56 protein-coding genes (2 of these 56 cut by a window edge) are annotated in these 55,472 nt (G+C 56.4%); 23 read left to right on the forward strand and 33 right to left on the reverse strand.

Features of this window, described 5'->3' with window-relative positions; genetic code table 11:
• Positions 1-834, reverse strand: the 5' portion of a protein-coding gene (locus ACMGGH_RS15345; protein ID WP_045261461.1) for a sensor histidine kinase. The gene continues 363 nt to the left of window position 1, outside the view; 834 of the gene's 1,197 nt are visible here — the first part of the coding sequence; it begins with the start codon at positions 832-834; its stop codon lies off the left edge, out of view.
• Positions 831-1,526 carry a response regulator gene (locus tag ACMGGH_RS15350; protein WP_028012960.1) on the reverse strand — a complete coding sequence of 232 codons (696 nt, stop codon included), beginning with the start codon at positions 1,524-1,526 and terminating at the stop codon, positions 831-833. The genes ACMGGH_RS15345 and ACMGGH_RS15350 overlap by 4 nt, the downstream gene beginning before the upstream one ends.
• A 124-nt stretch (positions 1,527-1,650) precedes the next feature.
• On the opposite strand from ACMGGH_RS15350, the gene ACMGGH_RS15355 reads away from it, so the two are divergent.
• The gene (locus ACMGGH_RS15355) at positions 1,651-2,436 is read left to right on the forward strand and encodes a MipA/OmpV family protein (RefSeq protein ID WP_232948174.1); all 786 of its coding nucleotides are present in this window, start codon (positions 1,651-1,653) and stop codon (positions 2,434-2,436) included.
• A 28-nt stretch (positions 2,437-2,464) separates the two neighbouring features.
• Here ACMGGH_RS15355 and yajD read toward each other — a convergent pair whose 3' ends face one another.
• A complete protein-coding gene (gene yajD / locus ACMGGH_RS15360) occupies positions 2,465-2,812 on the reverse strand; it encodes an HNH nuclease YajD (protein ID WP_003857471.1) in 348 nt (115 codons plus the stop codon).
• A gap of 177 nt (positions 2,813-2,989) precedes the next feature.
• On the opposite strand from yajD, the gene ACMGGH_RS15365 reads away from it, so the two are divergent.
• Positions 2,990-4,015: an LLM class flavin-dependent oxidoreductase gene (locus tag ACMGGH_RS15365; protein WP_063438444.1), complete on the forward strand. Its 1,026-nt coding sequence runs from the start codon at positions 2,990-2,992 to the stop codon at positions 4,013-4,015.
• A 25-nt stretch (positions 4,016-4,040) separates the two neighbouring features.
• Positions 4,041-4,988, forward strand: coding sequence for a zinc-dependent alcohol dehydrogenase family protein (locus tag ACMGGH_RS15370; RefSeq protein ID WP_232948175.1), 948 nt, complete (start codon positions 4,041-4,043; stop codon positions 4,986-4,988).
• Positions 4,989-4,991: 3 nt separating this feature from the next.
• Here the strand turns inward: ACMGGH_RS15370 and ACMGGH_RS15375 are convergent, their stop codons facing one another.
• Positions 4,992-6,026, reverse strand: a complete 1,035-nt coding sequence (locus tag ACMGGH_RS15375) for an AI-2E family transporter (RefSeq protein ID WP_041910260.1) — start codon at positions 6,024-6,026, stop codon at positions 4,992-4,994.
• Between the two features lie 133 nt (positions 6,027-6,159).
• Between ACMGGH_RS15375 and ACMGGH_RS15380 the strand changes: the two genes are divergently transcribed.
• The 3 genes from ACMGGH_RS15380 to mdtI all read left to right on the forward strand — a co-directional run bounded on the left by ACMGGH_RS15380 (position 6,160) and on the right by mdtI (position 7,127).
• Positions 6,160-6,330, forward strand: coding sequence for a hypothetical protein (locus tag ACMGGH_RS15380; protein WP_088205359.1), 171 nt, complete (start codon positions 6,160-6,162; stop codon positions 6,328-6,330).
• Between the two features lie 118 nt (positions 6,331-6,448).
• Positions 6,449-6,811: a multidrug/spermidine efflux SMR transporter subunit MdtJ gene (gene mdtJ, locus ACMGGH_RS15385; RefSeq protein WP_028012965.1), complete on the forward strand. Its 363-nt coding sequence runs from the start codon at positions 6,449-6,451 to the stop codon at positions 6,809-6,811.
• Complete coding sequence (gene mdtI, locus ACMGGH_RS15390) at positions 6,798-7,127, forward strand: multidrug/spermidine efflux SMR transporter subunit MdtI (RefSeq protein ID WP_028012966.1); 330 nt, start codon at positions 6,798-6,800, stop codon at positions 7,125-7,127. The genes mdtJ and mdtI overlap by 14 nt, the downstream gene beginning before the upstream one ends.
• Before the next feature lie 38 nt (positions 7,128-7,165).
• On the opposite strand, the gene ACMGGH_RS15395 is transcribed toward mdtI, so the two are convergent.
• The 9 genes from ACMGGH_RS15395 to puuD form a co-directional block, all read right to left on the reverse strand.
• Entirely contained in the window at positions 7,166-7,987 is an 822-nt protein-coding gene (locus ACMGGH_RS15395; protein WP_028012967.1) for a trypsin-like serine peptidase, read from the reverse strand.
• Positions 7,988-8,089: 102 nt separating this feature from the next.
• On the reverse strand, positions 8,090-8,173 hold the full coding sequence (locus ACMGGH_RS15400) for a hypothetical protein (protein ID WP_023617729.1): 84 nt from the start codon (positions 8,171-8,173) through the stop codon (positions 8,090-8,092).
• Positions 8,174-8,266: 93 nt separating this feature from the next.
• On the reverse strand, positions 8,267-8,641 hold the full coding sequence (gene asr, locus ACMGGH_RS15405; protein WP_032642591.1) for an acid resistance repetitive basic protein Asr: 375 nt from the start codon (positions 8,639-8,641) through the stop codon (positions 8,267-8,269).
• A 148-nt stretch (positions 8,642-8,789) separates the two neighbouring features.
• A complete protein-coding gene (locus ACMGGH_RS15410; protein ID WP_232948176.1) occupies positions 8,790-10,277 on the reverse strand; it encodes a carboxypeptidase M32 in 1,488 nt (495 codons plus the stop codon).
• 150 nt (positions 10,278-10,427) lie between these two features.
• A complete protein-coding gene (gene puuE, locus ACMGGH_RS15415; RefSeq protein WP_232948177.1) occupies positions 10,428-11,699 on the reverse strand; it encodes a 4-aminobutyrate transaminase in 1,272 nt (423 codons plus the stop codon).
• 25 nt (positions 11,700-11,724) lie between these two features.
• Positions 11,725-13,005, reverse strand: coding sequence for an NAD(P)/FAD-dependent oxidoreductase (locus tag ACMGGH_RS15420; RefSeq protein ID WP_232948178.1), 1,281 nt, complete (start codon positions 13,003-13,005; stop codon positions 11,725-11,727).
• On the reverse strand, positions 13,002-14,495 hold the full coding sequence (gene puuC, locus ACMGGH_RS15425; protein WP_232948179.1) for an aldehyde dehydrogenase PuuC: 1,494 nt from the start codon (positions 14,493-14,495) through the stop codon (positions 13,002-13,004). The genes ACMGGH_RS15420 and puuC overlap by 4 nt, the downstream gene beginning before the upstream one ends.
• A 157-nt stretch (positions 14,496-14,652) precedes the next feature.
• Positions 14,653-15,210 carry an HTH-type transcriptional regulator PuuR gene (gene puuR, locus ACMGGH_RS15430; protein ID WP_013096835.1) on the reverse strand — a complete coding sequence of 186 codons (558 nt, stop codon included), beginning with the start codon at positions 15,208-15,210 and terminating at the stop codon, positions 14,653-14,655.
• Positions 15,211-15,235: 25 nt separating this feature from the next.
• Positions 15,236-16,000, reverse strand: coding sequence for a gamma-glutamyl-gamma-aminobutyrate hydrolase (gene puuD / locus ACMGGH_RS15435; protein WP_028012974.1), 765 nt, complete (start codon positions 15,998-16,000; stop codon positions 15,236-15,238).
• 214 nt (positions 16,001-16,214) lie between these two features.
• Here puuD and ACMGGH_RS15440 point away from each other — a divergent pair, with 214 nt between their 5' ends.
• Positions 16,215-17,633: a glutamine synthetase family protein gene (locus ACMGGH_RS15440; protein ID WP_024909135.1), complete on the forward strand. Its 1,419-nt coding sequence runs from the start codon at positions 16,215-16,217 to the stop codon at positions 17,631-17,633.
• A 356-nt stretch (positions 17,634-17,989) separates the two neighbouring features.
• Positions 17,990-19,381 carry an APC family permease gene (locus ACMGGH_RS15445; protein WP_063153918.1) on the forward strand — a complete coding sequence of 464 codons (1,392 nt, stop codon included), beginning with the start codon at positions 17,990-17,992 and terminating at the stop codon, positions 19,379-19,381.
• A 63-nt stretch (positions 19,382-19,444) separates the two neighbouring features.
• Here ACMGGH_RS15445 and ACMGGH_RS15450 read toward each other — a convergent pair whose 3' ends face one another.
• A complete protein-coding gene (locus tag ACMGGH_RS15450; RefSeq protein ID WP_028012977.1) occupies positions 19,445-20,698 on the reverse strand; it encodes an MFS transporter in 1,254 nt (417 codons plus the stop codon).
• A 121-nt stretch (positions 20,699-20,819) separates the two neighbouring features.
• Here ACMGGH_RS15450 and ACMGGH_RS15455 point away from each other — a divergent pair, with 121 nt between their 5' ends.
• The 3 genes from ACMGGH_RS15455 to bioD all read left to right on the forward strand — a co-directional run bounded on the left by ACMGGH_RS15455 (position 20,820) and on the right by bioD (position 23,892).
• Positions 20,820-21,716: a LysR family transcriptional regulator gene (locus tag ACMGGH_RS15455; protein WP_028012978.1), complete on the forward strand. Its 897-nt coding sequence runs from the start codon at positions 20,820-20,822 to the stop codon at positions 21,714-21,716.
• Between the two features lie 129 nt (positions 21,717-21,845).
• A complete protein-coding gene (gene mlc / locus ACMGGH_RS15460) occupies positions 21,846-23,066 on the forward strand; it encodes a sugar metabolism global transcriptional regulator Mlc (protein WP_041910244.1) in 1,221 nt (406 codons plus the stop codon).
• A gap of 130 nt (positions 23,067-23,196) precedes the next feature.
• Entirely contained in the window at positions 23,197-23,892 is a 696-nt protein-coding gene (gene bioD / locus ACMGGH_RS15465; RefSeq protein ID WP_420299132.1) for a dethiobiotin synthase, read from the forward strand.
• Here the strand turns inward: bioD and clcB are convergent.
• The 7 genes from clcB to ACMGGH_RS15500 all read right to left on the reverse strand — a co-directional run bounded on the left by clcB (position 23,827) and on the right by ACMGGH_RS15500 (position 30,466).
• On the reverse strand, positions 23,827-25,137 hold the full coding sequence (gene clcB, locus ACMGGH_RS15470; protein WP_227441673.1) for a voltage-gated ClC-type chloride channel ClcB: 1,311 nt from the start codon (positions 25,135-25,137) through the stop codon (positions 23,827-23,829). The genes bioD and clcB overlap by 66 nt on opposite strands.
• Positions 25,138-25,239: 102 nt before the next feature.
• Positions 25,240-26,388 (reverse strand): osmoprotectant ABC transporter ATP-binding protein OsmV, encoded by a 1,149-nt coding sequence (osmV, locus tag ACMGGH_RS15475; RefSeq protein WP_028012982.1) that lies wholly within the window; start codon positions 26,386-26,388, stop codon positions 25,240-25,242.
• Positions 26,388-27,035 (reverse strand): osmoprotectant ABC transporter permease OsmW, encoded by a 648-nt coding sequence (gene osmW, locus ACMGGH_RS15480; protein ID WP_028012983.1) that lies wholly within the window; start codon positions 27,033-27,035, stop codon positions 26,388-26,390. Before osmW ends, osmV begins: the two co-directional genes overlap by 1 nt.
• An 8-nt stretch (positions 27,036-27,043) precedes the next feature.
• A complete protein-coding gene (gene osmX, locus ACMGGH_RS15485) occupies positions 27,044-27,943 on the reverse strand; it encodes an osmoprotectant ABC transporter substrate-binding protein OsmX (protein WP_041910236.1) in 900 nt (299 codons plus the stop codon).
• Between the two features lie 18 nt (positions 27,944-27,961).
• Positions 27,962-28,672 carry an osmoprotectant ABC transporter permease OsmY gene (gene osmY / locus ACMGGH_RS15490; RefSeq protein ID WP_232948180.1) on the reverse strand — a complete coding sequence of 237 codons (711 nt, stop codon included), beginning with the start codon at positions 28,670-28,672 and terminating at the stop codon, positions 27,962-27,964.
• A gap of 277 nt (positions 28,673-28,949) precedes the next feature.
• Positions 28,950-29,687, reverse strand: a complete 738-nt coding sequence (locus ACMGGH_RS15495) for a YoaK family protein (RefSeq protein ID WP_420299133.1) — start codon at positions 29,685-29,687, stop codon at positions 28,950-28,952.
• A 155-nt stretch (positions 29,688-29,842) separates the two neighbouring features.
• The gene (locus tag ACMGGH_RS15500; RefSeq protein WP_028012987.1) at positions 29,843-30,466 is read right to left on the reverse strand and encodes a glutathione S-transferase family protein; all 624 of its coding nucleotides are present in this window, start codon (positions 30,464-30,466) and stop codon (positions 29,843-29,845) included.
• A gap of 250 nt (positions 30,467-30,716) precedes the next feature.
• On the opposite strand from ACMGGH_RS15500, the gene catA reads away from it, so the two are divergent.
• Complete coding sequence (gene catA / locus ACMGGH_RS15505; RefSeq protein WP_232948182.1) at positions 30,717-31,382, forward strand: type A chloramphenicol O-acetyltransferase; 666 nt, start codon at positions 30,717-30,719, stop codon at positions 31,380-31,382.
• Positions 31,383-31,445: 63 nt separating this feature from the next.
• Here the strand turns inward: catA and ACMGGH_RS15510 are convergent, their stop codons facing one another.
• On the reverse strand, positions 31,446-31,736 hold the full coding sequence (locus ACMGGH_RS15510) for a YebG family protein (protein WP_028012989.1): 291 nt from the start codon (positions 31,734-31,736) through the stop codon (positions 31,446-31,448).
• A 69-nt stretch (positions 31,737-31,805) separates the two neighbouring features.
• A complete protein-coding gene (locus ACMGGH_RS15515) occupies positions 31,806-32,159 on the reverse strand; it encodes a helix-turn-helix domain-containing protein (protein WP_028012990.1) in 354 nt (117 codons plus the stop codon).
• 333 nt (positions 32,160-32,492) lie between these two features.
• Between ACMGGH_RS15515 and ACMGGH_RS15520 the strand changes: the two genes are divergently transcribed.
• Positions 32,493-33,668: an efflux RND transporter periplasmic adaptor subunit gene (locus ACMGGH_RS15520; protein WP_045261449.1), complete on the forward strand. Its 1,176-nt coding sequence runs from the start codon at positions 32,493-32,495 to the stop codon at positions 33,666-33,668.
• Between the two features lie 24 nt (positions 33,669-33,692).
• On the forward strand, positions 33,693-36,845 hold the full coding sequence (gene oqxB / locus ACMGGH_RS15525) for a multidrug efflux RND transporter permease subunit OqxB (RefSeq protein ID WP_028012992.1): 3,153 nt from the start codon (positions 33,693-33,695) through the stop codon (positions 36,843-36,845).
• A 61-nt stretch (positions 36,846-36,906) separates the two neighbouring features.
• On the opposite strand, the gene ACMGGH_RS15530 is transcribed toward oqxB, so the two are convergent.
• The 3 genes from ACMGGH_RS15530 to ACMGGH_RS15540 form a co-directional block, all read right to left on the reverse strand.
• Positions 36,907-37,383: an RrF2 family transcriptional regulator gene (locus ACMGGH_RS15530; protein WP_045261447.1), complete on the reverse strand. Its 477-nt coding sequence runs from the start codon at positions 37,381-37,383 to the stop codon at positions 36,907-36,909.
• Positions 37,384-37,520: 137 nt separating this feature from the next.
• Positions 37,521-38,909: a sensor histidine kinase gene (locus ACMGGH_RS15535; RefSeq protein WP_232948184.1), complete on the reverse strand. Its 1,389-nt coding sequence runs from the start codon at positions 38,907-38,909 to the stop codon at positions 37,521-37,523.
• Positions 38,909-39,586 carry a response regulator gene (locus tag ACMGGH_RS15540; protein WP_232948185.1) on the reverse strand — a complete coding sequence of 226 codons (678 nt, stop codon included), beginning with the start codon at positions 39,584-39,586 and terminating at the stop codon, positions 38,909-38,911. Before ACMGGH_RS15540 ends, ACMGGH_RS15535 begins: the two co-directional genes overlap by 1 nt.
• Before the next feature lie 203 nt (positions 39,587-39,789).
• Between ACMGGH_RS15540 and ACMGGH_RS15545 the strand changes: the two genes are divergently transcribed.
• Positions 39,790-40,626 (forward strand): MipA/OmpV family protein, encoded by an 837-nt coding sequence (locus ACMGGH_RS15545; RefSeq protein WP_126817995.1) that lies wholly within the window; start codon positions 39,790-39,792, stop codon positions 40,624-40,626.
• 233 nt (positions 40,627-40,859) lie between these two features.
• Entirely contained in the window at positions 40,860-42,590 is a 1,731-nt protein-coding gene (locus ACMGGH_RS15550; RefSeq protein ID WP_232948186.1) for a SulP family inorganic anion transporter, read from the forward strand.
• A 35-nt stretch (positions 42,591-42,625) separates the two neighbouring features.
• On the opposite strand, the gene dmsD is transcribed toward ACMGGH_RS15550, so the two are convergent.
• From dmsD to ACMGGH_RS15565, 3 genes are all read right to left on the reverse strand, one after another.
• Positions 42,626-43,240 carry a Tat proofreading chaperone DmsD gene (gene dmsD / locus ACMGGH_RS15555; protein ID WP_028012998.1) on the reverse strand — a complete coding sequence of 205 codons (615 nt, stop codon included), beginning with the start codon at positions 43,238-43,240 and terminating at the stop codon, positions 42,626-42,628.
• 92 nt (positions 43,241-43,332) lie between these two features.
• A complete protein-coding gene (gene ynfE, locus ACMGGH_RS15560) occupies positions 43,333-45,771 on the reverse strand; it encodes a selenate/tellurate reductase subunit YnfE (protein WP_155026225.1) in 2,439 nt (812 codons plus the stop codon).
• Between the two features lie 131 nt (positions 45,772-45,902).
• On the reverse strand, positions 45,903-46,196 hold the full coding sequence (locus ACMGGH_RS15565; RefSeq protein WP_028013000.1) for a DUF1161 domain-containing protein: 294 nt from the start codon (positions 46,194-46,196) through the stop codon (positions 45,903-45,905).
• Between the two features lie 69 nt (positions 46,197-46,265).
• On the opposite strand from ACMGGH_RS15565, the gene ACMGGH_RS15570 reads away from it, so the two are divergent.
• Positions 46,266-47,012: a YnfC family lipoprotein gene (locus ACMGGH_RS15570; RefSeq protein WP_269835759.1), complete on the forward strand. Its 747-nt coding sequence runs from the start codon at positions 46,266-46,268 to the stop codon at positions 47,010-47,012.
• Positions 47,013-47,029: 17 nt separating this feature from the next.
• Here ACMGGH_RS15570 and speG read toward each other — a convergent pair whose 3' ends face one another.
• Together speG and ACMGGH_RS15580 are read right to left on the reverse strand one after the other, a co-directional pair.
• Complete coding sequence (gene speG / locus ACMGGH_RS15575) at positions 47,030-47,590, reverse strand: spermidine N1-acetyltransferase (protein WP_232948188.1); 561 nt, start codon at positions 47,588-47,590, stop codon at positions 47,030-47,032.
• Positions 47,590-47,928: a DUF1283 family protein gene (locus ACMGGH_RS15580; RefSeq protein ID WP_008502414.1), complete on the reverse strand. Its 339-nt coding sequence runs from the start codon at positions 47,926-47,928 to the stop codon at positions 47,590-47,592. The genes speG and ACMGGH_RS15580 overlap by 1 nt, the downstream gene beginning before the upstream one ends.
• A 152-nt stretch (positions 47,929-48,080) precedes the next feature.
• Between ACMGGH_RS15580 and ACMGGH_RS15585 the strand changes: the two genes are divergently transcribed.
• The 5 genes from ACMGGH_RS15585 (at position 48,081) to ACMGGH_RS15605 (ending at position 53,894) form a co-directional block, all read left to right on the forward strand.
• Positions 48,081-48,407, forward strand: a complete 327-nt coding sequence (locus ACMGGH_RS15585; RefSeq protein ID WP_025757996.1) for a YnfA family protein — start codon at positions 48,081-48,083, stop codon at positions 48,405-48,407.
• A 112-nt stretch (positions 48,408-48,519) separates the two neighbouring features.
• Positions 48,520-49,734, forward strand: a complete 1,215-nt coding sequence (gene manD, locus ACMGGH_RS15590; protein WP_028013004.1) for a D-mannonate dehydratase ManD — start codon at positions 48,520-48,522, stop codon at positions 49,732-49,734.
• A gap of 14 nt (positions 49,735-49,748) precedes the next feature.
• Entirely contained in the window at positions 49,749-50,768 is a 1,020-nt protein-coding gene (locus ACMGGH_RS15595; RefSeq protein ID WP_045631620.1) for a Zn-dependent oxidoreductase, read from the forward strand.
• Positions 50,769-50,841: 73 nt separating this feature from the next.
• Positions 50,842-52,209, forward strand: a complete 1,368-nt coding sequence (locus ACMGGH_RS15600) for an MFS transporter (protein WP_049137928.1) — start codon at positions 50,842-50,844, stop codon at positions 52,207-52,209.
• Between the two features lie 221 nt (positions 52,210-52,430).
• A complete protein-coding gene (locus tag ACMGGH_RS15605) occupies positions 52,431-53,894 on the forward strand; it encodes a mannitol dehydrogenase family protein (protein ID WP_232948189.1) in 1,464 nt (487 codons plus the stop codon).
• Positions 53,895-53,937: 43 nt separating this feature from the next.
• On the opposite strand, the gene ydfZ is transcribed toward ACMGGH_RS15605, so the two are convergent.
• The gene (gene ydfZ, locus ACMGGH_RS15610; protein ID WP_028013008.1) at positions 53,938-54,141 is read right to left on the reverse strand and encodes a putative selenium delivery protein YdfZ; all 204 of its coding nucleotides are present in this window, start codon (positions 54,139-54,141) and stop codon (positions 53,938-53,940) included.
• Positions 54,142-54,429: 288 nt separating this feature from the next.
• Between ydfZ and ACMGGH_RS15615 the strand changes: the two genes are divergently transcribed.
• Entirely contained in the window at positions 54,430-54,861 is a 432-nt protein-coding gene (locus ACMGGH_RS15615) for a universal stress protein (protein ID WP_041910207.1), read from the forward strand.
• A 33-nt stretch (positions 54,862-54,894) separates the two neighbouring features.
• Here ACMGGH_RS15615 and ACMGGH_RS15620 read toward each other — a convergent pair whose 3' ends face one another.
• Positions 54,895-55,472, reverse strand: partial view of a GntR family transcriptional regulator gene (locus ACMGGH_RS15620; RefSeq protein ID WP_028013010.1) — the 3' portion only. Its footprint extends 109 nt past the window's final position; the window shows 578 of its 687 coding nt (coding positions 110-687); its start codon lies off the right edge, out of view; it ends in the stop codon at positions 54,895-54,897.

Raw genomic sequence — 55,472 nt, forward strand, 5'->3', positions numbered from 1 at the left:
GCCTCTGAACGGGAACGTACGCGGGTTACGCAGCGTAATCGTAAAATGATGCGCTTCGGCCTGCGGCATGATCCAGGCCGCCCGCTCCTGAATAAGCTCATCCAGAGAAAAGGCCTGCTCTTCCAGCACCAGATTTCCCGCGTCCGCTAACGAGAGAAGGTGAAGCTCATCGGTCAGGCGATTAAGATGCTGAAGCTGTTTCATCACCATTCCCAGCTGCACCGGGCTGGCATCAAACACACCGTCCAACATGCCCTGCAGACGACCAATGGCGGCCGTCAGGGGCGAACGCAGCTCGTGCGCCATCGCGACGTGCGAGGCGCGGAGCTCTTTTTCATAGCGGGCGAGTTGCCCCGTCATGGAGTTAAAGTCGTTTGCAAAGCTGACCATTTCCGCTGGCGCATCCTTGACCAGTTCAGCCTGACGGCCAAACTGCCCGTCGGCGACATCTTTGGCGGCATCGCGAAGACGGCTGAACTGCAGCGCCAGCGGTCGGGCGTGTTTTAACCCCATCACCACAATAAACGGGATCATCACCAGCACCAGCAGGGCCACCGTAACCCAGTCCGCAGAGGCGATGGATGGCGTGGAATAACTCAGCCCCCACCAGGTATCCACAATGCTGTGGAAGCGGGCCGGATCGGCCTGTGGGTTCTGGCTGAGCGTCAGGAATTCCTGCCGGACCGCCGCTGGCATTCTGCCCATTATCCAGTAGTTCTGTACCGCATAACGTAGCCACATGCAGGTGGCAATGACGATCACGCTGCCGATGGCCAGTGCCAGGATACGCGCGCAAATCCAGCGCCAGAGAGAGGAGTGCCGGTTTTTTATCATGGTTGTCTGAACCTGTATCCCACGCCGCGAACGTTAATCAACACGCCGGAAATACCCGCCGCTTCGAGTTTTTTACGCAGGTTATAAATATGGGTGTCCACCACGCGCTCCAGCGCCTCGCTTTCCGGCAGACAGTGTTCCAGCAGGTACTGACGGGAAAAGGGGCGAGCGGGAGAGCGCAGCAGCGTTGCCAGAAGCGAGAATTCCGTTGGCGTAAGATCGAGCATCACGGGTGCGTCGCCGCCGTTATCCACGCTCGCCACAATGGCGGCCACATCCACCTCCAGCGTTTGCCAGCGAAGGATCTCGTCGTCTGTCTCTTTTTTACTGCTGCGTCGCAGCACCGCCTGTACGCGAGCCACGACTTCTCCCGGATGATAGGGTTTCACAACATAATCATCGGCACCGTACCGCAGGGCACCAATGCGATCGGGGGTGTCGCCCATGGCGGTGACCATGATCACCGGTACATCGCTTTTACGACGCAGTCCGGCCAGCACTTCGGTGCCGTTAAGCCCGGGCAGCATCACGTCCAGCAGGATGAGGTCGGGTTTCCACCGCTGCGCCATATCCAGCCCGGAAAGACCGTCTCCGGTAATGGTGACATCGTAATTTTCACGACGTAAATAGGCTTCAAGCACGCCAGCCGCATCGGCGTCATCTTCAATAATCAGCACTCTTCTGGACAACATCCGTTCACCTTGACCGTTTCTTAACACTATCCCGACGATTCATTGATTTAGCCAAACCATACTGCGCCAACATTGTGTGGCAGACCCTGAATCAGCAGACGCCAGCGTCTGCGTGGAGAACAGTATGATAGCGATAAAAAAAGGCCTGTATATGACCGTTCCGCTTCTGATGGCCGTTGCCTCAGGTGTGCAGGCGGATGATGACGCCGCTTCCGGCTCTTTAACCGTCGGGCTGGGCGGTCACTATGCCCCCCGTTATTCAGGCTCAGACAAGCAGGTGTGGCAGGTGGTTCCTGTGCTGCAGGGGCGCAAGGGTGCTTTCTTTATTGATGCACAAAAAGGAGTGGGATATGACCTGCAAAACGACAGCGGTTGGTACCTGGAACATACGCTGGGTTACGACCTCGGGAGGGCAGAGAAAAATTCTGGCTGGCGTGAGGGCGCAAACAATCTGAAAGGGATGGGGGACATTGATGCCACCCTGAATACCGGCCTGGCCGCCGGCTGGCAGGCTGCGTCCTGGCTAAGCGTTGAGGGTAAGGCGACGCTACCGTTAACGGACAGCCAGGGCGTAAGTTATCAGGCGTCCGTTACGTTGATTCCCCTACAAAACAGCGAGGACACGATCGCCCTTCAGTCTGCGACTCTGTTTGGCGACAGCCGTTATCTGAATACCTGGTATGGGGTCAGCGAGCAGCAGAGCCGCCGCACCGGCTATCGCCGCTATTCAGCGCCGGGGGGATTTTATGGCGTCGACACCAGCCTGACCTGGAGCCATCAGTTCGATGCTCACTGGGGAACGGTCCTGAGCGCGGACTATACCTGGCTTGGCGACCATGCGAATGAAAGCCCAATAGTGATGCGGCGCAATGAGGGGGCTGCAACCGCCGCTATCACCTGGACATTTTAAAATCGCGGAGCACGAGCGGACGAGAAGATTATTTCTTCTTATCCATCATCGCTTTTAAATCGGCAAACGGGTTAAACGTGGCGACACCCACGTCTTTTTGCGCGTCTTCACCGGCGACCACGGTGGTGCCGTACTGATCCGCTTCGGTGTATTTCGAATGCTCGTGATCGTGGCAAAACAGGCACAACAGCTCCCAGTTGCTGCCATCTTCCGGGTTGTTAGTATGGTCATGATCGATATGGTGAACCGTCAATTCACGCAGGTTGGAATAGACGAACTCCCGCGAGCAGCGTCCGCAGACCCAGGGATAGATTTTTAATGCTTTCTCGCGATAGCCGCTTTCCAGTCGCGCGTAGTTTTTAGGGATCAGAGCCATTGCCGGTTTTACCTGCCATGAAAAAAGTGGGGAATATTATATCCATTATGGAGCGGAATGACGAACCCCGCTATTCCGTCAATTTATTTGATGCTTTCCGTTAAATAAACGGCATTTATTCTTACCGGGTAATGCGTAAAGTGGACAGAACGCAACGCATTATCAGGACACAGGGTTATGAAAAAGATCGGGTTTTTATCGTTTGGTCACTGGACGCCTTCTCCGCAGTCCGGCACGCGCTCGGCGGCAGACACGCTGCTGCAGTCCATCGACCTGGCCGTGGCCGCTGAAGAGCTGGGGGCGGACGGCGCCTATTTCCGCGTGCACCACTTCGCCCGTCAGCTTAGCTCGCCGTTCCCTCTGCTGGCGGCAATAGGCGCGAAAACGAAAACCATTGAAATCGGTACGGGCGTGATTGATATGCGCTATGAAAACCCGATGTATATGGCCGAGGATGCGGGCGCGGCAGATCTGATCTCCGGCGGCCGTTTGCAGCTTGGCATCAGCCGCGGCTCCCCGGAGCAGGTCATTGATGGCTGGCGTCATTTCGGCTATGTCCCGCAGGAAGGGGAAAACGAAGCGGACATGGCGCGCCGTCATACCGAGGTGCTGCTTGAGGTGCTGCGCGGCGAAGGGTTTGCAAAGCCGAATCCACAGCCTATGTTCCCCAATCCGCCTGGGCTGCTGCGCCTGGAACCGTATTCTGAAGGGCTGCGGGAGCGCATCTGGTGGGGCGCCGGTTCAAATGCGACGGCGGTATGGGCCGCTAAGCTCGGCATGAACCTGCAAAGCTCAACCCTGAAAGACGACGAAACCGGCGAACCGTTCCATATTCAGCAGGCAAAACAGATCCGCGCCTATCGTCAGGCCTGGAAAGAGGCAGGGCATGCGCGCGAGCCGCGCGTCTCGGTCAGCCGCAGTATTTTTGCCCTGATGGACGATCGTGACCGTATGTACTTCGGTGCCAGCCGCAACGACAGCGATAGCGTAGGGTATCTTGATGAGAAAACGCGCGCCATCTTCGGGCGCAGCTATGCCGCGGAGCCGGACAAGCTGGTTGAACAGCTGAAAAAGGACGAGGCGATTGCCGAGGCGGATACGCTCTTACTGACCGTACCGAACCAGCTGGGCGTGGATTATAATGCGCACGTGATTGAGTCTATTCTCAAACATGTCGCACCGGCAATGGGCTGGCGCGAGTAGTTCCGCTATCAGCCTTGAGATCGTAATGGAAAATCTGGCCCTCTGGTATCGCCGTTTTGGCGAGCCAGAATCTGTTCTGCAACCTGAAACCGCGCCGCCGGGCGCGCTTGCGCCGGGATACCTCCGCGTGCAAATGCTGTATGCGCCGGTGAACGCGTCCGATCTCATTCCCATTACCGGCGCTTACCGCCACAGAACCCCGCTGCCCGCCGTCGCGGGGTATGAAGGCGTCGGCGTTGTCATTCAGGCGCCCGCGTCTTTTGCATATCTGCAGGGTAAACGCGTTCTGCCGCTGCGCGGGCAGGGCACCTGGCAGCGCTATGCGGATTGCCCGGCAGAGTATGCGATACCCGTGCCGGATGATGTCGATTCACGCCTGGCCGCGCGGGCCTATATCAACCCGCTGGCGGCGCAGATGATGTTGAGCCACTATCCACCGCGGGGAAAGCGGGTGCTGCTCACGGCCGCCGGTTCGGATTGCGCCATTCTGCTCGGGCAGTGGGCGCGTCTGGCGGGGGCAGAGGCGGTGTACGGTATTCATCGTTCGCCCGCTCACGCTGAACGGCTGGCGGCGATGGGGATCGTTCCTGTCGCACAGCATGACATGCAGCGGATTCTCTCCGTTGCCGCGCGTGCCGACGTCGTTTACGATGCAACCGGCGGGGCGCTGGCGGAAGCGATCCTGAGCGTGCTGCCGGAGCAGGGCATATTTGTCTGCTACGGGCTGCTCTCCGGGCAGACCTTCCGCCAGCAACGGCCCCTGCCGCGCGTGGCGTGGTTCCATATTCGTAACTATCTGGATGGGCTCAGCGCAGAGGCGTGGCGCGCGGAGTTCGATCAAATCTGGCCCCGGATGCGCGCCAGTGAATACAGCCCCGGAACGGTGTACCCTCTGACGGACTGGCAGAGGGCGCTCAGGGCATACCGTGAAGGAGGAAGGGCAAGCAAGCCCCTCATGTCGATGGCGGAATGACGGCTATTGATGGCTCATATCGCTCAGCAGCACGGCGATGCTTTGCCCGCCCGCCGTCTGTTCCAGACCAATCTTCACGATGATGGTCAGCGGAACGGAGAGCAGCATGCCTACGGGACCGAGCAGCCAGCCCCAGAAAATCAGGGACAAAAAGACGACCAGCGTCGAAAGCCCCAGCCCACGCCCCATCATTCGTGGTTCAAGAATATTCCCGAATACCAGGTTAATCGCCAGATAGCCGGCCAGCAGAATCAGCGCATCATAAAATCCACTGAACACCAGCACCTGAAGAATAGGGGGGATTGCCGCCAGCACGGAGCCGATGTTAGGAATGTAATTGAGCGCAAATGCCAGTAACCCCCAGACGAACGCAAAGCGGACGTCCAGCGCCACCAGCATTCCCCAGACCACCACCCCGGTGACCAGGCTGATGACGGTTTTCAGTACCAGATAGCGTGAAACGCTGTCCAGCGCGCGCTGAATAGCGCCCATTCCTTCAACCGGACGAACCATGATTTGCTGTAACTTTGCGGGTAGCTGTGGCACCTCCAGCAGCATGAACACCACCGTTAAAAACAGCAGGAAAATGGAGGTCATGGCATTGGAAAGCTGCGTCAGCAGGCCTGTGACGATGGTCATGGCCGCATTAGGGTCGATATATTTAAGAAGCTCCTCAACCGAAACTTCTATTCCCGCGCGCTGAAGCCAGGGCTCAAGCTGCAGCAGCGGTATCGCCAGCGAGGAACGGTATTTCGGCAGCGTTCGCGCCAGTTCGTTCAACGAGGTACCCAGATACGCAACCAGTAACACCATGGCGAAAATAATGACGCTAATTAGCAGGGTAATTGCCAGCACGCGCGGGATGCGCAGCCGCGTCATGCGCCGGACCAGTGGGTTAAGGATCACCGCAACAAACAGGGCCAGAATAAAGGGCACAATGATGTCGGCGGCAAAACGAACGCCCGTGAGTATGATCACCAGCATGCCCAGCATGATGACAATTTTTAACCCGTTGAGGGTAATAATGGGTTTAGCCATGGTGACTCCAAAAAACGCTTTTTATTTATAATAGAGGGTAAACGCCCTGCAATAAACTAACCAAAATCAAACGGGATGGGTAAAGAATTGAAAAGACTTTGAGTAAAATCTTCAGTTATGGTACAAATTTGGCGTGTTCAACTACCGAGGACAATTTTCATCCGCAAAGACGAGAAGCAACAACGCGGATAATTGTAATTTTATGGACAATTTGTTCAGGACCTATTCTTCAAACAACGCTGCTCTATTTTCTACCTCCTTCTGCCTGATTGCTGGTGAGCAACACTGGCGCACCGCACTATAGTCACCTCTTCTGCCTGAGCTGGCGCTACGCGCTTAGCTGTCTGATTTAATTTCATATTTTTTTGGTTTGCTGCATGCGGCGGGCCACGATGGATTATATTCTCAAGCAGGAGAAAAACATGTTTTACTGGATCTTATTAGCCCTGGCTATCCTCGCTGAAATTACCGGCACGCTGTCAATGAAATGGGCAAGCGTCAGCGAGGGCAATACCGGTTTTATTTTAATGCTGGTGATGATATCCCTTTCCTATATTTTCCTCTCATTTGCGGTGAAGAAAATTGCGCTGGGTGTGGCCTATGCGCTGTGGGAAGGGATCGGTATTTTATTGATTACCCTGTTCAGCGTTCTGATATTCGACGAAACATTAACAACAATGAAGGTCGCCGGGTTAACGACGCTGGTCGCGGGTATCGTGCTGATTAAATCAGGTACCCGTAAACCGACAAAACAGCAGAAGGAGCAGAACCATGCAACAGTTTGAATGGGTTCATGCGGCCTGGCTGGGCTTCGCCATCGTGCTGGAAATTCTGGCGAACGTTCTGCTGAAATTCTCTGACGGTTTTCGCCGTAAGGTTTATGGCCTGATGTCGATTGCCGCAGTGCTGGGGGCGTTCAGCGCCCTGTCACAGGCGGTCAAAGGTATCGATCTGTCCGTGGCCTATGCGCTGTGGGGCGGTTTTGGTATCGCCGCCACCCTGGCCGCAGGGTGGGTGCTTTTCGGGCAGCGTTTAAATAATAAAGGCTGGATAGGGCTGATCTTGCTGCTGGCGGGCATGATCATGATAAAACTCGCCTGATCAATTGGTAACCCTGATTCACAGACAGCCGCGCTGGCTTACTCTTTAGCCAGCGCTTCCAGCTTATCGCGAAAACCGGTGACGGATAAGGCCCGGTTATCGGCTCGCCAGCGGTCTTTCGCCGCCGGGGCGGAGCTTTGAACCCCAATCAACTGCCAGCCGTTATCGGTTTTCAGCATCAGCGGTGAACCGCTGTCGCCCGGCAACGTATCGCACTGATGGGAAAGCACGCTGGTCTGCGCCCAGCCCGTCACGATACAGTCCGTGTGGGTGTAAAGCGCATCCAGATGATCGACCGGGTAGCCTGACTGCGTTACCTTGCGGTCGGCAGCTTTCAGCGCGGCGGTGAGCGCCGCTTTATCGCCGTCAAATAACGGCAGCGGCGTAATGCCCGAAGGCGGGTAGCGCAAAATAATCAGGCCAAAATCCCATGAGGCTGCCGCGGGCGGCACAATCCAGCCGTCTCCATCCGGTTTAAGACGCTTCCCAAGAGAAGCATCAACCCGGCCTTCAATGCCGTGGATTTCATAGCGCCAAATCCCTTTTTGCGACACAAATCGTAAGACAACCGCTTTGTCTGGCTTACCGTTGGGTGGCGTCAACAGGCAGTGGCCCGCCGTCAGCGCTAATTGCGGGGTGATTAACGTCGCGGTACACAGGTTGCCGCTGGCGGTTTCCAGTTGGCCTATAGCGTCCCAGGGAGCCTGGGTAGGATCGGTGACGCGAGTACGATCGTCATGACCGAAAAAAAGCGTCTTTAGCTCTTTCGCGCTAATGGCGTTATCACCGCCATCATCCGCCTGTGAAAATCCAGAAAAAAGGCCAAACGTTCCCAGCAACAACACAACAGATTTACGCATATCACACTCTGGTGGGGGTAATTATGATTATTAAAAGTGAACCCTATGAAAATACTATAGACGGGACGGCGCTAAAGTGGGAGTAAAATCAGCGTGCTACAGTCAGGAAAGATAAAAGCGGCTTGCGATGAGCGCGCATAAAATAAGCAGGATAAGAATCAGCTCAAACCGATAGCGTCGCAGCATACGCCCTCCGGATAAAAAAAACGGCGCAGAACCTTTTCCGGTTCAGCGCCGGTTTACCAACGTGCCCCGCAGGGCACGGTTAAGCTTGTACGCTTACGCAGCTGGCTGTGCAGCTGGTTTAGCAGCTTCGTGTTTTACTGCTTTTTTGTGATGCTTTTTCGCAGCCTGGGCTTTCTGCTCTACGGCTGGTTTAGCGGCTTTCTTGTGGTGCTTTTTCGCAGCCTGAGCCTTCTGCTCTACGGCTGGTTTAGCGGCTTTTTTGTGGTGCTTTTTAGCTGCCTGCGCTTTTTGCTCTGCAGCCGGTTTAGCGGCTTTGTGGTGTTTCTTGTGATGTACGGTTTTTGCTGGCGCCGCGGTGGTCGTTGCAGCAGGCGCCGCAGCAGCTGGTGCAGCAGTGGTTTCAGCAGCAAACGCAGCAGAAGACAGACCCATAGCAGCGGCAACAACCAGAGCTAATACTTTTTTCATGTTCATACCCTCGAATTTGGTTTTTCATTTAACCCCACTGCGGGGCCGTTGAAATAACTATATCCCTATAAATTCGGGGTTTCCGTGAGTGATTGGTATCGGCGTGTAACCATATGTACAAGGCCGGGGAAGAACCCCGGCCTTATCATTACAGGTAGCGTGAGGTCAGGTGTTCGCGGAAGTAGCGGATATTCAGATCTTCACCCGTCGCCTGGGTAATTAACTGCGACGTGCTAAAGCGGCTACCGTGCTGCCAGATGTTCTGACGCAGCCACTCAAAGAGGGCGGAAAAATCGCCCTCAGCGATGGAGGCCTGCAGTCCCGGAAGCGCCGTTTTGGCCGCATGGAACAGCTGCGCGGCATACATGGCCCCCAGCGTATAGGATGGGAAGTAGCCAAAACCGCCGTCGGTCCAGTGGATATCCTGCATGCAGCCGTTGCGGTAGTTATCTTTGGTGGATAATCCGAGCCAGGCCTGCATTTTCTCATCCCACAGGGCGGGGATATCGTCCACCTCGATCTCGCCGTTGATCAGCGCGCGCTCAATCTCATAGCGCAGCACCACGTGTGCCGGGTAGCTCACTTCGTCGGCATCGACGCGGATATAGCCTGGCTTCACGCGCTGGTTCCAGGCGATAAAGTTCTCTTCGCTAAACGCCGCCTGACTGCCAAAGCGGGCGTGAACGGCAGGGAGGAGGTGCTTAAGGAAGGCTTCGTTGCGTCCCAGCTGCATCTCAAAGAACAGGCTCTGGGATTCGTGGATCGCGGTTGAGCGGGCCAGGGCAATAGGCTGGCCTGCCCACGCGCGCGGCAGGTTTTGTTCGTAGCGCGCGTGTCCAGTTTCGTGGATCACGCCAAACAGCGCGCTGAGCAGCTCGTCCTCATCATAGCGCGTGGTAATGCGCACGTCTTCCGGCACGCCGCCGCAGAACGGGTGCGCACTTACGTCGAGGCGACCGCCGTTAAAATCGAAGCCGAGCATCTTCATGGCTTCCAGACCCAGTTCGCGCTGGGTTGCCGTCGGGAAGGGGCCCTGCGGCGGAACGAACGACCGCTGAGCCTGTTTCTCCACCGCGCTTGCCAGCAGGTCCGGCAGCCAGTTTTTCATATCACCAAACAGCACGTCCAGGCGCGCGCTGGTCATGTCCGGTTCAAAAATATCCAGCAGCGCGTCGTATGGCGTACAGCCTTTGGCTTCTGCGCGCAGGCGGGCTTCTTCACGGCTGAGTTTCACCACTTCTTTCAGGTTGGCGGAAAAGCCCTGCCAGTCGTTCGCGGGACGCTGCATACGCCAGGCGTGCTCGCATCTGCTGCCCGCGAGAGTTTTGGCTTCCACCAGCGATTCCGGTAGCAGGGTAGCCTGCTGATACTGTCGCGTCATTTCGCGCAGGTTGGCCTGTTCGACGTCATTCAGATCTTCACCTGCCGCCGCTGCTAACAGGTCGCCGACTTTTTTATCGGTCAGGATCTGATGTTGCAGGACGCTCATCTCTGCCAGCGCTTCACCGCGCGCGGCGCTGCCGCCGGGCGGCATCATGGTGAACATGTCCCAGCTGGCGATGGAGGAGAGGTGCGAGAAGCGTGAGAGGCGCTGGAAGGTTTTCACAAGTGACTGATAGGCTGATGTTTTTTGCAATTCTTATTTCCTCATGCCGGGGATGTGTTTCAGGGAGCATACAATGAAACAGACCAAATTCCCCAACATTTCCCACATGGAGGAAATCTGTGCCGATCTCCTCCGTTGAAACCGTCCCCGGCATTCCGGGTGACGGTTTTCGGTGGGCACTCAGGACTTATCGCGCATAACCTGTTGCAGGATCGCCAGCGCCTGGTTGAACTGAGCATCCGGAATGGTCAGCGGATAAAGGAAGCGGATCACGTTGCCGTACTGGCCGCAGATCAATAACAGCAGGCCCTGGGCGAGCGCCTTTTGCTGGATCGCCTGCGCGATGGCGGCCGAAGGCTCACGGCTCTCGGGATCAAAAAACTCCGCCGCAATCATCGATCCTCTTCCCCTTATCGCCACGAGCGCAGGGAAGGTGCCCTGAATCTCCTCCAGCGTGGCTTTCAGTCGATCCCCCAGATGGCAGGCGCGGGCGCACAGTGACTCGTTGTCGATAATATTCAGCACCGCGTGCGCGGCGGCCACCGCAAGCGGGTTGCCTGCATAGGTCCCCCCCAGACCGCCGGGCGCCGGCGCGTCCATGATTTCGGCGCGACCCACCACGCCAGACAGCGGCATTCCGCCTGCCAGGCTTTTCGCCATCGTCATCAGGTCGGGCTTGTCCACGTAGTGTTCCATGGCAAACAGTTTACCCGTACGGGCGAAGCCGCTCTGCACTTCGTCGGCAATCATCACGATCCCGTGCTCATCACAGATTCGGCGGATGGCGGCCACCAGCTCTGGCGGGGCGACGTTGAATCCGCCTTCACCCTGAATGGGTTCAAAAATAATCGCCGCCACCTGTTTCGCCTCAATATCCGCTTTGAACAGGCGTTCTATCGCCGTGATGGCATCCTGCGTCGTGATGCCGTGCAGCTCTGAGGGATACGGCACGTGATAAACCGACCCCGGGAAGGGGCCAAATCCCAGCTTATAAGGCGCGACCTTGCCGGTTAAGGCCATGGTCATATAGGTTCGGCCGTGGAAGCCTCCGCCGAAGGCAATCACGCCCGGTCTGCCGGTGTGGGCCCGGGCGATTTTAATGGCGTTTTCCACCGCTTCTGCGCCCGTGGTGAAGAACGCCGTTTTGGCCGGGCTCTGGAGCGGGGCCAGCTCGTTAAGTTTCTCGGCTAATGAAACATAGCTTTCATACGGCACAATCTGGTAGGCCGTGTGGGTGAACTGGTGAAGCTGTTTTTCCACTGCGGCCACCAGTTCAGGATGACGATGGCCGGTATTCAGCACCGCGATCCCGGCGGCGAAATCAATATAGTCGTTGCCTTCCACGTCGGTGAGGGTGGCATTCTCCGCCGTGCGGGCAAAGAAATTACACATTACGCCTACGCCGCGCGGGGTGGCAGAAAGTCTGCGCTGATGAAATTCCTGGTTACTCATGTCAGATACCCTTTTGTCGAAACGATCATACGCCAAGACGATCGCGCAGGCTGTAGTACGCCGCGCCCATCGCCGTGAATGGAATCCGCAGGCTGCGACCGCCCGGGAAGGGGTAGTGCGGGAGGTTAGCAAACGCATCAAAGCGCTCAGCGTCACCGCGCAACAGTTCCGAAATCAGCCGTCCGGCCAGGTGGGTGCAGGTCACGCCGTGGCCGCTGTAGCCCTGCATGTAATAGATGTTTTTATCCAGACGACCAAACTGCGGCATACGGGACAGGGTCAGCAGGAAATTGCCCGTCCAGCGGTAGTCGATTTTGACGCCTGCCAGCTGAGGGAAGGTTTTCAGCAGCTTTGGCATCACCAGGCGTTCGACATCGTCCGGATCGCGCGCGCCATAGACGACGCCACCGCCGTACAGCAGGCGGTTGTCTGCGGTGAGGCGGTAGTAATCCAGCAGATAATTGCAATCTTCCACGCAGTAGTTATTGGGGATCAGCGTGCGGGCGACCTCTTCCGGCAGCGGAGCGGTGGTCACCACCTGGGTGCCGCAGGGCATGCTGCGTTTTGCCAGCTCCGGTTCTATCTTATCGCCCAGATAGGCATTCCCGGCGACGATCACGTAGCGGGCCGTGACCTGGCCATGCTGCGTGCTTACTACTGCCGGGCTGGTGTGCTGAATGGCGGTCACCGGAGACTGTTCATATACACGCCCACCGTTCAGGCGAATGGCGTCCGCTTCGCCGATCGCCAGGTTCAGCGGATGAATGTGCCCCCCGCTGCGGTCCAGCAGCGCGCCGGTATAGCGGTCGCTGTCGACTTCCCGGCGGATGGCGCTGGCGTCCAGCAGCTCCAACTGGGTGTTGCCGTAGCGTTCCCAGTTGGCCTTTTGCTCCTCCAGCGTCTCCAGCTGCTTATGGTTTAGCGCCACAAACAGCCCGCCGGGACGATAGTCGCACTGGATCTGATAGCGCTGGATACGCTCCCGAATAATTTCCCCGCCTTCAAACATCATGCTCCCGAGCATTCTGGCGGCATCGGGACCGTAGTTTTTCTCGATCACGTCGATATCGCGGCTGTAGGAGTTAACCAGCTGGCCGCCGTTGCGTCCGCTGGCGCCGAAGCCGATGCGCGCCCCTTCAAGGAGCACCACGTCGTAGCCCATTTCGGCGAGATGCAGCGTGGAGGAGAGGCCGGTATAGCCGCCGCCCACCACGCACACGTCACAGCTGATCGACTCGTTAAGCGTCGGGAAAGGTTCATAAGCATTCGCGCTGGCCGCGTAGTAGCTGGTGGTATGTTCGGTCATGATTGAGGCTCCAGGGCAATCCAGATGGTTTTCAGTTCGGTAAATTTTTCCAGCGCGTGCAGGGACTTATCGCGACCGTTGCCGCTCTGCTTATAGCCGCCAAAGGGGACGGTCATATCACCGTCGTTGTAGTTATTGACGAAGACCGAGCCGGCTTTCAGGCGGCGGCTCATGCGGTGCGCCCGGGAGAGATCGCGGGTCCATACCGCCGCGCCAAGCCCATATTCACTGTCGTTGGCCAGCGTCAAGGCTCCCTCTTCGGTTTTAAAACGGGTGACAACCAGCACCGGCCCGAAAATCTCTTCCCGGCACAGCGGGGAGGCAGGGTCGATGTCGACAAAAATGGTGGGACCGACTGCGGAAGGCCATGATTGTTCCCGCCCGTCCAGCAGCAGCGTACCTTTCCGGGCTCCCTCGCGAATAAACGTGTGGACGGTATCGGCGTGCGCAGCGTCGATGAGCATGCCCATCGTGCTGTCAGGGTCGAGCGGATCGCCCGGCTGCCAGTGACGGGCCTGCGCTTTCAGCCTTGCCAGGAAGTCATCGGCGATGCTGTCTTCGAGCAGCAGGCGGGTACCGGCGATACAGACTTGCCCCTGGTTGTAAAAAATCCCGGCGGCGGTCGCGCTCACGGCCTTGTCCAGGTCCGGACAGTCGGCAAAGATAATGTTGGCGCTCTTGCCGCCTGCCTCCAGCCAGACGCGCTTCATGTTGCTTTCTCCCGCGTCCTTCAACAGCTGCTTGCCGGTACGGGTAGAGCCGGTAAACGTCAGCACTTCGACCTCCGGGTGCAGTGCCAGCGCCTGGCCCGCTTCGTGGCCGTAACCGCTTATCACATTCAGCACGCCGTCCGGCAGGCCCGCCTCTTTCGCCAGTCCGGCCAGGCGCAGGGCGGTGAGCGGTGATTTCTCCGACGGTTTTAATACCACGCTATTGCCCGCGATCAGCGCCGGGCCCAGCTTCCAGCAGGCCAGCAGCAGCGGGAAGTTCCAGGGGACGATGGCCGCGACAACCCCGATCGGCTCGCGCACGATCATCGCCAGCTCGCCCGGACCCGTAGGCGCCACTTCGCCGTAGACTTTATCCGCCGCTTCGGCGTACCAGCGAATGGCGCGAGCCGCGCCGGGAATATCGTCGCGCAGGCTGTGGCGGATGGGTTTACCGGTGTCCAGCGTTTCCAGTAAGGCCAGCTCTTCGCCGTGGCGCTCCATCAAATCGGCGAGCTTATTCAGCACGGCCTTGCGCTGCGCCGGAGACGCCTGTGACCAGTCGCCGCGCTCAAATACCTCACGTGCGGCCTGAACCGCAAGGTCCACGTCAGCCTGCTTGCCCCGGGCCACGTTCGCCAGCGTCTGTTGGGTAGCGGGATTGACGGTTTCAAACGTGGCATTATCGGCGGCGTCACAATAGGCACCGTTAATAAATAACCGGGTCTCAATGGCGCTGTTTTTTGCTTTATCCTGCCAGTAAGTCAGGTGCTGAAAATGCATATTCACTCCTTTCTTTCGCAATCAGATAAATAAAGGCATGGCCGTTTCAGGCAATACGAAGCCGTGGGGCATCCCGGGAATTAACCCGTTGAATGCCGACATTGATCGTTTTTATTTGTCCCGGCGTAAGCGCGCTTACGCCGGGACTGAGTGGTAATTAGAACGTGGTGGGGGTGTGGGCACTGATAATGCGGCAGATGCCTGCCGAGGTATTGCTGAAGCTGTGCGGTATGCCGGTATTGATGGCATAGCTCTGCCCTGCAACCAGGTGATAAGGCTGGCCATTAATTGTCAGCACTATTTCACCTTCCAGTATCGTACCGATCTCCTCACCCTGATGTTTGATCCTCTCTCCGGTCGTGGTTCCAGGCTGGTAAGTTTCAAAAATCATCGCCAGCGTACGGTTCGGATTTCCGTTATGAACCAGCTTCATCGAAACCCCCTGACTGCCTATTTCGATAAGGTCTTCCTGATTAATAACCACCTGCGGTTCATCAGGTTTTTCCGGTTCCGAAAAGAATTCCGAGAGCGACAGCCCATAGACTTTCAGCAGCTTTTGCAGCGTACTGATGGCAGGACTCACTTTGTCCTGCTCAATGGTGCTGATGGCACTGTGTGTTAACCCAGACAGTTCGGCGGCACGCCGCTGCGAGAGACCCAATTGCTGGCGGATCTCAGACAGACGTTTCCCTGGCGCCAGTCCGTCATCGCTCATAGTTGCATTTCCTTTACGGTAGTGGTCAAAGCCGTTGCTTCTCGGCAATGTGGCTTTGACAGGCGGTGATAAAACCATCAAACAACATACGTGAGAGGGCGTACTCGCTGCTGTTCCATTCGGGGTGCCATTGCACGCCGAGGGCAAAAGGGTGGTCATGAACGCTGACCGCTTCCACCAGCCCGTCCGTCGAGCGGGCCTCCACGCGAAGCCGTGGTCCTAACGTTCGTGCACCTTGCCCGTGTAACGAGTTTACCCAAAATGTGTTACAGCCTGGTATTAATTGAGACAGCAGTCCTCCCTCCTGAACCTGAACCTCATGAGAAGGGGCGTATTGTAGCTCAACCGGCAGTTCAGGATCTTCCCGGTGTTCAAGCAGGTCGTTCTGCTCGAACAGGCGGCGATACAGCGTTCCTCCCGTCGCAACAACCAGTTCCTGCAGCCCCCGGCAGATGGCGAAAATGGGGATGCGCCTTTCGAGCGCGGCGGCAATCAGCGCCATACTCAGAAGATCTCGCCCGGGATCGGCGTCAGGCTCATCGCCGTTTTCACCATAAAGGTGCGGCTGCACGTTACTTGGGCTGCCCGGCAGGTAAATCCCGTCCAGGGTTGGCAGCAGAGCGGTAAGTAGCTCTGGCTCTGCCAGCGCATGGGGTAAGGCAATCGGTAAGCCCCCCGCGTTAATAATGGCATTCAGGTACTTTTCTTGCAGGGTCTGGGTCTCATGACCCTTAAGCCTGTTTCTGCACATCACTACGCCAATAACTGGCTTGTTCATTATATTTTCCATGATCGCCCTCACAAAGTGGACTAAATTTAGGCCATTCTCGCCTGTGAAACGGCCTTTTCGTTCAATATTTTCTCAATCTAGCAACGGGATCTGCCTTTTGCAAACTTAATTTAACATTTGACAAACAATTTGTTTGCATACAGATTCGATAGGGTGGACATTATATTTGACAGTCCAGAGCAGCGAACGCAAATCCCAAAAACGGTGGTAAATCATGGAAACCAATATCGTAGAAGTTGAGAACTTTGTGCAGCACACGGATGAGAGGCGGGGCAGCGCCTTTACGCAGGAAGTGAAGCGCTATTTAGAAAAGTATCCTGACACCCAGTTTATTGATGTCCTTCTGACCGACCTGAACGGCTGTTTTCGCGGCAAGCGCATCCCGGTTGCCGGACTGAGCAAGCTTGAAAAAGGCTGCTATTTCCCGGCATCGGTTTTCGCCATGGACATTTTGGGTAACGTCGTGGAAGAGGCGGGCCTGGGGCAGGAGCTCGGCGAGCCGGACTGTATCTGCGTGCCGGTACCGGGCACCCTGACGCCGTCCGCCGCCGACCCGGAATACATTGGTCAGGTGCAGCTCACCATGGTCGATGAAGATGGCGCTCCCTTTGACGTTGAGCCGCGGAACGTACTCAACCGACTCTGGCAGCAGCTGCGCCAGCGCGGTCTGTTCCCCGTGGTAGCGGTAGAGCTGGAGTTCTATTTACTTGACCGTAAGCGCGATGCCGACGGCTATCTGCAGCCACCCTGCGCGCCGGGCACCGACGTACGTAACACGCAGAGTCAGGTCTACTCGGTTGATAACCTGAACCACTTTGCTGACGTGCTGAACGACATTGACGAACTGGCGCAGCTGCAGCTGATCCCCGCTGACGGAGCTGTGGCTGAGGCCTCCCCGGGCCAGTTTGAAATTAACCTGCACCATACGGAAAACGTGCTCGACGCCTGCGATGATGCGCTGGCGCTGAAACGTCTCGTCAGGCAGATGGCGGAAAAACATAAGATGCACGCCACGTTTATGGCAAAGCCGTATGAAGAGCATGCGGGCAGCGGGATGCATATTCACATCAGCATGCAAAACAACCGAGGCGAAAACGTGCTCGCAGACGCCAGCGGCGAGGATTCCGCGCTGCTGAAACGCGCGCTGGCCGGAATGATCGATCTGATGCCCGCATCCATGGCGCTGTTGGCGCCGAACGTCAACTCCTACCGCCGCTTCCAGCCGGGAATGTACGTACCGACGCAGGCGTCATGGGGACACAATAATCGCACCGTTGCCCTGCGTATCCCCTGCGGCGATCGCCATAACCATCGGGTCGAGTACCGTGTGGCGGGAGCAGACGCGAACCCGTATCTGGTGATGGCGGCGATTTTTGCCGGCATTCTGCACGGGCTGGATAACGATTTACCCCTGCAGGAAGAAGTGGAAGGCAATGGTCTGGAGCAGGACGGACTGCCGTTCCCGATTCGTCAGAGCGATGCGCTGTGGGAATTTATGCAAAACGATCATCTTCGCGAGCGGCTGGGCGAACGTTTCTGCCACGTCTATCACGCCTGCAAAAATGATGAATTACTTCAGTTTGAACGCCTGATTACCGAAACAGAAATTGAGTGGATGCTGAAAAACGCCTGATGACGTGCCCCGGTTAGGGGCCGCTTTGTTTCATCGCATACGTATCACCAAACGGCCTGCGCGGAGCCTGGCCGAAACGTTCGCTGGCACGCCAGCTATCTCCCGGGAGTCGCGTTATGGAGCGCAGGCGGCACAGGGACTTTCTTAACGACACTGTGTGACGAGGTAGGAAATGATGCAGATGTTCAACTATCCGCAGGGCGAAGGGGGCCAGTCAGGCGCCTGCTGTGAGTGCGAGCGAGAGACGCTGCGCTGGTACGATCGCGTATGTTCTTTACAACTTCCCCCTTTGCTAAGCAGGTTTGCGTTACGGTCAGCGCGATTGCAAACCACGGTAAGCATGGGGGGGATGGTTTATGGCGACTAACACCTCTCTTGATTCGCCGCGCATGGCCGGAAGAACCCGGCTGCGCAGTTCCCTCAAACTCTGGCAGGTGGTCATGATGGGGCTGGCTTACCTCACTCCCATGACCGTGTTTGATACCTTCGGCATTGTGTCCGGTATCAGCAACGGCCACGTGCCCGCCTCGTATCTGCTGGCGCTGGCGGGCGTCATGTTTACCGCCATCAGCTACGGCAAACTGGTACGACAGTTCCCGGAAGCGGGCTCCGCGTATACCTACACGCAGAAATCGATCGGCCCCCACTTAGGCTTTATGGTCGGCTGGTCATCGCTGCTGGACTATCTCTTCCTGCCGATGATCAACGTGCTGCTGGCGAAGATCTACCTTTCCGCGTTGTTCCCTGAAGTCCCGCCCTGGGTCTGGGTGGTGGGGTTTGTGACGATCCTGACGCTGGCGAACCTGAAAAGCGTTAACCTGGTCGCCAACTTTAACACCCTGTTTGTGCTGGTGCAGGTCGCCATCATGGTGGTCTTTGTCATACTCGTAGTGCATGGCTTGCACAAGGGTGAGGGGGTTGGCACCGTCTGGTCGCTCCAGCCGTTTATCAGCGAGAACGCGCACCTGCTTCCTATCATTACCGGCGCGACTATTGTCTGCTTCTCTTTCCTCGGCTTTGACGCAGTCACCACGCTGTCGGAGGAGACGCCAAACGCGGCGCGGGTTATTCCCAAAGCCATTTTCCTGACCGCACTGTATGGCGGGCTGATATTTATTGTTGCCTCGTTTTTCATGCAGCTCTTTTTCCCGACGATCGCGCGCTTCAAGAACCCGGACGCCGCACTGCCGGAAATTGCGCTGTACGTGGGCGGCAAGCTCTTCCAGTCGGTGTTTCTGTGCACCACGTTTGTGAATACGCTCGCTTCAGGCCTGGCCTCGCACGCCAGCGTCTCACGCTTATTGTACGTGATGGGGCGTGACAACGTTTTTCCGGAGCGGGTGTTTGGCTACGTGCATCCGAAGTGGCGCACTCCGGCCCTGAACGTGATTATGGTAGGGATAGTGGCGCTGTCGGCCCTGTACTTTGATCTCGTGACCGCGACGGCGCTGATCAACTTTGGCGCGCTGGTGGCGTTTACGTTTGTTAATCTCTCGGTGTACAACCATTTCTGGCGGCGTAAGGGGCTGAACAAAACGTGGAAAGATCGGCTCCACTATTTCCTGCTGCCACTCATTGGTGCCGCAACGGTCGGCGTGCTGTGGATCAACCTCGAAGCGACGTCCCTGACGCTTGGCCTCATCTGGGCGGCACTGGGTGTCCTTTACCTAACCTGGCTCACGCGCCGCTTCCGAAAACCGCCTCCACAGTTTGAAGCCGGTAAGATAGAGCAGGCCTGGGATTCCTGAACGTGAAACGGCACCAGTAAGCTGGTGCCGTTTATCTGGATCGGGCATCAGCCCGCAGGATGATTATCTCAGGCGTTTATGAAGGCTTGCACCCACCAGCAGTGCGGCACAGAGCATCAGCGCGATAAACCCGCCCACGCCGTTCCAGCCGTAGTTATGCCAGAACACACCGCCCAGCGTCCCGGCGATGCTTGAGCCCAGATAATAGCTAAACAGATACAGCGACGATGCCTGGCCTTTGGCGCGACGCGCGCGCGGGCCAATCCAGCTGCTGGCGACGGAGTGAGCGGCGAAGAAGCCTGCGGAGAAGAGCAGCATCCCGGCAAAGATAAGCCACAGGGAAGAGAAGAGCGTCAGCAGCAGGCCGAGCAGCATCACCGCGGTAAACACCAGCATCACCGGCCCGCGGCCAAAGCGTGCCGTCATCGCCCCGGCTTTCGGCGAACTCCACGTACCGGTGAGATAGGCCACGGAAAGCAAACCCACAACGGCCTGATTCAGATGCCACGGCGAGAGCATCAGCCGGTAGCCAATATAGTTAAACAGCGTCACGAAGGAACCCATCAGCAGGAATCCCATCAGAAACAGTCGCGGTAAACCTTTGTCACGCCAGTGAAGGCGGAAGTTGATAAACAGCGTTTTCGGGCGCAGAGACGTCGGGCGAAAATGGCGCGATTCTGGCAGGATTTTCCAGAACATCAGGGCCGATGCCAGCGCAAAACACCCGATCACCGCCAGCGCAATGCGCCAGCTAAAGAAGTCCGTGAATACCCCGCTCAGCAGACGCCCGCTCATGCCGCCAATCGAGTTCCCGCTGATGTACAGCCCCATCGAAAAGGCAACGAAGCTCGGGTGGATCTCCTCGCTGAGATAGGTCATCCCGACTGCCGCCACGCCGCTGAGCGAGAGCCCGATCAGCGCGCGCATCATCAAAATGCCGTGCCAGCTGGTCATCATGGTCGAGAGTAACGTACAGACCGAGGCCAGCATCAGGGCGGTTACCATCACCTGTTTACGGCCAATGGCGTCGGAGAGCGGGCCGGTAAAAAGCAGGCCAATTGCCAGCATCCCGGTTGAAATGGAAAGCGAAACGCTGCTGCTGGCAGGAGATACGCCAAACTCGTGGGAGAGAACGGGCAGGATCGGCTGAACGCAGTAGAGCAGGGCAAACGTTGCCAGACCGGCGGAAAAGAGCGCCAGCGTGACGCGCATAAACTGCGGGGTACCACGTTTGATGAACTGAACCGGCTGCGATGCTACAGGCAAATCATTAATATCTCTGGCCGGCTCGATATCAATGGTAGAAGTACGACTCACACAGTTTCCTTGCTTAAACATCCCCGTGATTTCTGGTGACGGGTATGACCACACCTTCAAGGTAGGAAAATGTAAATATTCTGTCTAATATATTAATAATCTCAAATGATACTTTAAAAATATGAATATCGAGCTGCGTCATCTTCGCTACTTTGTCGCCGTCGCTGAGGAGCTGCATTTTGGCCGCGCGGCGGCACGGCTGAACATTTCTCAGCCGCCCTTAAGCCAGCAGATTCAAATCCTCGAACAGCAGGTCGGGGCGCGTCTTCTGGCCCGCACCAACCGCAGCGTGAGCCTGACGGCAGCGGGTAAGCAGTTTCTGATCGACAGCCGACAAATTCTGAGCATGGTCGACGACGCCGCTGCCCGGGCGGAACGGCTCTATCTTGGGGAAGCCGGGGAGCTGCGGATCGGGTTTACCTCGTCCGCGCCGTTTATCAGCGCCGTCTCGCAGACGCTTTCGTCCTTCCGCCGTCATTTTCCGGATGTGCATATTCAGACGCGCGAAATTAATACCCGCGAGCAGATTGCGCCGCTTAACGAAGGTGCGCTCGATCTGGGGCTGATGCGTAATACCCAACTGCCGGACACGCTGGCATGGGAGGTTATCCTGCGCGAACCGCTGATGGCCATGATCCCGAACGATCACCCGCTGGCGTCGCGTCCGGCGGTTTCGCTGGCAGAGCTGGCAAAAGAGCCGTTTGTCTTTTTTGACCCGCAGGTCGGGACGGGCCTGTATGACGATATTCTGGGGCTAATGCGCCGCTACGATCTGGCGCCGGTCATTACCCAGGAAGTGGGAGAGGCGATGACCATTATCGGCCTGGTCGCCGCCGGGCTGGGCGTGTCGATACTCCCGGCCTCCTTTAAGCGGGTACAGCTGCGTGAGATGCGCTGGGTTGCTATCGCCGAGGAGGATGCCGTTTCGGAGATGTGGCTGGTGTGGTCAAAACATCGCGAACAGAGTCATGCTGCCCAGCGCTTCAAACAGCGGTTAATCCAGGCTTCCGCGGTCTGATATTTCCCTGGAAAACGGGTAAAAATGTGCGGTAAATCACAAGGCTAAGTAAATATTTGACGACACCCATGGAAGTGCTTCACCATAGCCAACAGTTTATTTCGAAGCTCGAAAATAAGGGAGTACGAGGTGGTTGCTGATAGTCAGCCAGGGCATATTGATCAGATTAAGCAGACCAACGCTGGCGCGGTGTATCGCCTGATTGATCAGCTTGGTCCGGTTTCGCGTATCGATCTGTCGCGCCTGGCACAGCTGGCACCTGCCAGTATCACCAAAATTGTCCGCGAAATGCTGGAAGCGCACCTGGTCCAGGAGACGGAAATTCAGGAGCCGGGCAGCCGTGGTCGTCCGGCGGTCGGCCTGGTGGTCGAGACGGAAGCCTGGCACTACCTCTCGCTGCGCATCAGCCGCGGAGAGATCTTCCTTGCGCTGCGCGATCTCAGCAGCAAGCTGGTGGTGGAAGACCGGCTTGAGCTGCCGCTCAACGCCGAGGAACCGCTTCTCGATGCGATTGTCTCCCATATCGATCGCTTCTTTATTCGCCATCAGCAGCGGCTTGAACGCTTAACGGCGATTGCCATCACCATGCCCGGCATTATTGATACCGAAAATGGTATTGTTCACCGCATGCCGTTTTACGACGATGTTAAAGAGATGCCGCTGGGCGAAGTGCTGGAAAACCATACCGGCGTGCCGGTCTATATTCAGCACGACATCAGCGCCTGGACGATGGCGGAAGCGCTGTTTGGCGCGTCGCGCGGTGCGCGGGATGTCATTCAGGTGGTCATCGACCATAACGTCGGGGCGGGGGTGATCACCGACGGACGGCTTCTCCACGCCGGGAGCAGCAGCCTGGTGGAAATTGGTCATACCCAGGTCGACCCGTACGGTAAACGCTGCTACTGCGGGAACCATGGCTGTCTGGAGACGATCGCCAGCGTGGAAAGCGTGCTCGAACTGGCGCAGGTGAGGCTCAGTCAGTCCATGAGCTCCTCGCTTCACGGCCAACCCTTAACGGTGGATTCCCTCTGCGCCGCCGCGCGTCAGGGGGATCTGCTGGCGAAGGACATTATTACCGGGGTGGGTAATAACGTAGGCCGCATTCTGGCGATTATGGTGAACCTCTTCAATCCGCAAAAAATCCTGATCGGCTCACCGCTCAGCCAGGCGGCGGAGATCCTTTTTCCGGCGATTACGGCCTGTATTCAGCAGCAGTCGCTTCCCGCCTACAGCAGAAATATTGCGGTAGAAAGTACCCAGTTTTCCAACCAGGGCACAATGGCCGGCGCGGCGCTGGTCAAAGATGCCATGTACAACGGCTCGCTGCTTATCCGCCTGTTACAGGGTTAACTCTTTTCCGCAGATGTAAGAAAAATTGCGCTATCTCAAGCCGGGTAGCGCACGCATCCCGTAGACTTCCTCCACTGAATTATTTACCTGGTTGATATTTTCGAAGCATACCCAAGAGGTGGAGTGAGTCATGCTTAAGCGTTTCTATGTTACTGGTACAGATACCTCTGTCGGCAAGACCGTTGTATCCCGCGCATTGCTGCAGGCTCTGACAGCAAGCGGTAAACGCGTCGCTGGGTACAAACCGGTCGCAAAAGGGAGTAAAGAGACGCCAGAGGGATTGCGAAATAAAGACGCCCTGGTGCTGCAAAGCGTCTCGTCACTGGAACTGCCTTACCACGCGGTCAATCCCATTGCGTTAAGCGAAGATGAAAGCAGTGTGGCGCACAGCGGCCCGATCAATTATTCCCTGTTATCCGACGGGCTGGCGAACCTGAGTGAGCAGGTCGATCACGTAGTCGTCGAAGGAACGGGCGGCTGGCGCAGCCTGATGAATGATTTACGCCCGCTGTCTGAATGGGTCGTGCAGGAACAGCTGCCGGTAGTGATGGTAGTGGGGATCCAGGAAGGGTGTATTAACCACGCGCTGCTGACGGCGCAGGCGATTGCCAATGACGGCCTGCCGCTGGCTGGCTGGGTGGCAAACCGTATTAATCCAGGCCTCGCGCACTACGCGGAGATCATCGACGTACTGAGCACCAAACTGCCTGGCCCGCTGGTGGGCGAGCTGCCTTATCTGCCTCGCGCCGAGCAGCGCGAGCTAGCGCAGTACATCGATCTCTCTGCCCTCGGTGGCGTGTTGACCGTAGATCGAGTCGTGGCGTAACGTCCGCGACAGTACGGACGCTATCACGCAGGCGACCAGTAAACCGGGCAGTAAAAAATACTGCCCGGTCATTTCACAGACCATCAGCGCCGACATAATGGGTGCATGCGTGGTCGCAGCGAGCAGCGTTGCCATCCCGGCCAGCCCCAGCAACATGGCCGTCTCAGAACCCGGCAGCCACAGCGCGAAAAGCTGCGCGAACAGCATCCCCGTAGCCATACCGACAAACAGGGTAGGCGTAAATACCCCGCCCGGCGCACCCGAACCGCTGCTTGCCAGCACCGCCAGCAATTTACAGATGAACACGCCGGCAATCACCGACAGCAGCGGCGGGGCGAGCAGAAAAGCCTGAACCACGCTGTAGCCGTTCCCCCAAACCTTCGGCGTCAAAAGAGACAGCAACCCGACAATCAAGCCGCCGAGCGCCAGCTGCCACGGCGGCGAAAGCCTGAGACGCAGGAAAAGCCCGTGGCTGAACGCCATTAGCCACATCAGCAGCGGTCCGCAGAGACCTGCCAGCAGCCCCATCGCGATCAGCAGGGCATAATCTGCCGCGGTGAGTATGCCGCTCAGATGGACCTCGTAGAGCGTACCGGCACCCGGTGCCAGGAGTTGCGTCGTAAGAAGTGCCACCACCGCCGCAATCACCACGGGGCCGAGCGAGGCCAGCATCAGCGTGCCAAACAGAATCTCTGCAATGAACAGGCTTCCCGCTAACGGAGCATGGTAGGCGCTGGCCATCCCGGCGGCGGCGCCACAGGCGATCCAAAGCTTCCATTCCGTTTTGGGCGTAAAGCGCCGGGCAAAAAAGGAGGCGGCGAGGGCGGCAAGCAGGATCATGGCCCCTTCGCGGCCGATGGCGCTTCCGCTGGCAACGACCAGCAGCGAAGCAAGAGATTTAACGAGGCTCGCGCCGTAATCAAACTGACCGTCGCCGGTCTCCAGCGCTTCCATATAATCGGTGGGGGCATGAGGCCGCTGGGCGGTCAGGCGCTGCCATCCCCAGAGCAACAGCCCGGCAGCCAGCCCGCCCAACGCGGGCGTCAGCGCGCGCCTCCAGGGGGAGAGCGACGCGGCGGCATTCACCAGGCTGCCGCTGTCGTTGCTCAGAAGCAGCCACTCCAGCAGGTACATGCTGTGGCGGAACACCGCAACGGCCAGCGCGGCCAGCACGCCGGTGACGGTGGCAATCAGGAGTCGGCGAAACATTGCGCGGATGTCGGGGTACGTATGAAGACGTTGCATGGGTTGCGAGTAAACGGGGACGATACAATATTGTGGCGGGAAATCGTGGGGTTAGCAAAAGGTATGCGTGCGAAAAAGCCGGGCGATGCCCGGCTGGAAAAATTAACTGTCGCTATGAATATTCAGCGCCCGGCGCGTACGTCCTGAGCTCAAGTATTCGGCAATATAATCCTGCGAAATCTCGCCGTTGTAGCGCCCGTCCTCATCCACGATCGGCATCCAGCTGGTGTTGCTCTCATACAGGCGTGACAGCACCACGCGCAGGTTGTCTTCGGCTTTGCCGGTCATGCGGAACGGATGCAGGATGTCGGCGCAGGTCCCGCTGGCGTTACGCGCTTCGCGACGCTTCACAAAGCCCAGCGGCTTGCCGTGCTCGTCAACCACGGTAATCGCGCGAATATCGTTATCATCCATGGTTGCAAAGGCTTCCGGGAGCGGAGTCGAACCCCGTACCGTAATGGTCGGCTGCTGGTCGGTGACGTCGCCGGCCGAGACCAGCAGCAGGCGCTTCAGCGTGCGGTCCTGACCGACAAACGAGCCGACAAACTCGTTCGCCGGTTTCGCCAGCAGTTCATCCGGGCTGGCACACTGGACGATTTTTCCCTGACGGAATACCGCAATGCGGTCGCCGAGCTTAAGGGCTTCGTCGATATCGTGGCTGACCAGCATGACGGTTTTTTTCAGCTTGCGCTGCATCTCCAGGAACTGGTTCTGGATCACCTCACGGTTGATCGGGTCCACCGCGCCGAACGGTTCATCCATCAGCAGTACCGGAGGATCCGCCGCCAGGGCGCGAATAACGCCAATACGCTGCTGCTGGCCGCCGGACATCTCGCGCGGATAACGGTGGAGGAACTTGTGCGGATCCATTGCCACCATATCCATCAGCTCTTCGGCGCGGGCTTTGCAGCGCGCTTTATCCCAGCCCAGCATGCGCGGCACGACGGTGATGTTCTCTTCAATGGTCATGTTCGGGAACAGGCCAATCTGCTGGATCACGTAGCCGATGTTGCGGCGCAGGGTCACGGTGTCCATCCCGTTGGTGTCCTCGCCGTTAATCAGGATGTTTCCGCTGCTTGGGGTGATGAGACGGTTAATCATCTTCAGGGTGGTGGTTTTCCCGCAGCCGGATGGGCCGAGCAGGACGCACATTTCCCCTTCGGGCACGTTCAGGTTGACGTTATCGACGGCCTTAAAGGTCTGGCCGTGCTTCTGTGAAAATTGTTTGGTGAGGTTTTCCAGTTTTATCATTATCGAATCCCCTTTGGAGTCAGAACCACCTGCAGACGGTGCAGCAGCCAGTCGAGCACAATCGCTAAAAGACAGATCATCAGCGCGCCCGCAATCAACATACGAATATCGCTTCCGCCGATGCCGTTAAGCAGCAGCAGGCCAAGTCCGCCCGCGCCAATCACGGCGGCAATCGCCATCACGCCGATGTTCATCACCACGGCGGTGCGGATCCCGCCGAAAATCACCGGCAGCGCCATCGGAATTTCCACCCAGCGCAGACGCTGCCAGAACGTCATGCCGATGCCGCGTCCGGCTTCGCGCAGGCCCGGCGGCAGGCTGTCGAGCGCCGTGTGGGTGTTACGCACGATCGGCAGCAGCGAGTAGAGAAACACCGCCGTGATTGCGGGCAGGGCGCCAATCCCCTGACCGATCAGCGAAAACAGCGGGATCATCAGGCCAAACAGGGCAATGGACGGGATGGTCAACACGATGGTGGCAATCCCCAGCACCGGCGTCGCCAGCCACTTGTGGCGCACAATCAAAATGCCCAACGGGACGCCGATGATAATCGCTAAGCCCACGGCCAGCGCCACCAGCCACAGATGCTGCAGCGTCAGGGTTAACAGATAGTCCCAGTTGTCCAGAATGTAGTGAACGGTATCCATAGCGCCTCCTACAGCAGCTGTTTGCTACGCAGGAAATCGCGGGCGACCTGCTGCGGTGACTGATGGTCAATATCCACCTTCTTGTTCAGCTCGGTGATAACGTCGTTGTTGAGCTGGGCCGAGAGGGTATTGAGCGCCTCTTCCAGACCGGGATTGGCCTCCAGGGTGTCCTTGCGCACCACCGGGGTGACCGCGTAGCTCGGGAAGAAGCCTTTATCATCTTCCAGCACTTTGAGATCAAAGCCCTTCACGCGCCCGTCGGTGGTATAAACCAGCCCGGCGTCGACGAAGCCGTCGCGCACGGCGTTATAGACCAGACCCGGGTCCATCTGACGGATTTGCGGACGGTCCAGATCCATCTTATAGGCCTCCTGCAGTGGCTTCATGCCGTCGCTGCGCCCGGCAAATTCAAGGTCTAAGCCCAGCAGCCAGTTTTTGTCCGGGTTGGTTTTGCGAACCTGTTCAATTTTCGCCACCATCTCCGACATGGTGTTGATATGCTCCGCCTCGGCGCGCTTGCGCTGCATGGCGAAAGCGTAGGTGTTGTTCATATCGGCGGGTTTGAGCCACACCAGACCGTGCTTCGCATCCAGGCGCTTCACCGTCTCCCAGGACTCCTGCGGCGACATGCGCTTGTTGATGTGGTTGAAGATGATCAGCGACGTGCCGGTGTACTCCCAGGTCATATCAATCTGCTTGTTGATCATCGCGTTGCGGGAGATCACCGTGGCGATATTGGTTTTTGGCTGAACCTGAAAACCTTTCTTTTGCAGGTACTGTACGGTCATCGCCGAGAGAATGTGCTGTTCGGTAAAGCTCTTGGTCGCCAGAATCAGCGGGGCTGCCATCGCCTGGCCGGTGAACAGCGCCGCGGCACACAGCGCCGCAAGGCTGGATATCAGTCTCATAAAAGCTCCTTGTTATTGTTATCGAGCGAGATGGGGACTCATCACGCGACCCAGCGCCGCCAGCAGGGTGTCGAGGATCAGGGCGAACAGGGCGGTGGCCGCCGCGCCGAGGATCAGGGTTGGGAAATCGTTCAGGTAAATGCCCGGGAAAATCAGCTCGCCGTAGCTGCTGGCGCCAATCAGAAACGCCAGCGGCGCGGTACCGACGTTAATGGCGGTGGCGATGCGGATCCCCGAGAGCATAACCGGCCAGGCGTTGGGCAGCTCAACCTGGCACAGGCGCTGCCATTTGGTCATCCCAATCCCGTTTGCCGCTTCCAGCAGCGACGACGGGACGGAGCTCAGCCCGGCGTAGGTATTGCGCACAATCGGCAGCAGCGAGGCGAGGAACAGGGCGATGATGGCGGGCGTATCGCCGATACCAATCACCACCATCGCCAGCGCCAGCACGGCCAGCGGCGGCAGGGTGTTGCCGACATTAAAGATTTGCATCACGTATTCGGCGACGCCCCGCGCGGCCGGACGGCTCAGCAGAATACCGGCCGGAATGCCCACCAGCAGGGCAAAAAACATCGACGAGAAAACCAGAATCATGTGCTGTTGCCCGAGGTAGACCAGGTCAACCTGGCGCGCCTTGATTGTCTCAAGCCCGATTCCCCAGACGAGGAGGGCGAGGACCACGAGAATGGCGCCGACAAACAGCAGCGAGCGTTTGAGTAATGGGTGCATTGCGGTGTGTCTCCCTGTGCGCATGCGTTATAGCAACCACCGGTTGCCTGTTGTTATGCCATGTTTCGGCAGGGGTAATTGACCTATAGCAAGCGTTTGGGAAGGGTTCCAGCGAAGGGGGGAAATCAGTAACCCTATGAAATTAGTGACAACCTTAATTAAAGCCTTATGGCGTAAGGGCTGGTTGCGTGCCGGGCAGAATAGTCCTAAAGCGAATTTTCAATAGTGACAGTGTCACATATTAAAGGGCGCCCTTACGCCGAGAGTCGTTCGTTATTTAGATAGAGGCACGAACCCGGCGAACGCGAACCGAGATGCTAATGATAGAAAAAATGGCAACAATCGCGAGCAGCAGCCCAAGCGCCAGCATGGCGTTAAACCCAATCCATCTGAACAACAGCAGCCCAGCAATCCCTCCGCTCATAAACGAGAAAATGGTGGTTAAGTGAGTTTTCAGCTGACTTTTTTGTGCCGCGGTATCCTTCGAGTAATCCCTGCGAAGCATCGCCACCAGCACGGAGGCCAGTGATATGCCTGCATCCGTTAGCGTGCCGGTAATGTGCGTCGATCTCACCCGCCCTCCGGAGAGCTGCGTGGAGGTTGAATTATGAATGCCCATCAGGCCGCACAGAAAAATAATAATCTCGCGGTTGCTCGTGAGGGCGTGGAAATACATCTCGTAGAGAGAGATGCCGGTCAATAGTACCCCCTCGACAAAAAGGATTTGGCAAAAAACCAGCCTGATATTGTGGATAATGCCCCAGAGTACAATAAGACGAGCAAGGATGGCGCCGGTGACAAAAGAGAGAATAATCGAGCCAAAGAAAATCATATCGTTCAGATCGGTGGAGGAGACTTCGCTGGATAATTGTGAGGTATTGCCGGTCATGTGAGAGGGGAAAAAGCCAAATGCCCCAAGGGCGATGGCGTTAAGCAAACCTGCCGAGGTCGCCAGCCAGAGGGCAAACCGACGATCCTCCTTATGCGTTCGTTCTTTCTTGAGTCTAATCAGCAAGAATACCTCCGGGTTGAGCTTTGCCTGAATAGTCAGGCTAGCAAAGCGGTGCAACGGGCTGTCCAGGATATGGCTTAATTATTATTCTCTCTGACGCCAATCAGGGTTTAGTAATTAAATAAAATATCCTTACTCAAGGTGTGGGCGTAAATAATTTATATCATGCCGTTATTGCCGTGACGCAAAAACGCTGGGCGCTGGTTGAGGCGCTCATACCAGGCCTCAATCGCCGGCACGTCGGGCTTGTCAAACGGCGTCATCTTCCAGCGATTCACCGACAGCCCAAGCACCACGTCCGCAAGGGTAAACGTCTCGCCCGCCGCAAAGGCCCCGGTGCGCTGCAGCTGGTTTTCCAGAATGGTGATGCAGTGGTTCCACTCTTTTATTCCCGCCGCAATGCGCGCAGGGTCGTTAAAGTCCGGGTTTTTTCGTCCCAGCGCCGGGAAGACATAGCGCCAGGCGTTATTGAATTCAGTTGCCTGCCAGTCCATCCAGCGCTCAACGTTGGCGCAGGCCTGCGGCTCTGCAGGCAGCAGATCGTGACGTCCGGCCTTGCGCACCAGATAGCGGCAGATGGCGTTGGACTCCCACAGCACGAAATCGTCATCCATCAGCACCGGCACCATGGCGTTGGGGTTCAGCGCGCGGAAGTCATCCGTTTCTGTTGAGGCAAAACCGCTGCCGTAGTCTTCCTGCAGGTAAGGGATGCCCGCTTCTTCACAGGTCCAGAGCACTTTACGAACGTTGATGGAGGTGGTTTTACCGAGGATGTTAATCATGACGCCGTTTCTCTTCAGGGGGATTAATCATTTAAAAACAATACACCCTTTGCGCGAAGAGGGAGGGATAATATTGAGTAAGGAGTGCTCTGTACGGGCAGGTCAGCGCGTTTTAAGCGGAAACGTTACGTCTTCAGGGGCGTAATGGCGGTTATTCCGCGCCGTTTTCTCCAGAGGCGCCTGCTTGCTTAATGCATGGAAAAAATTTAGGCTAACATCAGAGATATGCTTGCTCATTAAAGGCTTAGAAATGGAAAAAATAACCCCTGAATATACGTCCGTTGACTTATCTCGTTGGGCAAGGAAAGAACATTTTGAGATTTTTCAGGGGTTCGCTCAGTCGACGTTTAACCAGACGGTTTTAATCGATATTACTGCGCTGTTAAAACATATCAAAGCGGTCGGCTGGAAATTTTACCCGACTATTATTTTTCTCATTTCGAAAATCGTCAACAGTCATCCGGAATTCCGTATGGCCATGAAAGACAATGAGCTTATTATATGGAATGAAGTTCATCCAAACTATACCATTTTCCATAATGAAACAGAGACCTTTTCATCATTATGGAGCCATTACGATGGCAATATTCAGCACTTCCAGAACACCTATACTGAAGACATTGCGCGCTACGGTAATAATTTTTCTTATTGGCCTAAAGAAGAATCCCGGGAAAATATTTTTTTCATATCGGGTATTCCCTGGGTGAGTTTTACCAGCTTTAACGTCAACGTTGCGCACATGAAGAACTTTTTTGCCCCTATGTTTACGCTTGGAAAATACTATGAACAAGATGGCAAAGTATTATTGCCCCTTGCCGTTCAGGTTCATCATTCCGTGTGCGATGGTTTCCATGTGGCTAGATTGTACAATGAATTACAAGAGATGATTGATGCCTTGCCGCAATCCGGCGCGTGACGTTAATAAAAAGCCGCAAGCAGCATGCTGCTTGCGGCGTCAGGCTCGGTGACGATGTGGCAATCAGGCAGCTTTTACCGCTCTGATTTTTTTACTGTCAGCCGCAGGGGCATCGAGAGCAGGGAGCTTGCTGGTGCGCAGAATATGCTGCACGGTCTCTTTCTGCTCGGCGAGATACAGACCAAGATTTTCAGCCTGCGTTTCATCCATCTGCATTCCGCTTTGCAACAGCCAGTCGGTGAACGCGTCTGCCATATCGAGCAGCTTGTCGTGAGCGTCAGCCTCTTTCTTACTGGCAAATGTCATTTTCTCTTCACCTTTTCTTACGACAACATATTTTATTTCAACAGCCATCACGCACCTCTCATACTGTATTTATATACAGTATAACAGCTTCGGGATGATGTTGCAGTAAAAAGTGAGCTACTGGTGCATCGGCTGCGTTTCACGGCCGCCGATACTGCGTCGCCATGCGCCAGGTGCCTGACCGAATTGGCGCTTAAAGCTGCGGTTGAACGACTGCTGAGAGTCAAACCCGAGCGCGATTGCCACGTTCAGGATGGGCTCATCGCTGTGGGCTAAGCGCTCAACCGATTTTTGCAGCTTTTGCGCGCGAATATAGCCGGCGAGGGGATAGCCCGTGTGCTCTTTAAACAGGCGCTGGAGGTGCCATTTCGAGTAGCCGGAGCGCCTGGAGACGGTCTCAATGTCCAGGCGACTGTCGAGGTTGTTATCAATCCAGTCGAGTAAATCATGCATAAATGCGCCAGTGTTCATCAGGTTTCCCCCACGCAGCGATAGAAAGGTATCTTTATCTGTTGCATTTTAAGGTGGCCTGGTTTCTCGATAATTGCAAGTTTTATTGTTGCATTTAAATCCTTGCCCGAAACGGGCCTTTTAACGCCGCCTCAAATAGCACATAAAGTGCAACAATTATTCTTGCACTTAGTTAGGCGCATTCCTACAATCGCCGCGATAGTGTATTCGAAACTGTTACAGTTTTGTGGCGATGAACGACACAAATGGCCTTAAGCCAGCCCGGACAAAGGAAGTGGCGCGGCACCTCCCGCTGCGTCTTGCCCGGCGGCTACAATTACCGGAATAAAAATAATGAGCCTGCAAAAAACCTGGGGAAACTATCATCTGAATGCGCTGGGAGCGATGATGCTCTCCGTGCTGCTCGTCGGATGTGATGACAGCGTCGCGCAAAACGCCGCGCCGCCCGCGCCCGCCGTTAATGCTGCAGACGTGGTTGTGAAATCCATTAGCCAGTGGGATAGCTTTAACGGCCGGATTGAAGCCGTGGAAAGCGTGCAGCTTCGTCCCCGTGTCTCTGGCTACATCGACAAAGTGAATTTCACCGACGGCCAGGAGGTGAAAAAGGGTGAGGTGCTGTTCACGATTGATGACCGAACCTATCGCGCCGCGCTGGAGCAGGCGCAGGCGACGCTGGAGAGAGCCAAAACGCAGGCCGGCCTGGCGCGAAGCGAGGCTAACCGTACCGATAAACTCATTAATACCAACCTGGTATCCCGTGAAGAGTGGGAGCAGCGCCGTTCGGCCGCCATTCAGGCGCAGGCCGATATTCGCGCAGCCCAGGCTGCGGTAGACGCCGCGCAACTGAATCTCGACTTCACCAAAGTGACGGCTCCTATTGATGGTCGCGCCAGCCGGGCGTTAATCACCAGCGGCAATCTGGTCTCCGCGGGCGACAGCGCCAGCGTGCTCACCACCCTGGTCTCGCAGAAGACGGTTTACGTCTACTTTGACGTGGATGAGTCAACCTATCTTCACTATCAAAATCTCGCCCGCAACGGGCAGGGGGCGTCCAGCCACCATACGGCGCTACCGGTTGAGATCGGCCTTGCCGGCGAGGAGGGCTACCCCCATCAGGGTAAAGTGGATTTCCTTGATAATCAGCTCACGCCGAGTACCGGTACGATCCGCATGCGCGCGCTGCTGGATAACGCGCAGCGTCAGTTCACGCCGGGACTCTTTGCCCGCGTGCGCCTGCCGGGCAGCGCGGAATTCCAGGCCATGCTTATTGACGACAAAGCGGTACTGACTGACCAGGATCGCAAGTATGTCTATATCGTGGATAAAGAGGGTAAAGCGCAGCGTCGCGATATTACGCCGGGGCGTCTGGCCGACGGTTTACGCATCGTGCAGCAGGGACTGAAACCTGGCGATAAGGTCATCGTTGACGGTCTACAGAAAGTGTTCATGCCGGGTATGCCGGTGAACGCGAAAACCGTCGCCATGACCGCCAGCACCGCCCTCAACTGATCACTTGACCTGAGAATCCTTCCCATGGACTTTTCCCGCTTTTTCATCGACAGGCCGATTTTCGCTGCCGTACTGTCGATTCTGATTTTTATCACAGGATTAATCGCCATCCCGCTTCTGCCGGTGAGTGAATATCCTGACGTCGTACCGCCAAGCGTACAGGTGCGCGCGGAGTATCCGGGCGCCAACCCGAAAGTGATTGCCGAGACCGTGGCGACGCCGCTGGAAGAGGCGATCAACGGCGTCGAGAACATGATGTACATGAAATCCGTTGCCGGCTCGGACGGCGTGCTGGTTACTACCGTCACGTTCCGTCCGGGTACCGATCCGGATCAGGCGCAGGTGCAGGTGCAAAACCGCGTAGCACAGGCTGAGGCGCGTCTGCCGGAAGACGTGCGGCGCCTGGGCATCACGACGCAGAAGCAGTCGCCAACGCTGACGCTGGTGGTGCATCTGTTCTCGCCCAACGGTAAGTACGATTCACTGTATATGCGCAACTACGCCACGCTGAAGGTGAAGGACGAGCTGGCGCGTCTGCCCGGCGTCGGCCAGATTCAGATTTTCGGCTCCGGTGAATACGCGATGCGCATCTGGCTGGATCCGAACAAGGTCGCGGCCCGCGGGCTGACCGCCTCGGACGTGGTCACGGCAATGCAGGAGCAGAACGTGCAGGTCTCCGCGGGCCAACTTGGCGCCGAGCCGCTGCCGAAAGAGAGCGATTTCCTGATCTCCATTAACGCCCAGGGTCGTCTGCATACCGAAGAAGAGTTTGGCAACATTGTCCTGAAAACGTCGGAGGACGGTTCGGTCGTCCGCCTGCGCGACGTGGCGCGTATCGAAATGGGTTCCGGCAGCTATGCGCTGCGTTCCCAGCTTAACAATAAAGACGCGGTCGGGATTGGTATCTTCCAGTCACCGGGGGCGAACGCCATCGATTTGTCTAACGCGGTGCGCGCCAAAATGGACGAGCTGTCCACCCGTTTCCCGGAAGATATGAAGTGGGCGGCACCTTACGATCCGACGGTTTTCGTGCGCGACTCCATCCGTGCGGTGGTGCAAACCCTGCTGGAAGCGGTGGTGCTGGTTGTACTGGTGGTGATCCTGTTCCTGCAAACCTGGCGCGCGTCGATCATTCCGCTGATCGCGGTGCCGGTGTCGGTGGTGGGGACGTTCAGCATTCTCTATTTGCTGGGCTTTTCGCTTAACACCCTGAGTTTATTCGGGCTGGTGCTGGCGATTGGTATCGTGGTGGACGATGCCATCGTGGTGGTGGAAAACGTCGAGCGAAACATTGAAGAGGGGCTTGCGCCGCTTGCGGCGGCGCATCAGGCGATGCGTGAAGTCTCCGGGCCCATTATCGCTATTGCGCTGGTGCTGTGCGCGGTGTTCGTGCCGATGGCGTTTCTCTCCGGCGTAACCGGTCAGTTCTACAAGCAGTTTGCGGTGACGATAGCGATTTCCACGGTGATCTCCGCCATTAACTCGCTGACGCTCTCTCCGGCGCTGGCTGCGCTGCTGTTAAAACCGCACGGCGCGCCGAAAGACTTCCCGACCCGGCTTATCGATCGCCTGTTTGGCTGGATTTTCCGTCCGTTTAACCGCTTTTTCCATCGTAGCTCTAACGGCTATCAGGGGCTGGTGGGCAAAACGCTTGGCCGACGCGGCGCGGTGTTTGTGGTGTATCTGCTGCTGCTGTGTGCCGCGGGCGTCATGTTTAAAGCGGTACCCGGCGGGTTTATTCCGACACAGGATAAGCTCTACCTGATTGGCGGCGTGAAGATGCCGGAAGGCTCGTCGCTGGCGCGCACCGACGCGGTGATCCGCAAAATGAGCGAAATCGGCATGAATACCGAAGGCGTGGACTACGCGGTGGCTTTCCCGGGGCTGAACGCGCTGCAGTTTACCAACACGCCGAATACCGGGACGGTGTTTTTTGGCCTGAAGCCGTTTGACCAGCGCAAGCACTCTGCGGCGGAAATTAACGCGGAGATCAACGCGAAAATCGCGCAAATCCAGCAGGGCTTTGGTTTCTCCATTCTGCCGCCGCCGATTCTGGGGCTGGGTCAGGGGTCTGGCTACTCGCTGTATATTCAGGATCGCGCGGGTCTGGGCTATGGCGCGCTGCAAAACGCGGTGAACACCATGTCCGGTGCGATTATGCAGACGCCGGGAATGCACTTCCCGATCTCAACCTATCAGGCTAACGTTCCGCAGCTGGACGTGCAGGTTGACCGCGATAAGGCGAAAGCGCAGGGCGTGTCGCTGACCGATCTGTTCGGTACGCTGCAAACCTATCTGGGCTCGTCGTACGTGAACGACTTCAACCAGTTCGGGCGCACCTGGCGCGTGATGGCGCAGGCAGACGGGCAATTCCGCGACAGCGTGGAAGATATTGCGAATTTACGCACCCGGAATAGCCAGGGCGAAATGGTGCCGATTGGCAGTATGGTGAAAATCACGACCACCTACGGACCGGATCCGGTGATCCGCTACAATGGCTACCCGGCGGCGGATCTGATTGGCGATGCCGACCCGCGCGTGCTCTCGTCCGCGCAGGCGATGACGCAGCTGGACGCGATGTCTAAGCAGATCCTGCCGAACGGAATGAACATTGAATGGACGGATCTGAGCTTCCAGCAGGCCACGCAGGGCAATACGGCGCTGATCGTCTTCCCGGTCGCGGTACTGCTGGCGTTCCTGGTGCTGGCGGCGCTGTATGAGAGCTGGACGCTGCCGCTGGCGGTGATCCTCATCGTTCCGATGACCATGCTTTCCGCGCTGTTTGGCGTCTGGCTGACCGGGGGCGATAACAACGTCTTCGTGCAGGTGGGGCTGGTGGTGCTGATGGGGCTGGCCTGTAAAAACGCGATTCTTATCGTGGAGTTTGCCCGCGAGCTGGAAATTCAGGGGAAAGGCATCATGGAAGCAGCGCTGGAAGCGTGCCGCCTGCGTTTACGTCCGATTGTGATGACATCCATCGCCTTTATCGCCGGGACCATTCCGTTGATCCTCGGCCACGGCGCGGGCGCAGAAGTGCGCGGCGTCACCGGGATTACGGTCTTCTCCGGGATGCTGGGCGTGACGCTGTTTGGTCTGTTCCTGACGCCGGTCTTTTACGTGACGCTGCGTAAGTTCGTGACGCGCGGCAAAGTGGAAAGAGAGGTTCTGCCTGCGTAGGGATATCGCAGTTAACAAAAAACCGCACTCACTATGAGGGCGGTTTTTTTTGCGTAAATTACTAGGCTTTTTTGTACTGGGCAATCAGTTCAGGTAAAGGATCGCACCCGCTGGTATCGGCTTTTTTGACCTCGTCCAGCGCGCTTGCCACGGTGTGGCGCGCTAATACCGCGAGCGAGGCCTGCTCTGCTTCTTCGGAAATAGATTTGAAGTACCAGCAGGCGTTCGCGCTGACCACGCAGCGGGCCGGCACGTCCGGGCGCGACGCCCAGAGTTTTTTATCTTCGGTGACTGAAAGGTAGATATCGCGCAGGGTAATCTCTTCCGGCGGACGTCCAAGATGAATTGAGCCGTTGCGGCCAAGCGTTGAGACGATAATGCCGTCACGCGTGAGTGGAACCATCAATTTGCGGATAAAGCTCGGGTTGGCTTCCAGGCCGTAGGCCAGAATCGCACTCGTCGAACGTTCACCTAGTTGCTCCGCCATCGCTACGCTGAGAACCATCTGCAAAGCTGTCGGGAAGCGGTAATCTAACATTTCTCTTTCCTGGGTTGCGGTGAATCTTGTTCTTTTTGGCACCGCAGAGGTGAATAAGCAATAAACAACAATATAACAAATACGGTAATTTTTTTGAAGCAATCTGCGGCATTTGCGATCAAACACCCTGTTCCGGTTTAGCTATACGTGCGGTTCGGGAAGTCAACCGTCACCAGGAGGCCACCTTCTGCGGAAGTACTCAGGTTTACGCTGCTGCCGTGCTGCTGTGCAACGGCTTTGACAATGGCAAGCCCCAGTCCGCTCCCGCTTTGCAGCTGATTGGGATCGCGGAAAAACCGGTCGAATACGCGCTCGCGCAATTCAACCGGGATACCCGGCCCCCGATCGGAGACGCGTAGCTGGGCTGATTTATCTGCTGAGCGTACCTCTACCTGAATCCGCCCGCCCTCAGGACTGTACTTCACGGCGTTTTCAATGAGATTGTCTATAAGCGACATCAAACGCTCCCTGACGCCAGCGATCCAAATCTCATCCTCAGCGAAGAATTCCAGCTCAATCTTGCGCCCGGACGCTAGCGGCTCCAGCGCAGCCATCCGCTCTTGTATGAGCGAGGTTAGCGGCACGGGCTCCATCGCGGTGTCAATGCGCGCTTCACTGTGCATCATCAGCAGCAGCTGGTTGACGAGACGGGCCGCCCGGCTATTGCTGCGCACAATCCCTGCAAGCAGCTGCCGCTGGCTCTCGCTGCTCACCCAGGACTGCAGCGCCTCCACGTTGATGCGCATCGCGGCCAGCGGCGTACGCAGCTCGTGCGCGGCGTCCGCAATGAAAACCCGTTCGCGTTCCGCGCTTTCCCGCACTCTGGCAAGAAAGTCATTTATCGCGTCCACCATCTGGCGGAGTTCCTTATGCCCGGGAACAGCCTTTAAAGGGGAGAGATCGTCAGGCGAACGTAATGAGATCTCATTAACCACCTTGCTCCAGGGGCGCATCGCAATGCGGATTGACAGCCACGCAGGAAACAGAAGAAAAGGAATGCACACCAGCAGCGGCATAATGTAGTAGCCCCGCGAGTTCAGGTAGATAAAGAAGTTCCAGCTTCCGGCAGGGGTGAAAAGGGTAACCTCCACGTCGGAGTGGGGGGATTTAAGCGTGCGGCTCGTCCAGGCGTGACCTTCACTCTGAACGCGCTGCATTTCGCCCAGTCTGGTGTTTTTTACCCCCGTAGGTGCACCATCAGAAGAGAAAATAACCTCGTTGTTTTCGCGAACGATCAGGTTAATCGACAGCTCCGGATCTTCACCGCCGCCATAGCCTTCCCGCAACGCTTTGCTGAATGCTTCCAGGACATCATTACGATCCTGCGGGCGCTCGTCACTGAGATCAACCAGAGTAAAAATGGTTTCGTAAGTCTTACTTCCCGTGAGTATCGGAGGGCTACGCAGGTCTTCCAATAAAATAAAGGTTAAAAAAAGACACCACAGCAGGGTAAGCAGCAGCATCTGGGCGATGATAATTCGCCGTACCAGCGTTGGGCGCCTCAGTTGGTGCCAGACATTTCGCATTAATCTGTCACCTTCTGGATAGCGACGGTATCAATGACATACCCGACGCCCCGCACCGTTCGTACATAGCCGTCACCAATTTTTCGCCGCAAATTCCCCATATGCACGTCGAGCGCATTGCTGAGATTTTCCTTCGCGCCAAATATCCTCTCTTCCAGGAACCGCCGCGTGATCACCCGGTCAGCGCGCAGCATCAACGTTTCAAGCAGCGCATATTCGCTGGCCGTCAACTCAACGTGACGCGCGTTCACCGTTACGCGACGCGTCGGGATATGAAGCGATAAGCTCCTGATTTCTATCGCTTCATTTTCAAAACCGTAGCTGCGTCGCGCAAGGGCTCTGACTCGCGCCAGCAGTTCGGCGAGAACGAAGGGTTTGACAAGATAGTCGTCTGCGCCAGCATCCAGCCCGCACAGGCGATCCTGCAGGGTGCCTCGCGCCGTCAGGATAATGACGGGGATCCCCTTAAGCTGCTGGCGCCAACGCGTCATCAGGCTCATGCCGTCGCCATCGGGCAGCCCCAGGTCGAGCAGAATAAGTTCCGGCACGCCGACCTCAAGCTGATGCAGCGCATCCTCTTTACGGCGAACCCATATAACATCAAATCCTTGATCTGAGAGGGCGATACGTACGCCATTGCCGAGATCCAGGTCGTCTTCGATTAGTAAGATTTTCACATTGGTAACTGTATCAACAGTGAATGAAGAACAACTTAAGAAAAAAACGGTAGCAGGAAATCCGTCCGGTTGACAGCGCCCGCACGCGCTTCAGCGTTTCTTCATTTTCGGCTCATAAGAACCTCAGGGTGAGTATTCAGAATGAGTGCTCTGGCGTGTAAACCGCTGGCATTGCAATCATTTGAATCCAAAGGACTTCTTCAATGAGTAACATCGAACTGCGTCATACTTTCCCCTATTTACTTCCGAGCCGCAGACTGAAAAACATCGTGCCGGGCGTTATTCTGGCGTTACTGGCAACCCCGGTACTGGCGGCAGAGCAGAAACAGGGCAATGTCTTAACCCTGGGGGGAGGCGTGGACGTCGCGCCACGCTACTCGGGTTCGGATAAAAGCCGGGTCTCGGCAGCTCAGGTAGTAGATTATTCCATGGCAAATGGTTTCTTTATCAGCACCACGCGGGGTATCGGTTACGGAAACAACATTGGCAACCTGGATTACAACGCCGCAGTGAGCTACCGAACAGGCCGTAAAGATAAAGACGTGAGCAGTGATTCGATCAGCTCCGGCAGCGACTACCTGCGGGGGATGGGCGATATCAAAGGTTCCGCTATCGTGGTGCCGGGGCTGGGGTATAAGGTGACCGACTGGCTCAATCTGCAGCTGCAGGCTGAGATCCCGGTTTCTGAGAGAGACAACGGTGAGGCGGTGCATTTCGGCATTTCCAGCCCGCTCTACACATCGTCGAAAAATGCGGTGACGCTGGGGCTGACGGGCAGCTGGGGTTCCGGCAAGTACATGCAAACGTACTATGGGGTTAATGCTGCCCAGTCCGCCGCATCAGGATTTGCCCGACATGACGCCGGAGCGGGAATTTACGCCTGGTCAATGAACCTTGACTGGACCTACAGGCTCACCTCGCGCTGGAGCGTTCTCACCTCCGCGGGCGTAACGCAGCTGATGGGGGATGCGGGTGATAGCCCGATCGTGCAACGTAAAACGTCGCCAACGGGAAGCCTGAAGGTGACGTACAGTTTCTGATTGCGGGTTGCTTATAGATATGAGCGCGCAATAGCGACGAATTTGAGCCGCCCCGGAAAGATGATGGGGCGGTAGTTTTTAAATGATGTTTAACAGCAGTCAGAATAATGAGTTGACTGACGTTTTATTAAGAACTGAGAGGCATCGACCTGACTCCGGAGCATTTGGAAACCAGAACCTCACTGAGAAGTGTGCCAATATTACGTGGCTATCATCCCTGTCCGGAGAATAAAGTGCTCGGAAAATTATTGTTAAAGTACATGCCAGGGTTACAAAATTTGTTAGCCTACGATAAAAGCTGGCTGAAACATGATGTTAAAGCTGGATTATCCGTTGCGGCTGTAGCGCTACCCGTTGCTATTGCTTATGCTGAATTGGCGGGTGTTGGGGCAATAGTGGGGCTCTATTCCTGCGTTTTACCGATGATAGCTTATGCACTGTTTGGTTCTTCACGTCAGCTTATTGTTGGCCCTGATGCAACGACCTGCGCCGTGATTGCAGCCGTCGTGTTTCCTCTTTCTGCAGGCAATCCTGAACTGCACTGGCAACTGACGATCGTCATGACATTGATGATGGGCGGCTGGTGCCTGCTTGCCAGTAAATTTCACCTGGGTGCACTTGCCGATCTCCTTTCTCATCCCATTCTTACAGGGTTGCTTAATGGCGTAGCCGTGACGATTATTGTCGGGCAATTAGGCAAGGTTTTGGGGATCAAGCTCGATGAAGCGCAGGTTATTGAGAAAATACTGGCCTTGCCAGGCCGACTTTTAGACAGCCATGTATTAACAATAGGGATATCACTTTTAACGTTAATTATTTTAATGGTTATCAAAACGTATCGCAGCAACTGGCCAGCACCTCTGATTGCCATTGTGATAACAACGATACTGGTATGGGGAACATCTGCGCAACAGTATGGTATTGCCACGATTGGGGGGGATGGCTTCCAGCCTGGTTTACCCGTCGTTAACTGGGGTGCGTTCCAGCCCGGTCCGATGCGAGAATTAGTGATCCCGGCGCTGAACCTGGCTTTAGTAAGTTTTGTCAGTCTGATGCTGACCGCTCGCAGTTTCGCCGCGAAAAATGGCTATGAAATTAATGCTGATGCAGAGTTCCGGGCACTGGGTATTGCGAACATTATGTCTGGGCTATCTCAGGGATTTGCCATCAGCGGAGCCGATTCCCGGACCGCGGTTAATGATTCCGTTGGGGGGAAAAGTCAGCTGGTTTCCATAGTCGCAGCCTTACTGATAGGTTTAGTGGTGGTATTTTTCACGCAGCCATTACAATTTATTCCGGTATCTGCATTAGGTATTGTTCTAATGTATGCATCGTGGTCATTAATTGATTTACGTGGGTTATGGAACCTGAGGCGAAGAAATAAACAGGCATTTCGCCTGGCCTTCTTCACGTTTGGCTGTGTTTTAATCATCGGTGTAATCCAGGGGATCGGTCTTGCGGTATTGCTTGGCCTGTTACAGTTCCTGCGTACGGTATTTCGTCCCTCTGAGCACTTACTGGGGACTGACGAAAATGGAATGATCCACTCATTAGGGAATACAACCGATATTAAAATGGTCCCAAGCGTGCTGATGTATCGATTTAACTCACCGTTAACCTATTTTAATGTGGCTTATTTTAAACGTCGGGTATTGAACCTGGTTGATGGTGCAGCATTACAACCTAAATGGGTGGTTATTGATGCCGTGGCTTGCTTCACCTATTCAGATATCAGTGTCCTGGCAACCATTAATGAGTTAAAGCGTGACCTTAAAGCCCGACAGATTATGTTAATCCTTGCGGGCAGGAAAACGGAATTAACACGTTGGTTTAAAGAAAGTCGGCCAACGATGAATGATGATGACATGATTCTGGCACCAGACCTCTATTTGGCACTCCGGTTCATTCAAAGCAAAGAGAGTGTGAGTGAATCAGGTGGTGATGCACAACCAAACCCTGATTAAAGGCTTGCTCGCCACCCGCGAGCAAGCCATATCCCTTAGCGGTACAGCGTCTTTTCCGCAACCGGAACAACCAACGCCGATCGCCAGTCCGCCAGCGTCAGCTGCGCAAGCCTGCCGAGCGCGATATAGAACGGATGCCCGGCGTTGTCGACAAACACCGACAGAAAGCGAGTGCTCCACGGCAGCAGATGCCACGCCAGAAGCCGATCGCACTCCGATTCGCGGCCATTCTCGGCCAGCCATGCCGCCAGCAGCAGCAGGGTGCCGAAATGATCTTCCGGTTCATTTTGCTGCATCTGAAACGCGATATTGTTTTCCCGCATCCACTGGCGCAGCGCGAGGGTCGAATCGCCAAACAGCACGGATTCACGGTCCAGCCAGACGGAACCCCACGGCGGAGCGGGCAGGGCATAAGGACCAATAAACAGCCGTTGCCAGGCATCCGTCAGCGGTTCATCGGAAGATGAGGCAAAGGTTTCGGCAACGGGCAGCAGCGTTTCCGGCGGCAGGGGCCAGTCCTCTATCCATTCGCCAGCGGTAAGTGCCTGCACCAGCGGGGCTGTCTGCTCGCTGTCTGGGGCGAAGTAAAACAGCGCGCCCAGTACGCGGGCGCTGAACGCGAACGAGTCACGGTGTGAGACGTCTTTCATTAAACCTTCCTTGCTCGCGCGGTTATGTCCGCGCGACGTGATTAACCATTAATACAGACCAAAGCATAAACCAGGGTCATAGAATTCACCTTTTACACCTTCTCAATCTGCACCAGATTGGTGTGCTGCGGGTTGCCTTTTGCCAGCGGTGACGGGCGGTGCGTGGTCAGGGTGTTGATACACGAGCCGTGGTCGATACGATCGCCATTCATATTGGCATCGTGCCAGGCTCCCTGGCCCATGGCGCTTACGCCTGGCATGATGCGCGGCGTGACTTTGGCTTCTATTCTCACCTCACCGCGATCGTTAAAGACGCGCACCGTATCGCCGTTTTTAATGCCACGTTTCGCGGCATCAACGGGATTCAGCCAGACCTCCTGGCGGCAGGCCGCTTGCAGCACGTCGACGTTACCGTAACTCGAGTGGGTGCGAGCTTTAAAATGGAAGCCAAACAGCTGCAGCGGGAACTGCGCGCGCTCGGGCGCATCCCAGCCGTCAAAGGTGGATGCGTAGACGGGCAGCGGGCTGATGGTCTCATCTTTTGCCAGCTCCCAGGTCGCCGCAATATCCGCCAGCTTGCTGGAATAAATTTCAATCTTGCCTGAGGGCGTTTTCAGCGGGTTGGCTTCGGGGTTCTCGCGGAATTTTTTATAGGCCACAAAGTGTCCGTTCGGATCTTTGCGCTTATAGATGCCCATTTTTTTCAGCTCGTCATAGGACGGCAGCGTGGGATCTTTTGCGAGCATTTTGGCATACAGATACTGCAGCCACTCTTCCTGCGTTCGCCCTTCGGTAAATTTCTGATGGATATCCGGTCCGAGGCGTTTCGCCACTTCGCTCATGATCCAGTAGATAGGCTTGCGCTCAAACTTCGGCGCGGTCACGGGCTGGAGAAAAATCAGGTAACCCATGTTCCCGGCGTAATCGTTAGGGATAATGTCTTCCTGCTCGACGGTCATTAAATCTGGCAGCAGGATATCGGCGTATTTCGCCGATGAGGTCATAAAGTTGTCAATCACCACGATGGTTTCGCACTTGCTTTCGTCCTGCAGAATATCGTGGGTTTTATTGATATCGGAGTGCTGGTTAATAATGGTGTTGCCCGCGTAGTTCCAGATGAACTTAATTGGCACGTCCAGCTTATCTTTACCGCGCACCCCGTCGCGCAGAGCGGTCATTTCCTGGCCACGGGCGATGGCGTCCGTCCAGCTGAAGCAGGAAATTTGCGTTTTGACCGGGTTTTCCGGTAGCGGCATACGTTCGATAGTGATGGTGTAGGTCGACTCACGGGCGCCGCTGTTGCCGCCGTTGATCCCCACGTTGCCGGTCAGAATCGGCAGCATCGCGATGGCGCGGGAGGTCAGTTCACCGTTCGCCTGACGCTGTGGTCCCCAGCCCTGGCAGATATAGGCCGGCTTCGCGGATCCAATCTCGCGGGCCAGTTTAATGATGCGGTCTGCAGGAATGCCGGTGATGCGCGAGGCCCACTCCGGCGTTTTCGCCGTGTTGTCCTCACCCTGGCCGAGAATGTACGCTTTATAGTGACCATTCGCGGGGGCACCTTCCGGCAGCGTTTTTTCGTCGTAGCCAACACAGTATTTATCCAGGAAAGGCTGGTCCACCAGGTTTTCGTCGATCAATACCCAGGCAATACCCGCCACCAGGGCGGCATCGGTACCCGGACGGATCGGGATCCACTCGTCTTCGCGTCCGGCTGCCGTATCGGTGTAGCGCGGATCAATGACAATCATGCGTGCGTTAGAACGCTCGCGGGCCTGCTCCAGATAGTAAGTAATCCCGCCGCCGCTCATGCGCGTTTCCGCCGGGTTATTGCCGAACATCACCACCAGTTTGGTATTTTCGATATCCGAGGTGCTGTTGCCGTCGTTGCTGCCGTAGGTATAAGGCATCGCGCAGGCGATTTGCGCCGTGCTGTAGGTGCCGTAGTGGCTCAGGAAACCGCCGTAGCAGTTCATCAGGCGCGCCACCAGCGAAGCGTAAGGGGAGGAGCGGGTGATATTGCCGCCGACAATCCCGGAGGAGTAATTAATATACACCGCTTCGTTGCCATACTTGCTGACCACGTCTTTCAGGCTGGCGGTGATGACGTTCAGCGCTTCGTCCCAGCTGATGCGCTCGAACTTGCCTTCACCCCGCTTACCCACGCGTTTCATCGGGTAGTTCAGACGGTCAGGGTGGTTGATGCGGCGGCGAATGGAGCGCCCGCGCAGGCAGGCCCGGACCTGGTGATTGCCGTAGATATCCTCACCGGTGTTATCCGTTTCGACCCAGTACACTTCGTCATCGCGGACGTGCAGACGCAGCGCACAGCGGCTGCCGCAGTTGACCGAACAGGCGCCCCAGACCACTTTATCTTCTGCCGGTTTCATTGCATTTTGTACCGCGGCTGCGGCGCTTTTCAGTCCAAAAGGCAACGAAATTCCGCCAGCGGCAAGCGCCAGAGAACCTATCGCCGTAGATTTCACGAGTGTTCGACGGCTAATCCCGCCGTGATGTTCGATATCGGACATGGCTCACCCCACCATTGTGATTACGTATTATTTTTCCCGAAATTATAACCGGGCTAATGATGGGGTGAGTGTTACTTATTTGGAGGTATTAAATATTAATCCTTGTCAAATCAAAGGGGATTGACGGTGATTTACTGAGGTTCAGCCGGCGCATTATCCTGATTGCCGGACGCCGCCCCGCTGCCCGTACGGGTGTACAAAATTTTAAAGGTGTCGTTGGCACAGTGGCCCACCACCTGAGCGTCCGGCTGGTCAGCCTGATCGTTCGGCACAATGTTCAGCGTAAAACCTGACTCCGGCACGCCGTTGTTGATGATCTTCTGCTGAATGTCGCTTTTCACGCGCTCGCAGGAGTCCGGTGCCGCCAGCGCGGCCGTTGAGGCACTCATTAACAGCAGGGCGGTAATCCAGGGTAACCGTTTCATCTGTAGCTCCTTTTCTCTGTGTAGAGATTAATTTTAGCAGGCTTCGTGTAAACAACTGTATTTGCTAATATGATTGGGAATAATCTCTCTGTATTGGTAAAGAATGTGAAGAAATATGCAGCGATAACGCTCCTGGCAGCTACTCTCGCAGGGTGTGATAACAACTCCGCGCCGCTGTCGTTTACGCCCGAGATGGCGAGTTTTTCGAACGAATTCGATTTCGACCCTCTTCGCGGCCCGGTCAAGGATTTTACCCAGACGCTGTTCAACGAGAAGGGTGAAGTGTCCAAACGGGTCACCGGCACCGTGTCGGCGGAAGGATGTTTCGATACGCTGGAGCTGCACGACCTGGAGGCTAACACGGGCGTAGCGCTGGTGCTGGATGCAAACTACTACATCGATGCAGAAACCCAGCAGCGTAAGGTGAAGCTGCAGGGCAAATGCCAGCTGGCCGAACTGCCGTCAGCCGGGGTGACGTGGGATACCGACGACAACGGCTTCGTGGTGGCCGCTCATGGTAAAGAGATGGAGGTGAAGTACCGCTACGATGCGGATGGCTATCCGCTGGGCAAAACCACCGTCTCCGGGGATCAGCATTTATCGGTACAGTCGACGCCGTCTAAGGATCTGCGCAAAAGAATGGATTACTCGGCCGTGAGCCTGTTAAACGATAAGCCGCTGGGCAACGTGACGCAGAGCTGCGACTACGATCGCCACAATAACCCGGTGAGCTGCGATCTGACGATCACGGACGACAGCGTCAAACCCACCGTTGAGCGCAAGTACACCATCAAAAACACGATTGAGTATTACTGAGAATGAAACCGCGCAGGCTACTGCGCGGTTGGTTTCAGCAGGCTGGCGCCTGACGGCTTGTGACCGGCCAGATGCTGATGCTGGAAAATGCACATGCGGATGGTATTCCGGTATTCACCGTTGATAAAGAACTCATGAATCAGCTCGCCTTCTACCATAAAGCCCAGCTTGCGGTAGATATGGATCGCTTTTTCGTTCTCTTTATCCACGATTAGATAAAGCTTGTAGAGATTCAGTACGTTGAATCCGTAATCCATCGCCAGCTTCGCCGCCCGGGAGGCCAGGCCTTTCCCCTGGTGCTCCGGCGAAATAATGATCTGGAACTCCGCCCGGCGGTGAACGTGGTTGATCTCAACCAGCTCCACCAGCCCGGCTTTGTCGCCTTCACACTCCACCACAAAACGACGTTCGCTCTGATCGTGAATGTGCTTGTCGTAAAGATCCGACAGCTCGACAAAGGCCTCGTACGGCTCTTCAAACCAGTAGCGCATCACGCTGGCGTTATTGTCGAGCTGGTGGACAAAGCGCAGGTCTTCACGCTCCAGCGGCCGGAGTTTTACGTCACAGGACGCCGACATTATGGGGCTACCGTACGACCAGTGCGGCGATCCAGGCAGCGCAGGGTGTTCGGCTCCCAGTAGGCATTGACGTTCGCACTTTGCTGACACTTATCGCGTGCGTCAAAGGCGACATCTTCTTTGTCCCACTCTTTTTCAGCACGTTTGTTGACCTTCTGACGAAGGCTGCGGGTGTCATTCCATTGTTCTTTGTCCATCGCGGCGTTCTGGCGGCTTTGCGCGCTGTCACCAGACTCAATAATGAGCTTGCTGGTTTCCGCTGTCGCAGAGGCGGCAAAGGCGAACGATGACAGCGCCAGCAGGGCTGTCAGACAAAGGCGTTTGCTTAATGTAGTCATAGCGTTTCCTTTTAAATGGGTGCAGATGAGCAAGTTTCCCCGTTCAGATTCTACACCAAAGAGCAATAACGGCATACCCGCGGAGCAAGTATGGAAAAGTAAAGGGCATCATCAGGTATGATGGTTAAATAAATCCTCACCTGACGTGAAATATGCTCAAAACGACGCTGCTTTTTTTTGCCACTGCGCTATGCGAAATCATCGGTTGCTTCCTGCCCTGGCTCTGGCTGAAGAAGGGGGGAAGCGCACTGCTGCTGATCCCGGCGGGCGTCGCGCTGGCTCTGTTTGTCTGGCTGTTAACGCTGCATCCGGCGGCCAGTGGGCGCGTTTACGCGGCTTACGGCGGCGTCTATGTCTGCACGGCGCTGCTGTGGCTGCGCGTGGTGGACGGCGTCAAACTCAGCGCATATGACTGGGCCGGGGCGCTGATTGCCCTGTGCGGTATGCTGATTATTGTGGCGGGATGGGGCCGTGCTTGAGCCCCCCGAGTTTTGTGATCGTTAGCTGATTTTATGATCATTATACTTGTATGGTAGTAGGGTTGATGGGTAAATTTCCAGCATCACAACGAACGATGTAAGGAAAGGAATTATGAAGATTGTCGCGGCTGACGTGTTTGTTACCTGCCCGGGGCGGAACTTTGTCACCCTTAAAATCACTACCGATGAAGGGATCGTTGGCCTCGGTGACGCCACGCTGAACGGGCGTGAGCTCTCCGTTGCTTCCTACCTGAAAGATCACCTCTGCCCGCAGCTGATTGGCCGCGACGCGCACCGTATCGAAGATATCTGGCAATTCTTCTATAAGGGCGCCTACTGGCGCCGCGGGCCGGTCACCATGTCGGCTATCTCCGCCGTGGATATGGCGCTCTGGGACATCAAAGCCAAAGCGGCCAATATGCCGCTCTACCAGCTGCTGGGCGGCGCATCCCGTGAGGGCGTAATGGTCTACTGCCACACCACCGGGCACACCATTGACGACGTGCTGGAAGATTACGCCCGCCATAAGGAGATGGGCTTTAAGGCGATCCGCGTCCAGTGCGGCGTGCCGGGCATGAAAACCACCTACGGCATGGCTAAAGGGAAGGGGTTGGCCTACGAGCCCGCCACCAAAGGCGACTGGCCGGAAGAGCAGCTATGGTCCACCGAGAAATACCTGGATTTCACGCCAAAACTGTTTGACGCGGTGCGCAGTAAATTTGGCTTCAATGAGCATCTCCTGCACGACATGCACCACCGCCTGACGCCCATCGAAGCGGCGCGCTTCGGCAAGAGTATCGAAGCGTTCCGCATGTTCTGGATGGAAGACCCAACGCCTGCGGAAAACCAGGAGTGCTTCCGCCTGATCCGCCAGCATACCGTCACGCCAATTGCGGTGGGCGAGGTGTTCAACAGCATCTGGGACTGCAAGCAGCTTATCGAAGAGCAGCTTATCGACTATATCCGCACCACTATCACCCATGCGGGGGGGATCACCGGGATGCGCCGCATCGCGGACTTCGCGTCGCTCTATCAGGTGCGTACCGGCTCGCACGGCCCGTCCGATCTGTCGCCGATCTGCCACGCGGCCGCGCTGCATTTCGACCTGTGGGTGCCGAACTTCGGCGTGCAGGAATATATGGGATACTCCGAACAGATGCTGGAAGTCTTCCCGCACAGCTGGCGCTTTGATAACGGCTATATGCATCCGGGCGAGAAGCCGGGGCTGGGCATTGAGTTTGATGAAAAGCTGGCGGCGAAATACCCGTACGATCCGGCCTATCTGCCGGTGGCCCGTCTCGAAGACGGCACGCTGTGGAACTGGTAACCGAGGAGCGAACGATGAAAAGCGTAGTAATTCAACAGCCGAACCAGCTGGTGATTGAGGAGCGTCCGCGCCCGGAGCCAGGCGCAGGGGAAGTCCGCGTCAAAATCAAGCTGGCCGGGATCTGCGGGTCAGACAGCCACATCTACCGCGGGCATAATCCGTTTGCAAAATATCCGCGCGTGATTGGCCACGAGTTTTTTGGCACGATCGACGCCGTGGGCGAGGGCGTAGAACCGTCCCGGTTAGGGGAGCGCGTTTCGGTGGATCCGGTGATCAGCTGCGGGCACTGCTACCCGTGCTCCGTCGGCAAGCCTAACGTCTGCACCTCGCTGGTGGTGCTGGGCGTCCACCGCGACGGCGGATTCAGCGAATATGCCGCCGTGCCCGCTAAAAATGCCTGGCGCATCCCGGATGCGATCCCGGATAAACACGCCGTGATGGTTGAACCTTTCACCATTGCCGCCAACGTGACGGGGCAGGCTAGCCCTACCGAACAGGACGTTGCGCTGATCTACGGTGCAGGGCCGATGGGACTGGTCACCGTACAGGCGCTGAAGGGCGTCTACAACGTGAAGCAGGTTATCGTCGTCGACAGAATCAATGAGCGTCTGGCCATGGCCCAGCGCAGCGGCGCGGACTGGGTCTTTAATAACGGCGAAAAGTCGCTGCAGGCCGCGCTGGACGAAAAAGGCATCAAGCCGACGCTGATTATTGATGCCGCCTGTCATCCGTCGATTTTGCAGGAGGCGGTCACCCTGGCTTCCCCGGCGGCGCGCATCGTGCTGATGGGCTTCTCCAGCGAGCCGAGCCAGATAGTCCAGCAGGGGATTACCGGTAAAGAGCTGGCGATCTTCTCCTCGCGCCTCAATGCCAACAAATTCCCGGTAGTCATCGACTGGCTTGAAAAAGGGCTGATCGATCCGGAAAAACTGATCACCCATACCTTTGACTATCACCATGTAACAGACGCCATCGAACTGTTTGAAAAAGACCAGCGGCAGTGCTGCAAGGTTTTACTGACGTTCGGGCAATAACCCTACACGCGGTTAAGAGCCCGCGAAGACGGGCTCTCAGTGGTACGCATCTTACCTTTTAGAGATAGCCATTATGACGCAAGCACAACCTCAAAGAACCACCTCAGATCTGGTGAAAGCCGCCGTCTCCGGCTGGCTGGGCACCGCGCTGGAGTTTATGGATTTCCAGCTCTACTCGCTGGGGGCGGCGCTGGTATTTCATGAAATCTTCTTCCCGGAACAGTCGGCCGCGATGGCGCTGATTCTGGCGATGGGAACCTACGGCGCGGGCTACATCGCGCGTATCGTCGGGGCCTTTATCTTCGGCAGAATGGGCGACAGCATTGGCCGTAAAAAGGTGCTGTTTATCACCATCACCATGATGGGGATCTGCACCACGCTGATTGGCGTGCTGCCGACCTACGCGCAGATCGGCATTTTTGCGCCCGTACTGCTGGTGACGCTGCGTATCATTCAGGGGCTGGGTGCCGGGGCGGAGATCTCCGGGGCCGGGACCATGCTGGCGGAGTACGCCCCGAAAGGGAAACGCGGCATCATCTCCTCGCTGGTGGCGATGGGGACTAACTGCGGGACGCTGAGCGCCACGGCGATCTGGGCCATTATGTTCTTCGCCCTCGATCGTGAACAGCTGCTCGCCTGGGGCTGGCGCGTGCCGTTCCTTGCCAGCGTCGTGGTGATGATCTTTGCCATCTGGCTGCGAATGAACCTCAAGGAGAGCCCGGTCTTTGAGAAAGTAAACGATGCAGAAACCGTGCAGCCGGACACCTCGCTGGGTTCAATGGTGAAAAGTAAATCCTTCTGGCTGGCGACCGGCCTGCGTTTCGGTCAGGCGGGCAACTCGGGGCTGATCCAGACCTTCCTCGCGGGCTATCTGGTCCAGACGCTGCTGTTCGATAAAGCGATTCCCACCGACGCGCTGATGATAAGTTCTATTCTCGGGTTTATCTCCATCCCGCTGCTGGGCTGGCTTTCCGACAAAGTGGGGCGCAGGCTGCCGTACATTATCCTCAATATCTCCGCCATTATTCTGGCGTACCCGATGCTGTCGATTATCGTCGATAAGAGCTATGCGCCTGGGACAATCATGCTCTCGATCATCGTTATCCATAATTTCGCCGTGCTGGGGCTGTTTGCGCTGGAAAATATCACCATGGCGGAGATGTTTGGCTCGCGAAATCGCTTTACCCGTATGGCTATCTCCAAGGAGGCGGGCGGTCTGGTGGCGGTGGGCTTTGGCCCGGTACTGGCGGGGATTTTCTGCAATATGACGGGTTCCTGGTGGCCGATTGTAGCCATGCTGGTGGCCTATTCCGCGATTGGGCTGGTTTCGGCGTTCCTGATGCCGGAAGTCCGCGACCGCGACCTCAGCGCGGCTGAAGATGCCGCCGAGGCCGCGCCGAAAGAGCGCGTGGGTTACGGCGCGGTTTCCACGCGACGCTAGCGGTTTATATCTTTCGTGACTTATCACACAACTTTTTGTTTATGTCACACCACCTGAGCAAAAGTTAATATAAATCAAAAACTCAAACGGCAGTATCAGTATGGTTGATGGCAGTAATTTTTTACCCCAACTGCCATTCTAGTTGGTGTAGTCAGCAGGCGCTGCCGCTCTGGACTGGGGGCGGCAGCGATCCACAGCTTTCTAATTAGCGAGTCTTAATCATGGAAAACACCTTATTACAGGCCAACGCGACGCTGCCTCAGTACGATCGCGACAGCCTTAAAGCACGCATTGTACATTTAGGCTTCGGCGCATTTCACCGCGCGCATCAGGCGGTGTATGGGGACATCCTTGCGGCTGAACACGGCAGCGACTGGGGCTACTGTGAGGTTAACCTGATAGGCGGCGAGCAGCAGATTGCCGACCTGAAGGCGCAGGATAACCTCTACACCGTAGCGGAAATGTCTGCCGATGCCTGGACGTCCCGTGTGGTTGGCGTAGTCAAAAAGGCTCTGCACGCGCAGGTCGACGGGCTGGAAAGCGTGCTGGCGGCAATGTGTGAACCGCAGGTGGCGATTGTCTCGCTGACCATCACCGAAAAAGGCTACTGCCACTCTCCGGCAACCGGGCAACTGATGCTCGATCATCCTTTCATCGTTGCCGACCTGCAAAACCCGCATCAGCCGAAATCTGCGCCGGGCGTGGTGGTGGAAGCGCTGGCGCGCCGTAAAGCGGCGGGGCTGCCCGCGTTTAGCGTGATGTCCTGCGACAACATGCCGGAGAACGGTCACGTGATGCGCAATGTCACCTGCGCTTACGCCCGGGCGGTAGACGGCGAGCTGGCGGACTGGATCGAGGCTAACGTCACCTTCCCGTCAACCATGGTGGACCGCATCGTACCGGCGGTCACACCCGATACGCTGGATAAAATCGCGCAGCTGACCGGCGTACGCGATCCGGCGGCGGTGGCCTGCGAGCCGTTCCGCCAGTGGGTTATCGAGGATAACTTTGTGGCCGGGCGTCCGGAATGGGAAAAAGCCGGAGCCGAACTGGTTTCAGACGTGATCCCGTTTGAAGAGATGAAGCTGCGCATGCTCAACGGCAGCCACTCTTTCCTGGCCTACCTGGGCTATCTGGCCGGTTATCAGCACATCAATGAGTGTATGGAAGACGAACACTATCGCGTCGCCGCACACGCGCTGATGCTCAACGAGCAGGCGCCGACCCTGAAAGTGAAGGGCGTTGATTTAGAACGCTACGCTGACCTGCTGATCGCCCGTTACAGTAACCCGGCCCTGCGCCACCGTACCTGGCAAATTGCGATGGACGGCAGCCAGAAGCTTCCGCAGCGGATACTGGATCCCGCGCGCTGGCACCTGGTGCACCAGACGCCTTTCCCACTGCTGGCGCTGGGCGTGGCTGGGTGGATGCGCTATGTCGGCGGCGTGGACGAGCAGGGTAACGCCATCGACGTGAGCGATCCGCAGCTGGCGGTGATTCAGGCGGCGGTGAAGGGAAGTGCCGAAGGGGAAAACCGGGTTAACGCGCTGCTCGGCATTGAGACCATTTTTGGGAAAGAGTTGCCGCGAGAAAAAGCCTTCACAGATGCCGTGATGAGCGCGTATCAGACGCTGCTGCAGAAGGGGGCAAAGACCACGGTGGCGGAGTACGTGTCGCACCTGTAATTCAACACATGCCGCCGTTCGCGGCGGCATGTTGGCGCACAATTTAGTGCATACCCAGACGAATCAGTTCAATTGGTTCGAACTTACCTTCGCATCCTTCCACTTCCACCGTTTTGCCACGGCGCACCTGCGCGGCATCCAGCCCGTCGCTGTGGATCGCCTTAATCACGCCGGTTTTGCCAGTGCCGCTAATCATGACGCGGCTGCCGGTGGTGATTGCATTGCGGTTACGGTCGTATGTCATCATGGTATTTTCTCCTCTCTAAACTTTCCGTTACGGCGCTATTTCAGGTTTTGCCGTTCACGGGGCACTATAAATACGCCTGTCTGCCAGTCATGTTTTTGTTTTTGATCAAACTCACACTTTTTTCTTTATTACATGGGGCGTTGACGCTTCACGACGGCAATTTACAAAGCAGACCGTTATTTTCACTTATTGATAGTTTCTACGGGGAAGCGTTGAGGATTGGTTTATATTCCCGATGCCATTCTGGTTGCAGGAAATAACCCTTCATCGGAATAAGGAGTCAGGCTTATGTATAAGAAGATTTTGATGCCTGTTGACGTGTTTGAAATGGATTTAAGCGACAAAGCGGTTCGCCACGCGGCTAACCTCGCGAAGGCCGAGGGCGCGTCGATTACCCTGGTCAATATTCTGCCTGCCAGCAGCCGGTCTCTGCTGCGCGGATTCAACGCCGATATTAAAAAGTTTGAAGAGTATATGAGCGCAGAATCCGGGAAGAAAATGAACGAGTTAAAACGACTGTTCGATATCTCCCCGGAGAATATTCACACTCTGGTTCGTTTTGGCAGCGTCCGCGATGAAATTATCAAGCTGAGCAAAGAAGGGGAATATGACGTGATTGTCATCGGGTCAAAAAATCCGGGCATCACCACCCATCTGTTGGGGTCAAATGCGGAATCTATTCTGCGCTACGCCACAATTCCGGTGTTAGTCGTTCGCTAATTACGGTGCCGCCCGCGAAAAGGGCGGCAAATATCACTCTTCGCTAAACCACTCGCTATTTTCCTGACGAATAAGCTGCACGGATTCGCCTATCTCCTGCAGATGCAGGGTCATCGCTTTTTCCACGCCGTCCGGGTCGCGTTTTTCCAGCGCGCTGAAAATATCGTGATGCTGGCGGAGCAGCATTTCCGGCGGGGAGACGTGATCGAGGCTCATGTAGCGCACCCGGTCAATGGTGGCCTTGATGTTCTCAATGGTATCCCAGGCCAGCTGGCAGTCTGCAATTTGCGCCAGCTTCTGGTGAAACTCATCATCAAGCTGGAAGAAATCGTTGAGCTGTTTACGGTCAATCGCAATGCGCTGCTGATGCAGGTTTTGCTCCAGCAGGTAACACTGGTTGTCATTAATGAGCGTCGCGGCACGGCGCACCACCGCGCATTCAATTGCCTGGCGTACGAAACAGCCGTTGCGCACCTGTGAGAGTGAAATTTTGTTCACATAGCTGCCGCGCTGCGGGCGGATCTGAATCAGGCCGTTCTCCGCAAGCTTAATAAACGCTTCACGCACCGGCTGACGGGACACGTCAAATCGCACGGAGACCTCTTTTTCAG

The sequence above is a fragment of the Enterobacter sp. BNK-16 genome (assembly GCF_048684955.1).
Taxonomy (GTDB): Bacteria; Pseudomonadota; Gammaproteobacteria; order Enterobacterales; family Enterobacteriaceae; genus Enterobacter; species Enterobacter bugandensis.

Excerpts from the sequence above, each read along its gene's own strand:
- ACMGGH_RS15510 (WP_028012989.1), bottom strand. The coding sequence starts at position 31,736 with ATGGCTGTTGAAATAAAATATGTTGTCGTAAGAAAAGGTGAAGAGAAA.
- ACMGGH_RS15420 (WP_232948178.1), bottom strand. The coding sequence starts at position 13,005 with ATGACCGAACATACCACCAGCTACTACGCGGCCAGCGCGAATGCTTAT.
- puuR (WP_013096835.1), bottom strand. The coding sequence starts at position 15,210 with ATGAGCGATGACGGACTGGCGCCAGGGAAACGTCTGTCTGAGATCCGC.
- yajD (WP_003857471.1), bottom strand. The coding sequence starts at position 2,812 with ATGGCTCTGATCCCTAAAAACTACGCGCGACTGGAAAGCGGCTATCGC.
- puuD (WP_028012974.1), bottom strand. The coding sequence starts at position 16,000 with ATGGAAAATATAATGAACAAGCCAGTTATTGGCGTAGTGATGTGCAGA.
- ACMGGH_RS15500 (WP_028012987.1), bottom strand. The coding sequence starts at position 30,466 with ATGATTAACATCCTCGGTAAAACCACCTCCATCAACGTTCGTAAAGTG.
- ACMGGH_RS15535 (WP_232948184.1), bottom strand. The coding sequence starts at position 38,909 with ATGCGAAATGTCTGGCACCAACTGAGGCGCCCAACGCTGGTACGGCGA.
- ydfZ (WP_028013008.1), bottom strand. The coding sequence starts at position 54,141 with ATGATGACATACGACCGTAACCGCAATGCAATCACCACCGGCAGCCGC.
- ACMGGH_RS15585 (WP_025757996.1), top strand. The coding sequence starts at position 48,081 with ATGCTCAAAACGACGCTGCTTTTTTTTGCCACTGCGCTATGCGAAATC.
- ACMGGH_RS15565 (WP_028013000.1), bottom strand. The coding sequence starts at position 46,196 with ATGAAACGGTTACCCTGGATTACCGCCCTGCTGTTAATGAGTGCCTCA.
- bioD (WP_420299132.1), top strand. The coding sequence starts at position 23,197 with ATGCTTAAGCGTTTCTATGTTACTGGTACAGATACCTCTGTCGGCAAG.
- osmW (WP_028012983.1), bottom strand. The coding sequence starts at position 27,035 with ATGGATACCGTTCACTACATTCTGGACAACTGGGACTATCTGTTAACC.
- ACMGGH_RS15455 (WP_028012978.1), top strand. The coding sequence starts at position 20,820 with ATGAATATCGAGCTGCGTCATCTTCGCTACTTTGTCGCCGTCGCTGAG.
- catA (WP_232948182.1), top strand. The coding sequence starts at position 30,717 with ATGGAAAAAATAACCCCTGAATATACGTCCGTTGACTTATCTCGTTGG.
- ACMGGH_RS15445 (WP_063153918.1), top strand. The coding sequence starts at position 17,990 with ATGGCGACTAACACCTCTCTTGATTCGCCGCGCATGGCCGGAAGAACC.
- ACMGGH_RS15395 (WP_028012967.1), bottom strand. The coding sequence starts at position 7,987 with ATGCGTAAATCTGTTGTGTTGTTGCTGGGAACGTTTGGCCTTTTTTCT.
- ACMGGH_RS15440 (WP_024909135.1), top strand. The coding sequence starts at position 16,215 with ATGGAAACCAATATCGTAGAAGTTGAGAACTTTGTGCAGCACACGGAT.
- osmX (WP_041910236.1), bottom strand. The coding sequence starts at position 27,943 with ATGAGACTGATATCCAGCCTTGCGGCGCTGTGTGCCGCGGCGCTGTTC.
- ynfE (WP_155026225.1), bottom strand. The coding sequence starts at position 45,771 with ATGTCCGATATCGAACATCACGGCGGGATTAGCCGTCGAACACTCGTG.
- ACMGGH_RS15350 (WP_028012960.1), bottom strand. The coding sequence starts at position 1,526 with ATGTTGTCCAGAAGAGTGCTGATTATTGAAGATGACGCCGATGCGGCT.
- ACMGGH_RS15530 (WP_045261447.1), bottom strand. The coding sequence starts at position 37,383 with ATGTTAGATTACCGCTTCCCGACAGCTTTGCAGATGGTTCTCAGCGTA.
- asr (WP_032642591.1), bottom strand. The coding sequence starts at position 8,641 with ATGAAAAAAGTATTAGCTCTGGTTGTTGCCGCTGCTATGGGTCTGTCT.
- speG (WP_232948188.1), bottom strand. The coding sequence starts at position 47,590 with ATGTCGGCGTCCTGTGACGTAAAACTCCGGCCGCTGGAGCGTGAAGAC.
- puuC (WP_232948179.1), bottom strand. The coding sequence starts at position 14,495 with ATGCATTTTCAGCACCTGACTTACTGGCAGGATAAAGCAAAAAACAGC.
- manD (WP_028013004.1), top strand. The coding sequence starts at position 48,520 with ATGAAGATTGTCGCGGCTGACGTGTTTGTTACCTGCCCGGGGCGGAAC.
- osmY (WP_232948180.1), bottom strand. The coding sequence starts at position 28,672 with ATGCACCCATTACTCAAACGCTCGCTGCTGTTTGTCGGCGCCATTCTC.
- mdtJ (WP_028012965.1), top strand. The coding sequence starts at position 6,449 with ATGTTTTACTGGATCTTATTAGCCCTGGCTATCCTCGCTGAAATTACC.
- ACMGGH_RS15520 (WP_045261449.1), top strand. The coding sequence starts at position 32,493 with ATGAGCCTGCAAAAAACCTGGGGAAACTATCATCTGAATGCGCTGGGA.
- ACMGGH_RS15355 (WP_232948174.1), top strand. The coding sequence starts at position 1,651 with ATGATAGCGATAAAAAAAGGCCTGTATATGACCGTTCCGCTTCTGATG.
- ACMGGH_RS15580 (WP_008502414.1), bottom strand. The coding sequence starts at position 47,928 with ATGACTACATTAAGCAAACGCCTTTGTCTGACAGCCCTGCTGGCGCTG.
- ACMGGH_RS15595 (WP_045631620.1), top strand. The coding sequence starts at position 49,749 with ATGAAAAGCGTAGTAATTCAACAGCCGAACCAGCTGGTGATTGAGGAG.
- ACMGGH_RS15400 (WP_023617729.1), bottom strand. The coding sequence starts at position 8,173 with ATGCTGCGACGCTATCGGTTTGAGCTGATTCTTATCCTGCTTATTTTA.
- ACMGGH_RS15515 (WP_028012990.1), bottom strand. The coding sequence starts at position 32,159 with ATGAACACTGGCGCATTTATGCATGATTTACTCGACTGGATTGATAAC.
- ACMGGH_RS15545 (WP_126817995.1), top strand. The coding sequence starts at position 39,790 with ATGAGTAACATCGAACTGCGTCATACTTTCCCCTATTTACTTCCGAGC.
- oqxB (WP_028012992.1), top strand. The coding sequence starts at position 33,693 with ATGGACTTTTCCCGCTTTTTCATCGACAGGCCGATTTTCGCTGCCGTA.
- dmsD (WP_028012998.1), bottom strand. The coding sequence starts at position 43,240 with ATGAAAGACGTCTCACACCGTGACTCGTTCGCGTTCAGCGCCCGCGTA.
- ACMGGH_RS15370 (WP_232948175.1), top strand. The coding sequence starts at position 4,041 with ATGGAAAATCTGGCCCTCTGGTATCGCCGTTTTGGCGAGCCAGAATCT.
- ACMGGH_RS15600 (WP_049137928.1), top strand. The coding sequence starts at position 50,842 with ATGACGCAAGCACAACCTCAAAGAACCACCTCAGATCTGGTGAAAGCC.
- osmV (WP_028012982.1), bottom strand. The coding sequence starts at position 26,388 with ATGATAAAACTGGAAAACCTCACCAAACAATTTTCACAGAAGCACGGC.
- clcB (WP_227441673.1), bottom strand. The coding sequence starts at position 25,137 with ATGCAACGTCTTCATACGTACCCCGACATCCGCGCAATGTTTCGCCGA.
- ACMGGH_RS15375 (WP_041910260.1), bottom strand. The coding sequence starts at position 6,026 with ATGGCTAAACCCATTATTACCCTCAACGGGTTAAAAATTGTCATCATG.
- ACMGGH_RS15570 (WP_269835759.1), top strand. The coding sequence starts at position 46,266 with ATGATTGGGAATAATCTCTCTGTATTGGTAAAGAATGTGAAGAAATAT.
- mdtI (WP_028012966.1), top strand. The coding sequence starts at position 6,798 with ATGCAACAGTTTGAATGGGTTCATGCGGCCTGGCTGGGCTTCGCCATC.
- ACMGGH_RS15605 (WP_232948189.1), top strand. The coding sequence starts at position 52,431 with ATGGAAAACACCTTATTACAGGCCAACGCGACGCTGCCTCAGTACGAT.
- ACMGGH_RS15615 (WP_041910207.1), top strand. The coding sequence starts at position 54,430 with ATGTATAAGAAGATTTTGATGCCTGTTGACGTGTTTGAAATGGATTTA.
- ACMGGH_RS15365 (WP_063438444.1), top strand. The coding sequence starts at position 2,990 with ATGAAAAAGATCGGGTTTTTATCGTTTGGTCACTGGACGCCTTCTCCG.
- puuE (WP_232948177.1), bottom strand. The coding sequence starts at position 11,699 with ATGAGTAACCAGGAATTTCATCAGCGCAGACTTTCTGCCACCCCGCGC.